The sequence below is a fragment of the Streptomyces sindenensis genome (assembly GCF_014649035.1).
Lineage (GTDB): Bacteria > Actinomycetota > Actinomycetes > Streptomycetales > Streptomycetaceae > Streptomyces > Streptomyces sindenensis.
In genome coordinates this window covers 170,359-227,402 of record NZ_BMSG01000002.1, presented here as the reverse complement: position 1 = coordinate 227,402, position 57,044 = coordinate 170,359, and the positions used below count along the sequence as shown (strand labels likewise).

General features: G+C 70.7%; 50 protein-coding genes and 1 pseudogene (1 of these 51 running past the window's edge). 18 read left to right on the top strand and 33 right to left on the bottom strand.

Going from position 1 to position 57,044, the window contains the following annotated elements:
• A protein-coding gene (locus IE145_RS04295; RefSeq protein ID WP_128818052.1) for a GNAT family N-acetyltransferase crosses the window boundary here: on the bottom strand, positions 1-322 show its 5' portion. It extends 131 nt beyond the left edge of the window; the window shows 322 of its 453 coding nt (coding positions 1-322); it begins with the start codon at positions 320-322; its stop codon lies off the left edge, out of view.
• A gap of 30 nt (positions 323-352) precedes the next feature.
• Positions 353-811: a MarR family winged helix-turn-helix transcriptional regulator gene (locus tag IE145_RS04290; RefSeq protein ID WP_189518943.1), complete on the bottom strand. Its 459-nt coding sequence runs from the start codon at positions 809-811 to the stop codon at positions 353-355.
• A 140-nt stretch (positions 812-951) separates the two neighbouring features.
• Between IE145_RS04290 and IE145_RS04285 the strand changes: the two genes are divergently transcribed.
• The gene (locus IE145_RS04285) at positions 952-2,163 is read left to right on the top strand and encodes an MFS transporter (RefSeq protein WP_189518941.1); all 1,212 of its coding nucleotides are present in this window, start codon (positions 952-954) and stop codon (positions 2,161-2,163) included.
• 116 nt (positions 2,164-2,279) lie between these two features.
• On the opposite strand, the gene IE145_RS04280 is transcribed toward IE145_RS04285, so the two are convergent.
• From IE145_RS04280 to IE145_RS04265, 5 genes and pseudogenes are all read right to left on the bottom strand, one after another.
• A complete protein-coding gene (locus tag IE145_RS04280) occupies positions 2,280-3,194 on the bottom strand; it encodes a GNAT family N-acetyltransferase (protein ID WP_189518939.1) in 915 nt (304 codons plus the stop codon).
• Between the two features lie 7 nt (positions 3,195-3,201).
• Positions 3,202-3,537 (bottom strand): annotated as a pseudogene (locus IE145_RS33295) (DUF2269 domain-containing protein); the annotation flags it as partial.
• Positions 3,538-3,656: 119 nt separating this feature from the next.
• Positions 3,657-4,136 (bottom strand): NUDIX domain-containing protein, encoded by a 480-nt coding sequence (locus IE145_RS04275; RefSeq protein ID WP_010060465.1) that lies wholly within the window; start codon positions 4,134-4,136, stop codon positions 3,657-3,659.
• A 75-nt stretch (positions 4,137-4,211) separates the two neighbouring features.
• Positions 4,212-5,336, bottom strand: coding sequence for a cystathionine gamma-lyase (locus IE145_RS04270; protein ID WP_189518937.1), 1,125 nt, complete (start codon positions 5,334-5,336; stop codon positions 4,212-4,214).
• 187 nt (positions 5,337-5,523) lie between these two features.
• On the bottom strand, positions 5,524-5,901 hold the full coding sequence (locus tag IE145_RS04265) for a phage holin family protein (RefSeq protein ID WP_189518935.1): 378 nt from the start codon (positions 5,899-5,901) through the stop codon (positions 5,524-5,526).
• Between the two features lie 87 nt (positions 5,902-5,988).
• Here IE145_RS04265 and IE145_RS04260 point away from each other — a divergent pair, with 87 nt between their 5' ends.
• The 4 genes from IE145_RS04260 to IE145_RS04245 all read left to right on the top strand — a co-directional run bounded on the left by IE145_RS04260 (position 5,989) and on the right by IE145_RS04245 (position 8,344).
• Positions 5,989-6,306, top strand: coding sequence for a cupin domain-containing protein (locus tag IE145_RS04260; RefSeq protein ID WP_069743704.1), 318 nt, complete (start codon positions 5,989-5,991; stop codon positions 6,304-6,306).
• Positions 6,307-6,463: 157 nt separating this feature from the next.
• Positions 6,464-6,676, top strand: coding sequence for a DUF5326 family protein (locus IE145_RS04255; protein WP_006126031.1), 213 nt, complete (start codon positions 6,464-6,466; stop codon positions 6,674-6,676).
• A gap of 352 nt (positions 6,677-7,028) precedes the next feature.
• Positions 7,029-7,805 (top strand): IclR family transcriptional regulator, encoded by a 777-nt coding sequence (locus tag IE145_RS04250; protein WP_280931300.1) that lies wholly within the window; start codon positions 7,029-7,031, stop codon positions 7,803-7,805.
• 101 nt (positions 7,806-7,906) lie between these two features.
• On the top strand, positions 7,907-8,344 hold the full coding sequence (locus IE145_RS04245) for an SsgA family sporulation/cell division regulator (protein WP_024263706.1): 438 nt from the start codon (positions 7,907-7,909) through the stop codon (positions 8,342-8,344).
• 75 nt (positions 8,345-8,419) lie between these two features.
• On the opposite strand, the gene IE145_RS04240 is transcribed toward IE145_RS04245, so the two are convergent.
• Entirely contained in the window at positions 8,420-9,766 is a 1,347-nt protein-coding gene (locus IE145_RS04240; protein WP_189518934.1) for a YibE/F family protein, read from the bottom strand.
• 198 nt (positions 9,767-9,964) lie between these two features.
• On the opposite strand from IE145_RS04240, the gene thiC reads away from it, so the two are divergent.
• Together thiC and IE145_RS04230 are read left to right on the top strand one after the other, a co-directional pair.
• Complete coding sequence (gene thiC, locus IE145_RS04235) at positions 9,965-11,755, top strand: phosphomethylpyrimidine synthase ThiC (protein WP_189518932.1); 1,791 nt, start codon at positions 9,965-9,967, stop codon at positions 11,753-11,755.
• A 414-nt stretch (positions 11,756-12,169) separates the two neighbouring features.
• Positions 12,170-12,526, top strand: coding sequence for a DUF805 domain-containing protein (locus IE145_RS04230; RefSeq protein WP_189518930.1), 357 nt, complete (start codon positions 12,170-12,172; stop codon positions 12,524-12,526).
• A gap of 92 nt (positions 12,527-12,618) precedes the next feature.
• Here the strand turns inward: IE145_RS04230 and IE145_RS04225 are convergent, their stop codons facing one another.
• The 3 genes from IE145_RS04225 to IE145_RS04215 form a co-directional block, all read right to left on the bottom strand.
• Positions 12,619-13,449 carry a hypothetical protein gene (locus IE145_RS04225; RefSeq protein WP_189518929.1) on the bottom strand — a complete coding sequence of 277 codons (831 nt, stop codon included), beginning with the start codon at positions 13,447-13,449 and terminating at the stop codon, positions 12,619-12,621.
• 204 nt (positions 13,450-13,653) lie between these two features.
• Positions 13,654-14,850 carry a metallophosphoesterase gene (locus tag IE145_RS04220; protein ID WP_268246801.1) on the bottom strand — a complete coding sequence of 399 codons (1,197 nt, stop codon included), beginning with the start codon at positions 14,848-14,850 and terminating at the stop codon, positions 13,654-13,656.
• A 159-nt stretch (positions 14,851-15,009) separates the two neighbouring features.
• A complete protein-coding gene (locus IE145_RS04215; protein WP_006126041.1) occupies positions 15,010-16,122 on the bottom strand; it encodes a LacI family DNA-binding transcriptional regulator in 1,113 nt (370 codons plus the stop codon).
• A gap of 405 nt (positions 16,123-16,527) precedes the next feature.
• Between IE145_RS04215 and hisC the strand changes: the two genes are divergently transcribed.
• The 5 genes from hisC (at position 16,528) to IE145_RS04190 (ending at position 25,919) form a co-directional block, all read left to right on the top strand.
• On the top strand, positions 16,528-17,607 hold the full coding sequence (hisC, locus tag IE145_RS04210; RefSeq protein ID WP_189518925.1) for a histidinol-phosphate transaminase: 1,080 nt from the start codon (positions 16,528-16,530) through the stop codon (positions 17,605-17,607).
• A gap of 312 nt (positions 17,608-17,919) precedes the next feature.
• Positions 17,920-19,431 (top strand): cytochrome ubiquinol oxidase subunit I, encoded by a 1,512-nt coding sequence (locus IE145_RS04205; RefSeq protein WP_189518923.1) that lies wholly within the window; start codon positions 17,920-17,922, stop codon positions 19,429-19,431.
• An 18-nt stretch (positions 19,432-19,449) separates the two neighbouring features.
• Positions 19,450-20,451 carry a cytochrome d ubiquinol oxidase subunit II gene (cydB, locus tag IE145_RS04200; protein ID WP_189518921.1) on the top strand — a complete coding sequence of 334 codons (1,002 nt, stop codon included), beginning with the start codon at positions 19,450-19,452 and terminating at the stop codon, positions 20,449-20,451.
• A gap of 87 nt (positions 20,452-20,538) precedes the next feature.
• Entirely contained in the window at positions 20,539-24,063 is a 3,525-nt protein-coding gene (gene cydD, locus IE145_RS04195; RefSeq protein ID WP_189518918.1) for a thiol reductant ABC exporter subunit CydD, read from the top strand.
• Between the two features lie 149 nt (positions 24,064-24,212).
• A complete protein-coding gene (locus tag IE145_RS04190; protein ID WP_189518916.1) occupies positions 24,213-25,919 on the top strand; it encodes a sensor histidine kinase in 1,707 nt (568 codons plus the stop codon).
• A 31-nt stretch (positions 25,920-25,950) separates the two neighbouring features.
• Here the strand turns inward: IE145_RS04190 and IE145_RS04185 are convergent, their stop codons facing one another.
• From IE145_RS04185 to IE145_RS04130, 12 genes are all read right to left on the bottom strand, one after another.
• On the bottom strand, positions 25,951-26,850 hold the full coding sequence (locus IE145_RS04185) for a Cof-type HAD-IIB family hydrolase (RefSeq protein ID WP_229825318.1): 900 nt from the start codon (positions 26,848-26,850) through the stop codon (positions 25,951-25,953).
• A gap of 563 nt (positions 26,851-27,413) precedes the next feature.
• A complete protein-coding gene (locus IE145_RS04180; RefSeq protein WP_189518912.1) occupies positions 27,414-28,328 on the bottom strand; it encodes an LLM class flavin-dependent oxidoreductase in 915 nt (304 codons plus the stop codon).
• 189 nt (positions 28,329-28,517) lie between these two features.
• A complete protein-coding gene (locus IE145_RS04175; protein ID WP_189518910.1) occupies positions 28,518-29,465 on the bottom strand; it encodes a GNAT family N-acetyltransferase in 948 nt (315 codons plus the stop codon).
• A complete protein-coding gene (locus IE145_RS04170; RefSeq protein WP_189518908.1) occupies positions 29,465-30,439 on the bottom strand; it encodes a phosphotransferase family protein in 975 nt (324 codons plus the stop codon). The genes IE145_RS04175 and IE145_RS04170 overlap by 1 nt, the downstream gene beginning before the upstream one ends.
• The gene (locus IE145_RS04165; RefSeq protein WP_189518906.1) at positions 30,436-31,155 is read right to left on the bottom strand and encodes an HAD family hydrolase; all 720 of its coding nucleotides are present in this window, start codon (positions 31,153-31,155) and stop codon (positions 30,436-30,438) included. Before IE145_RS04165 ends, IE145_RS04170 begins: the two co-directional genes overlap by 4 nt.
• Positions 31,152-32,132 (bottom strand): hypothetical protein, encoded by a 981-nt coding sequence (locus IE145_RS04160; protein ID WP_189518904.1) that lies wholly within the window; start codon positions 32,130-32,132, stop codon positions 31,152-31,154. Before IE145_RS04160 ends, IE145_RS04165 begins: the two co-directional genes overlap by 4 nt.
• 286 nt (positions 32,133-32,418) lie before the next feature.
• Positions 32,419-33,423: a hypothetical protein gene (locus tag IE145_RS04155; protein ID WP_189518901.1), complete on the bottom strand. Its 1,005-nt coding sequence runs from the start codon at positions 33,421-33,423 to the stop codon at positions 32,419-32,421.
• A gap of 250 nt (positions 33,424-33,673) precedes the next feature.
• Positions 33,674-34,906, bottom strand: coding sequence for an MFS transporter (locus tag IE145_RS04150; RefSeq protein WP_189518899.1), 1,233 nt, complete (start codon positions 34,904-34,906; stop codon positions 33,674-33,676).
• A 388-nt stretch (positions 34,907-35,294) separates the two neighbouring features.
• The gene (locus IE145_RS04145) at positions 35,295-35,837 is read right to left on the bottom strand and encodes an RNA 2'-phosphotransferase (RefSeq protein WP_189518897.1); all 543 of its coding nucleotides are present in this window, start codon (positions 35,835-35,837) and stop codon (positions 35,295-35,297) included.
• 148 nt (positions 35,838-35,985) lie between these two features.
• Positions 35,986-37,014: a MerR family transcriptional regulator gene (locus tag IE145_RS04140; protein WP_373296568.1), complete on the bottom strand. Its 1,029-nt coding sequence runs from the start codon at positions 37,012-37,014 to the stop codon at positions 35,986-35,988.
• Between the two features lie 17 nt (positions 37,015-37,031).
• The gene (locus IE145_RS04135) at positions 37,032-38,804 is read right to left on the bottom strand and encodes an SDR family oxidoreductase (RefSeq protein ID WP_189518895.1); all 1,773 of its coding nucleotides are present in this window, start codon (positions 38,802-38,804) and stop codon (positions 37,032-37,034) included.
• A complete protein-coding gene (locus tag IE145_RS04130; protein ID WP_189518893.1) occupies positions 38,801-39,661 on the bottom strand; it encodes a M24 family metallopeptidase in 861 nt (286 codons plus the stop codon). Before IE145_RS04130 ends, IE145_RS04135 begins: the two co-directional genes overlap by 4 nt.
• A 260-nt stretch (positions 39,662-39,921) precedes the next feature.
• On the opposite strand from IE145_RS04130, the gene IE145_RS04125 reads away from it, so the two are divergent.
• The 5 genes from IE145_RS04125 (at position 39,922) to IE145_RS04105 (ending at position 44,487) form a co-directional block, all read left to right on the top strand.
• Positions 39,922-40,926, top strand: a complete 1,005-nt coding sequence (locus IE145_RS04125) for an ABC transporter ATP-binding protein (RefSeq protein WP_189519270.1) — start codon at positions 39,922-39,924, stop codon at positions 40,924-40,926.
• Positions 40,916-41,824, top strand: a complete 909-nt coding sequence (locus tag IE145_RS04120; protein WP_189518891.1) for an ABC transporter permease — start codon at positions 40,916-40,918, stop codon at positions 41,822-41,824. The genes IE145_RS04125 and IE145_RS04120 overlap by 11 nt, the downstream gene beginning before the upstream one ends.
• Positions 41,821-42,732 carry an ABC transporter ATP-binding protein gene (locus IE145_RS04115; RefSeq protein ID WP_189518889.1) on the top strand — a complete coding sequence of 304 codons (912 nt, stop codon included), beginning with the start codon at positions 41,821-41,823 and terminating at the stop codon, positions 42,730-42,732. The genes IE145_RS04120 and IE145_RS04115 overlap by 4 nt, the downstream gene beginning before the upstream one ends.
• A gap of 30 nt (positions 42,733-42,762) precedes the next feature.
• Positions 42,763-43,482 (top strand): ABC transporter permease subunit, encoded by a 720-nt coding sequence (locus IE145_RS04110; protein WP_189518887.1) that lies wholly within the window; start codon positions 42,763-42,765, stop codon positions 43,480-43,482.
• A 309-nt stretch (positions 43,483-43,791) separates the two neighbouring features.
• Complete coding sequence (locus IE145_RS04105) at positions 43,792-44,487, top strand: hypothetical protein (protein WP_189518886.1); 696 nt, start codon at positions 43,792-43,794, stop codon at positions 44,485-44,487.
• Positions 44,488-44,577: 90 nt separating this feature from the next.
• On the opposite strand, the gene IE145_RS04100 is transcribed toward IE145_RS04105, so the two are convergent.
• From IE145_RS04100 to IE145_RS04060, 9 genes are all read right to left on the bottom strand, one after another.
• Positions 44,578-45,402 carry an HAD family hydrolase gene (locus IE145_RS04100; protein WP_189518885.1) on the bottom strand — a complete coding sequence of 275 codons (825 nt, stop codon included), beginning with the start codon at positions 45,400-45,402 and terminating at the stop codon, positions 44,578-44,580.
• The gene (serS, locus tag IE145_RS04095) at positions 45,399-46,676 is read right to left on the bottom strand and encodes a serine--tRNA ligase (RefSeq protein ID WP_010060511.1); all 1,278 of its coding nucleotides are present in this window, start codon (positions 46,674-46,676) and stop codon (positions 45,399-45,401) included. Before serS ends, IE145_RS04100 begins: the two co-directional genes overlap by 4 nt.
• 643 nt (positions 46,677-47,319) lie before the next feature.
• Complete coding sequence (pheA, locus tag IE145_RS04090) at positions 47,320-48,255, bottom strand: prephenate dehydratase (protein WP_032776590.1); 936 nt, start codon at positions 48,253-48,255, stop codon at positions 47,320-47,322.
• Positions 48,256-48,335: 80 nt separating this feature from the next.
• Positions 48,336-49,706, bottom strand: a complete 1,371-nt coding sequence (gene efeB / locus IE145_RS04085; protein WP_189518884.1) for an iron uptake transporter deferrochelatase/peroxidase subunit — start codon at positions 49,704-49,706, stop codon at positions 48,336-48,338.
• A 4-nt stretch (positions 49,707-49,710) separates the two neighbouring features.
• A complete protein-coding gene (locus IE145_RS04080; protein ID WP_189518883.1) occupies positions 49,711-51,642 on the bottom strand; it encodes a copper resistance CopC/CopD family protein in 1,932 nt (643 codons plus the stop codon).
• A gap of 14 nt (positions 51,643-51,656) precedes the next feature.
• Positions 51,657-52,118 (bottom strand): copper chaperone PCu(A)C, encoded by a 462-nt coding sequence (locus IE145_RS04075; protein ID WP_189518882.1) that lies wholly within the window; start codon positions 52,116-52,118, stop codon positions 51,657-51,659.
• Entirely contained in the window at positions 52,115-52,774 is a 660-nt protein-coding gene (locus IE145_RS04070; protein ID WP_189518881.1) for an SCO family protein, read from the bottom strand. Before IE145_RS04070 ends, IE145_RS04075 begins: the two co-directional genes overlap by 4 nt.
• A 44-nt stretch (positions 52,775-52,818) precedes the next feature.
• Entirely contained in the window at positions 52,819-53,586 is a 768-nt protein-coding gene (locus IE145_RS04065) for a YcnI family copper-binding membrane protein (protein WP_189518879.1), read from the bottom strand.
• A 152-nt stretch (positions 53,587-53,738) separates the two neighbouring features.
• Positions 53,739-54,608: a hypothetical protein gene (locus IE145_RS04060; RefSeq protein WP_189518877.1), complete on the bottom strand. Its 870-nt coding sequence runs from the start codon at positions 54,606-54,608 to the stop codon at positions 53,739-53,741.
• A gap of 316 nt (positions 54,609-54,924) precedes the next feature.
• Here IE145_RS04060 and IE145_RS04055 point away from each other — a divergent pair, with 316 nt between their 5' ends.
• Positions 54,925-55,428 (top strand): ATP-binding protein, encoded by a 504-nt coding sequence (locus tag IE145_RS04055; RefSeq protein WP_189518875.1) that lies wholly within the window; start codon positions 54,925-54,927, stop codon positions 55,426-55,428.
• Positions 55,429-55,488: 60 nt separating this feature from the next.
• On the opposite strand, the gene IE145_RS04050 is transcribed toward IE145_RS04055, so the two are convergent.
• The gene (locus IE145_RS04050) at positions 55,489-56,970 is read right to left on the bottom strand and encodes an aminopeptidase P family protein (RefSeq protein WP_189518873.1); all 1,482 of its coding nucleotides are present in this window, start codon (positions 56,968-56,970) and stop codon (positions 55,489-55,491) included.
• Positions 56,971-57,044 lie beyond the last annotated feature (74 nt).

The window sequence follows — 57,044 nt, the reverse complement described above, 5'->3', positions numbered from 1 at the left end:
CCGCCCACTGGATGAGCTGGGTACCGAGGCCGCTGCCGCGTTCGTCGCCGTGGATGCGGACGCCCTCGACGATCGAGCGTGTCGAGCCCCGGCGGGACAGCCCCGGGATGATGGTGAGCTGAAGGGTGCCGACGACGCGGTCCCGGCGGACAGCGACGACCACGTGCTGGTTGGGGTCGTCGGCCAGCCGCCGGAACGCCTCCTGGTACGGGGTGAGGTCGTCCGGTGACTCGCGCTGGGCGCCCAGAGGGTCGTCGGCGAGCATCGCGACCACCGCGGGCAGGTCGTCCGGCGTGGCGGGGCGTATTTCGAGATCGCTCATGATCGGCAGCATAAGGCGATCCAGGGTGGGTCAGACCGGAGCCTTCAGCTCTTCGACCGCCCTGACCAGAGGGGCGAGCTCCGGGTTCTCCGCCGCCTCGTCCAGCGCCGCCCGCAGCGCACTGTCGTTCGTCGGCCGGGCGGCCTCCAGCAGGGCGAGCCCGGCCTCCGTGACGTCGGTGTAGATGCCCCGGCGGTCGGTGTCGCACAGATAGCGGGTCAGCAGCCCACGGTCCTCGAGCCGGGTGACGAGCCGCGTGGTGGCGCTCTGGCTGAGGACGACGGCGTCGGCGACCTGCTTCATCTGGAGATGCCCGCCGACACCGTTGTGCTGCCGGCTCAACACGTCGAGCAGGGAGTACTCGCGTGCGCTGAGTCCGTGGCCGGTCTGGAGGGCCCGCTCGATACGGGCCTCGATCTTCCCGTGAAGCAGCGAGAGCGTGCACCAGCTCTGGGCGATGGCAGTCAGGGCGGGGTCGGTCGCCGTCATGTCTCTCTCCTCCGTACGGGAGCCGCGTGACTCCAGGATAGGGGACATCCGCAATAGCCCGCGTTTGCAATTAACCAGCGTCTGCAATTATTGTGGACGCTCGTAAGGCGCAGACGCAATCTTCAGGGAAGGCCAAACCCATGCCGCTAGCGCTCCTCGCTCTCGCCATCGGGGCATTCGGGATCGGAACGACCGAGTTCGTGATCATGGGCCTGCTCCCCGAGGTCGCCGGTGATTTCCAGGTCTCGATCCCGACCGCGGGCTTCCTGGTGACCGGCTACGCGCTCGGTGTGGTTCTCGGAGCCCCGCTGATGACGCTGCTGGGCACCCGTGTCACCCGTAAACGCATGCTGATGCTGCTCATGGGGCTGTTCGTCGTGGGCAACGTGGTGTCCGCGCTCGCCCCGGTCTTCGGCGTCATGCTCGCCGGCCGCGTGATCGCCTCGCTCGCGCACGGTGCCTTCTTCGGTATCGGCTCGGTGGTCGCGGCCGACCTGGTCGCCCCGCAGAAGAAGGCCGGGGCCATCGCCATGATGTTCACCGGACTCACCGTCGCCAACGTCATCGGCGTTCCCCTCGGCACGTATCTCGGACAGACCGCGGGCTGGCGGACCACGTTCCTCGTCGTCGCCGCCCTGGGCGTCGTGGGCCTCCTCGGTGTCGCCAAGCTCGTACCGGAGCAGCCCAAGGCGGAAGGCGTACGCGTCCGCCACGAGCTGGCCGCGTTCCGCAATGTCCAGGTGCTGCTGGCGATGGCCATGACCGTCCTGGGCTTCGGCGGAGTCTTCGCCGCCATCACCTACATCACCCCGATGATGACCGAGGTCGCCGGTTACTCGGCCTCGTCCGTCACCTGGCTGCTGGTCCTCTTCGGCCTCGGCATGGTGGGCGGCAACCTGATCGGCGGCAAGTTCGCCGACCGCCGTCTGATGCCGCTGCTGTACGTGTCGCTCGGCGCGCTCGCCGTGGTCCTCGGCCTGTTCACGGTGACCGCGCACAACAAGGTCGCCGCGGCCGTCACCATCGTCCTGATCGGCGCCCTGGGCTTCGCGACCGTGCCGCCGCTCCAGAAGCGGGTCCTCGACCAGGCGGCGGGTGCGCCGACGCTGGCCTCCGCCGTCAACATCGGGGCCTTCAACCTCGGCAACGCCCTGTCCGCCTGGCTCGGCGGTCTCGTCATCGCGGCCGGTCTCGGCTACACGGCCCCGAACTGGGTGGGCGCCGCGCTCGCCGCCTCGGCGCTGGTCCTGGCGGTGCTCTCCAGCCTCCTGGAGCGCCGGGAGACCGGGAAGGGCCGGATCGTCGCCGGGAACAGTTCCGCGCCGACCCCCGTGGCGGCCGCCCGGCACTGAACCCGGGCGTCTCCGCGCCCGCGCGGCGTGACCGCTCGTACCGCGCATCGGCCACACCGCGACCGCCCGACCGCGCTCCAGCCGCACCGTCCCGTGACGGTGCGGCTGTTTCCGTGTCAGCCCGTCGCGACGGTGAGCGGGGCGAACCTGTGGGCGGCATCACCGGGCAGATCCGGGATGCCGTACGTCATCACCGTGGTCCGGGAGAGGGGCTCAAGACCGCGCTCCACCAGCCAGCCGAGCAGTTCCTTGTGCCGGGCGTCGACATCGGCCCGCAGCGGCCGGTCCGTCGTGGCGGCCAGGGCCGCGACCAGGGCCTGCGCGGTGGCCGTGTCCCGGGCGATCAGCGGCCCCACGACCTCGGCCTGCCCGCTCGGCCAGAGCGCCGCGTAGCCGACCAGATCGCCGTGGTCCTCGGCGACCTGGAGCCGGTCGGCGAAGGCGGGCAGCCGGGCGAGGAGATGGGTCCGGTCGGTGCCGAACACGGGGAGGTCGAGCCGGACCATCGCCTGCAGATCGTCCGCCGCGGCCGGCCGGGTGGTCACGGAAGAGGCCGCCGACGGAAGGACCGACGAGGCGGGGGAGGTCGAGCCCGAGCCGCCGGAGCCGATCGTTTCGAAACGGCCGCCGACGCGTTCGGCCCGGCCCACGGGGGAGAAGCCGAGGTTCTCGTAGAGCGGCTGCCCCTGCTCGGTGGCGTACAGGGCGAGCGGGGTGTCCCCCGCCGTCTCCATCACGTGCCGCATGAGCCGGCGGGCGATCCCCTGGCGTGCGTAGCGTCCGGCGACGAGCATCATGCCGACGGCGGTGAATTCGGACCCGTAGGGCATGGTCAGGCAGGTCGCCGCCAGGCCCTTGCCATCCGGGGCGTCGATCCCGTACCCGGTGCCGGCCGAAAGCAGCAGGCCCCACCGGTGTTCGTCGCGCGGCCAGCCGCGGTCCTCGCAGAGATCGGCGCAGGGGACCAGGTCTCCCCGGTTCAGGCGTCGGATCGGCAGGTCGACGAGGGAACGGGGTGAAGGGCTGTGCATGGGGCCAGGCTGTCTGACGGGATGATCGCGCGTCCACCGATTTCGCGGAACTGGCCGAGAACCGCAGCCGCCTGCCCCGCCGGGGGAGCCCCCAGGGCTTGAGGATCGAGATCGTGGTGATGAAGAGGTAGATGGCGGTGGCCACCGACGGCGCGATCACGAGGTTGACGTCGACGGCCCCAACGGCGGCCACGTCGGCGGCCCCCACAGTGGCGGGGCCTCCGGTGGTGAACGCGGTGATGCCGAGCGCCAGCAGACCGGTGGTCAGGCCGAGCCAGCTGACGGAGACGGCGCCATGGGCGACGAGGCGCCCTCGGCGTACGGATCGCTTGAGTGGTTTCACGTGAAACACGATGCCGAGCCCGACCACCCCGGGGCGTCCCCGCAGCGGGAGTATCCACGGATACCGGCCGGGGAGCAGAAGCCCTGGCCGGTACGGGGACGTGGACCCGTCGCGGGGTGTCAGCCCAGGTCGGGCGCGTGCATCGCGCGTACGCCTTCGATGTTGCCGTCCAGGTAGTGCCGCAGGGACAGCGGAACGAGGTGCACGGCCGCGATCCCGACCCGGCTGAACGGGACCCGGACGATCTCGTACTCCCCGGTGGGCTCGTCGATCTCCGGTCCGTGTCGCAGGGAGACGTCCATCGACGCCAGCCGGCAGACGAAGAAGTGCTGGACCTTCACCCCCGTCACGCCGCCGTCCGCGATGTGCTCCACGGTGTCGACGAAGCACGGCACCACGTCGACGATCTTGGCGCCGAGTTCCTCGTCGACTTCGCGGTGCAGTGCGTCGACGACGGTGGCGTCCTCCGGCTCAACCCCGCCGCCGGGCGTGAGCCAGTACGGATCGACTCCCGGCTTCGTGCGCTTGATCAGGATGAGATCGTCGCCGTCGAGCAGGACGGCGCGTGCGGTGCGCTTGACCACAGGACGTTCGGTCATGGCAAGAGAGTGGCCCGCGGAGAGCCGTCTGAAACTCCTCCGGCCTGATCCGGACGAAAGGCCCTGGGCCCTGTCCTACCGGACCGCCGCGTCCAGCGCCTGTTGGACATCGGCGAGCAGGTCCTCGGGGTCCTCCACGCCGACCGAGAAGCGGATGAAGCCCTCCGCGACGGCGTCGCCGCCCCAGCGGCCCCGGCGCTCCGCGGTGGACCGGACGCCCCCGAAGCTCGTCGCGTCATCGACCAGGCGCAGAGCGGTCAGGAACCGATCCGCGGTGTCCCGGTCGGCCAGTTCGAAGGAGACCACGGACCCGAAGCGCCGCATCTGGCGGGTGGCGACGGCGTACGACGGGTCGGTGGGCAGCCCCGGATACCGCAGGCCTGTCACCTCGGCCCGCTTGGCCAGTGCCTCGGCGAGGGCGAGGGCGTTGGTGCACTGCCGGTCGATGCGCAAGTGGAGGGTGGACAGCGAACGGTGGGCGAGCCAGGCCTCCATCGGTCCGGGGATCGCCCCGACGACCTTGCGCCAGCGCCGCACGTCCGCCGCCAGCCGGGGGTCGCGGCAGGTCACATGGCCGAACAGGATGTCGCCGTGGCCGGTCATGCCCTTGGTGTCACTGGCTACGGAGAAGTCGGCGCCCAACTCCAGCGGACGCTGGCCGATCGGCGTGGCCAGGGTGTTGTCGACGGCGACCAGGGCGCCCGCCGCGTGCGCGGCCTCCACCAGCCGCCGGATGTCGCAGACGTCCAGGCCCGGGTTGGACGGGCTCTCCAGCCACAGCAGCTTCGCCCCGGTCAGCAGGGCCAGCTGGGCGTCACCGCCGGTCGGCGCGGTCCGGACCTCGACCCCGTACGCCGCCAGTTGCTCCCGTACGAGGGGGAGCGCCTGGTAGCCGTCGTCGGGCAGGACCACGGCGTCGCCCGAGCGGACCTGGGAGAGCAGTACCGCGGTGATCGCCGCCATGCCGGAGGCGAAAACCGTCGTGCCCACCTCCTCGCCGGGAGCCTCCAGTTCACCGATGGCCCGCTCCAGGTGGGTCCAGGTCGGGTTGGTCTCCCGGCCGTAGGTGTACGGGCCCACCGGCTCGCCGGAGAGGTGGAAGTGCGCGGCGAAGACGGGGCCGGGCAGCGGGGGTTCGAACTGCTCCGGTTCCGGGAGCCCGGCGCGTACCGCACGTGTTCCGTCACCCATGGTGCTCATGCTCTGCTCCTTTGCTGTTCTCCCCGAGTGGAGACCGGTGTCCCCTGCACTCTTCCAGAGAGGCCGGGAGCAGCCTCCTGCCGCGTATCGGAATCCCGAATGCTGGGATCCGGCCGTGCCGGGTATCAGGTGCCAGGTGCCAGGTGCCCGGTACCAGGTGCCAGGTGCCGGGCCCCGGGTCTCCGGATCAGTTCTCGTCGGGCAGGACGACATTGAGCGCCCAGGACACCACCGAGATGATCAGCCCGCCGAGCACCGCCGTCCAGAACCCCTCGACGTGGAAGCTGAGATCGACCACGTCGGCCAGCCAGGAGGTCAGCAACAGCATCAGGGCGTTGACCACCAGGGTGATCAACCCCAGCGTCAGGATGAACAACGGGAAGGTCAGGAGCTGGACCACCGGCTTCACCACGGAGTTCACCACGCCGAAGATCAGCGCCACCAGGATCAGAGTGAGGGCCTTGCGGCCCGTGCTGCCGCCCTCCAGCGTGATGTTGCCGATCAGCCAGATGGCAACGGCCAGCGCACCCGCGTTGGCGATCGTCTTGACTACGAAATTCTTCATGTGTCTGATCGTGGCAGACACGGTCGGTGGTGGACACCGGCAGCACAGGCACAGCCGACAGCGCGGGCACAAGGGGCGGGACGGGCCATGAAGGCATTCAGACTGGACGAGCTGGAGGCGGAGCGGGCCGCCAACGACGGCGCCTATCTGCAGTTCGTGCGGGAGCGCAACATGTCGGTCGGTCTGTACGCCCTGGACGCGGGAGAGCTCGATCCGCAGCAGCCCCATCAGCAGGACGAGGTCTACTTCGTCGTCAGCGGGCGGGCGTCGATCACGGTGGGGACGGAGACGACCCAGGTCGGCAGGGGGAGCGTCGTCTATGTGCCCGCCGGCGTGGCCCACAAGTTCCACCACATCACCGAGGACCTCAGGGTGATGGTCGTCTTCTCGCCGCCGGAGGGCTGAGCCGCCCGGCCCGGACCCTGCCGGGGGAGGGCGTTCCTGTCGGGGATCCCTAGGGGCTCGATCAGGGGTCTTCAAGGGCTGCGCGCGCCCACCGGACGCCCACGCGCCTTTAGCATCGAGGCAAGGGACTCACAGAGACGAGGTAGAGGCGATGGCCGTGCGGGAGATATTCGCGGGAATGCCCTGGTGGGTGAAGTGGATCGCGGTGCCCGTCATTGCGATCTTCGTGTTCGGCGGTCTGATCGCCAGCGTGGTCGGCTTTGTGATCAGCCTGCTCTTCAAGGCGCTGATCTTCGTCGTGCTGGTCGGCGGACTGATTTTCGTCGTCCGTAAGTTCATGTCGTCGTCATCCTCGCGCGGTGACTGGTAGTCCACGGACCGCGGGCCGGCACGGGGGCCGGCCTGTCCCGTCCGACTCGGGCGGGATTAGCCCAGCAGAGCTAAGTCCCGGAGGAAACCACCCGTCTGCCGCAGGCGGCCGATACAGTGGCAAACCGCTGCCGCCATCCGGAATGTGACTTTCTGTCACCTTGCCGATCGCCTGATCGCTCCTGGGTACGACAGTCCGGTCGTTGGCCTCCGATCGCCGGCGCCCGGATCGGTCCTCGCCGGTCACGGTCACCGGATCTCCGGTCCCCTCCGGTCCTCGGGATCGCGGCAGGCCCGTGGGGGCGGCCCCCACGGGAGGGCCGAAGGCCCGTCACCATGCCTGGGGGTGACCTTTGACCACGGCATCGAGCACCGCTGTCCCGACGTTGATCGGTTCGGTTCAGCGGGCGTTGAGGCTGTTGGAGGCTGTGGGCGCTCATCGGGACGGCGCTCCCGCCAAGCAACTGGCGCGAGAGGCGGGGCTTCCGCTTCCGACCGCGTACCACTTGCTGCGCACGCTCACCCATGAGGGCTATCTCCGCCGTGAGAACGGTGTCTTCCTCTTCGGCGCGGCCGCCGAGAACCTGACCGCGGCGCCCGGCGTCAGGGGGCGCCCGCGCCCCATCTCCGTCGCCGACTCCCTCGACCGCTGGCGGGACGTCATCGGAGCGCCGGTGTACTGCGCCGTCTACTGCGACGGCGAGATCGACCTCATCGCGGTCGCGGACGCCCCCGACACCCCCGCGGTGGAGGAGTGGGCCTCGTTCCGGGAAACCGCCCACGCGCACGCCATCGGGCAGTGTCTGCTCGCCCAGCTCGACGAGAGGGCCCGCGAGGACCACCTCGACCGGCATCCTGTTCGGCCCCTCACTCGTTACTCAGTGCGAGATCGCGCCACGCTTCTGGAGCGGTTGCGCACCCTCCGACGAGGTGAACCGGTCATCGAACGCCAGGAGTACGCACTGGGGACCGTCTGTGCCGCGATTCCGGTCACGGCCGGTGCCACCATTGCGGCGATGGCCATTTCCGTACCCCTGGAACGGGAGGATCGGTTGCTGCCCGCAGTCGAACAGCTACGTGGCGAAGTCGCCAGCCTCTTGCGTTCGTTCGTGTTCTCTATCAGTATCTGAAAAATCACTCCTTGTGATCTGCTATCGCGTGCACCACGATGGCGTCAATAGGGCCATGGGGGATCATTCCTGGCCAGTTTCATCTACTGCGGGGTTGAACGATGCGCGAGTCGGTTCAAGCAGAGGTCATGATGAGCTTCCTCGTCTCCGAGGAGCTCTCGTTCCGTATTCCGGTGGAGCTCCGGTACGAGGTCGGCGATCCGTATGCCATCCGGATGACGTTCCACCTGCCCGGCGATGCCCCTGTGACCTGGGCGTTCGGACGCGAACTACTGCTGGACGGGCTCAACAGCCCGAGCGGCGACGGAGATGTGCACATCGGCCCGACCGAGCCCGAGGGGCTCGGAGATGTGCACATCCGGCTTCAGGTCGGGGCGGATCGCGCGTTGTTCCGTGCGGGGACGGCGCCGCTGGTGGCGTTTCTCGACCGGACGGACAAGCTCGTGCCGCTCGGTCAGGAGCACACGCTGGGTGACTTCGACGGGAACCTGGAGGACGCGCTCGGCCGCATCCTCGCCGAGGAGCAGAACGCCGGCTGACCGGGCGCACCCTGCCGTGCGTCGCCCGCTCGTCCCCGCGGTCCGCCCCCGCTCCCCGGCGTACCCGGCGGCCCGTCACCCCGTCTTACGGCGGCGGCCCCGGCCGGTCCGTGCGGGTGCGGCCGTAGCCGCCTGTGCGCCGTCCGGCCCCGTGCGGTCCGCGGAGACGACCAGCGCGGCGAGCCCCGTGGTCACCGGCACCGAGGCGACGAGTCCGATCGAGCCGACCAGCGTGCGGACGATCTCCTCGGCGACCAGCTCGCTGTTGGCCACCGTGCCCACGCTGCTCTGGGCGATGGAGAAGAGGAGCAGCAGGGGCAGCGCCGCGCCCGCGTACGCCAGCACGAGGGTGTTGACCACCGAGGCGATGTGGTCCCTCCCGATTCTGATACCTGCCCGGTAGAGCCCCTTCCAACCCATCTCCGGGTCGGCCTGGTGCAGTTCCCAGACGGCGGAGGTCTGGGTGACCGTCACATCGTCGAGCACGCCGAGCGAACCGATGATGACGCCCGCCAGCAGCAGACCGCTCATGTCGATGTCCGGGTAGAGACCGTGGATCAGGCCGGTGTTGTCGTCGGTGTTGCCGCTCAGACTGGCCCAGCCGATGAACAGGGAGCCCAGCAGCCCGATCAGCAGCAGCGAGATCAGCGTGCCGATGACCGCGACCGATGTACGGGCCGTCACCCCGTGGCACATGTAGAGGGCCGCCAGCATGATCGCGCTGGACCCGATCACCGCCACGACCAGCGGATTCGAGCCCTGGAGGATCGCCGGCAGGATGAAGAGCGTCAGCACGGCGAACGACACGGCCAGCGCCACCAGCGCCATCACCCCGCGCATCCGGCCCACCAGGACCACCGCCAGGGCGAAGATCCCGGCCAGCAGCGCCATCGGGACCTTCCGGTTCACATCGGTCACCGAGTACTGGAGGTCGCGCGGCGCGTCGGGGGCGTACGCGACGACCACGCCCTGACCCTCCTTCAGCTGGCGGGGCGCGTCCGGCTGGACCACCTCGACGAACCGTCGGCCCTTGTCCTCGCCGCTGGTCACCTCGATGGTGGCCTTCGCGCACTCCCCCTCCTGCTCGTTGACGGCCTCCCGCCCCGCGGGCGTGGAGGTGTCACCGGTCGGGGGCACCTGCGCGGCGTTGACGTCCGCGCAGTCGACCTTGACGACCTGGACGACCTTGCCGTCCTGGGTCTGCCGGTCGAATCCGACACCGGTGCGCTCGTGGTCGGGCACGCCGCCGGGCCAGAACGCGATCAGACCGACGACGACGGCCGTCGCGAACGGGATCAGCACGGCGGCGATGACCTTGCGCAGATGGCGGGAGACCGGGGCGGCCGGGCCATGGCTGTGCGTGTGGGCGTGGGTGTGGCCCTGGGGCGGCTGGGGTGCGGGGTCGCTTTGAGGGGAGGTCACGGGGCGATCATCGCAAGAACAGGAGGCCCCTCTGGTCAGCTCGCCGGAAAGGACGCTAGCGTGGAGGCACCTTTGCACACGCGGGAGCTCGGAGCACCGGGCTGAGAGGGCGCTGGGATCGCCGTACATCCGTACGGGACACGCTGCGCCGACCGCCGAACCTGTTACCGGGTAATGCCGGCGTAGGGAGTAGGTCTCATGACCACATCGGACGCACGCACGCCTGCCTCGAAACAGACCGCCGAGAACCAGGGCGACGAGGCCGGGAAGTCCATCGGCTGGCACAAGGGGTACGTCCAGGGCTCGCGCCCGGACCTCCGGGTGCCGGTCCGACAGGTGCACCTCACCAACGGCAAGGACGTGACGCTGTACGACACGTCTGGGCCCTACACCGATCCCGCCATCGACACCGATGTCCGCCGGGGCCTCGCGCCACTGCGGGAGAACTGGATCATCGCCCGCGGCGACACCGAGGAGTACGCGGGCCGCCCGGTCCGCCCGGAGGACGACGGGGTCAAGCACACCTCGCCGCGCGGCGGACTGCGCAACCTCGACGCGGTCTTCCCCGGCCGCCCGCGCCAGCCGCGCCGCAGCCACGACGGACGCCCCGTCACCCAGCTCGCGTACGCCCGGCGGGGGGAGATCACCCCGGAGATGGAGTACGTGGCGATCCGGGAGAACGTCGAGGCCGAGGTCGTACGGGAGGAGATCGCGGCGGGCCGTGCCGTGCTGCCGGCCAACGTCAACCACCCCGAGATCGAGCCGATGATCATCGGCAAGCGGTTCCTGGTGAAGGTCAACGCCAACATCGGCAACTCGGCCGTCACCTCCTCCATCGAGGAGGAGGTGGACAAGATGACCTGGGCGACCCAGTGGGGCGCCGACACGGTCATGGACCTGTCCACCGGCCGCAACATCCACACCACCCGTGAGTGGGTGCTGCGCAACTCCCCCGTGCCGATCGGCACCGTCCCGCTCTACCAGGCCCTGGAGAAGGTCGACGGCCGGGCCGAGGAGCTGACCTGGGACATCTACAAGGACACCGTCATCGAGCAGGCCGAACAGGGCGTGGACTACATGACGGTGCACGCCGGAGTGCGCCTGCCGTACGTCCCGCTGACGGCCCGTCGCAAGACCGGGATCGTCTCGCGCGGCGGCTCGATCATGGCGGCCTGGTGCCTGGCGCACCACAAGGAGTCGTTCCTCTACGAGCACTTCGAGGAACTCTGCGAGATCCTCGCGACGTACGACGTCACCTACTCGCTCGGTGACGGGCTGCGCCCCGGCTCGATCGCGGACGCCAACGACGAGGCGCAGTTCGCGGAGCTGCGCACGCTGGGCGAGCTGAACACGATCGCCAAGCGGTTCGGTGTACAGACCATGATCGAGGGCCCCGGGCATGTCCCGATGCACAAGATCAAGGAGAACATCGACCTCCAGCAGGAGATCTGCGAGGAGGCGCCGTTCTACACGCTCGGCCCGCTGACCACGGATGTCGCGCCCGCCTACGACCACATCACCTCGGGCATCGGCGCCGCGATGATCGCCTGGTGGGGCACGGCGATGCTCTGTTACGTCACGCCCAAGGAACACCTGGGGCTGCCGAACCGGGACGACGTGAAGACGGGCGTGATCACCTACAAGATCGCCGCCCACGCGGCCGACCTGGCCAAGGGGCACCCGGGCGCGCAGGAGTGGGACGACGCGCTCTCCGACGCGCGGTTCGAGTTCCGGTGGGAGGACCAGTTCAATCTGGCCCTCGACCCGGACACGGCCCGGGAGTTCCACGACGAGACGCTGCCCGCCGAACCGGCGAAGACGGCGCACTTCTGCTCGATGTGCGGGCCGAAGTTCTGCTCGATGAAGATCTCCCAGGACATCCGCCGTCAGCACGGTGGTTCGCAGAAGGAGATCGAGGAGGGCATGGCCGAGAAGTCCAAGGAGTTCGCGGCCGCCGGGAACCGGGTCTACCTGCCGATCGCGGACTGACCCCTCCGCGGCGCGTCAAGCGCCCGGATCCGCGCGGCGCCCCGGGTTCCGGCCCGGGGCGCCGCGCGGGCGTGTGCCGGTCCCCCCCGGGCCAGACGATCGCCGCGACCGTCCCCCGTACTGCCTCATGCCCAGCTCCCGCTGGTCCGGATCGAACTCCGGTGATCACTGAACAACATCGCGCAACGCCGGGCGATTTGTGAGGCTCTGCCCAACTTGGTTGACCTTGTTGGATTTTGGAACGGTTTCTTGGTTTGTTAAGCGACAGTATGGACACAGTCGTGTGGCAGCTGTATGTACGTTGAGGCAACGGGTCAACCAGGCTTGACCCGTTCCTTATCTGTGGCTTACTTTCCGGCTTGCTTGGCTGAAAGTTGGCGGCCCTGGAACAAGGGCCCGGGGAGGGGAAACACAATGAACTGGTACCTGGCCGTACTCAAGAACTACGCAGGCTTCAGCGGACGCGCGCGCCGCAAGGAGTACTGGATGTTCACGCTCATCAACTTCGTCATCAGCCTGGTGCTCACGATCATCGGCAGTGCGATCGGCGCGGAGTTCATCTCGTACATCTACACCGTCGCGGTGATCATCCCCGCGCTCGCCGTCGGCGTCCGCCGTCTGCACGACACCGGCCGTTCCGGCTGGTGGCTGCTGATCGCGCTCGTCCCGCTGGTCGGCGCCATCGTCCTGATCGTCTTCCTCGCCTCGGAGGGCAAGCCGGAGACGAACGAGTACGGCGTCAACCCGAAGCTGGCTCCGCAGGCCATCTGATCCACCGCTCCGGTCCGTCCGGAGCGTCCCACGGGCCGGGTGCGGCACTTGCCGCCCCGGCCCGCGGTGTGTCCGGGGCCGGCACGCCGGTCTCAGTCCGGCCGGTGTTCCGGGCCGCCGAAGTCCGGGCTCGTGAAGTCGGGGCTGGTGAAGGTCGGCCGGGGGCCGGCCGCCGGGCCGTCGTCCGGACCCGAGAAATCCGGCCTGCTGTACCCGATCTTCGGGATGCGGTTGGGCGAACGGTGCGGGGTCCGGGCGGCGGGCCCCGCGGTGGGGTCGGCCAGGGCGTCCCGGAAGAACGGGAGGATGCCGCGTTCCAGCAGGGCGTGGCGCCACGCCTCCCTGGCCCGCGCCACCTCCTCCGGAAGCTCCTGTTCCTCCTCCTCGGCGGCGAGGGACGTCGCGCCGTTGCGGAGGGCGGTGACGAGCAGTCCGACGGCGGCGACGAGGATCGCCGCGGCGGCGACGCAGGCGAAGAACCATCCGGCCGTGACCATGGAGCGGCCGAACGTCAGCGACGGGCTGACCGTCTTCAGCAGATAGCCGACGAGCAGGAAGATGAGCGCCGCGGTGCCGGCCAGCAGCGGGGTCAGGACCGTGATGACCGCGCCGATGCCCGCGCCCGATCCGGCCGAGGTGCTCTGTGGTCCGTCCAGGCCCGGGACCCCGTCGGCCCCTTCGGCGGCCGCCGCCCGGCGCAGTTCGCCGCGGGCCCTGGTGTAGTGCTCGTACTCGGTGGCCGCGGCGGCGGTGATCAGCGCCGTGGCGCCGAGTGCCATGGTGCGCAGCTGTTCGGTGTTGAGCCGGTCCCCGACGCCCTCCAGGTCCGGGCGTTCGTGAGCGTGGCGCAGTGCGTCGCCCAGGATCCGCTCGTACTCGGGTCCGTCCTCGGCCAGCAGGTGCGGAGCGCTTGTCATCTGCATCCCCCGATGCTCCGTCGGTGCCCGGCTGCCCGCGTTGGACCGGGCGATCGGGTGGAAACGGAGGAGAGCCTGCCACTGATAGGCCGATGGTAGAGCGCTCACGGCAAGGGGTGACAGGGTGTTTCCAGAATTGGGCCCGGTGACGGGCCCGGCGATCGGCGAGGTCGGCGCGGACTGAACCTGAAGCGCCTTCCCCGCCGACGGTCAGTCATGCAGGGGGAGTTGGACCACCAGCAGTTTTCCGGCCATGGTCACTCCGCCGTCCATGGCGATGGCGAGGTCGTCCGCGTACACGTGGGGACCGTTGATCACGGGCCCGGCGCCGTCCTCGCCGTCCTCCGTTCCGACCTCGCCCAGGAGGTAGGGAATGGGGCTGTGACCATGGACGATGCGCTGTCCGCCGTACGTGGTCAGCAGCTCGCGCACCGCCTGGGAGCCGCCCTCGTCCCGGAAGGCGAACCGCTTGGTGAGCTTGCGGAAGAGGTCCCAGCACTCGTCGGCGTCGTTACGCGTGAGAATGGCCGTGATCGTGTCGTTGACGTCCTCGATGGTGGACCCGTAGTCGAGGTAGGCCGTCGTGTCGGAGTGCATCAGCAGATGCCCGTCCTCCTCGACGACCGCGTCGAGCCGGGACATCCACTGGAGGTGGACGTCCTGGAGGCGCTCCATGTCGGTTTTCTGCCCGCCGTTGAGCAGCCAGGCCGCCTGGAAGGTGGCGGTGCCCGCTCCGGAGTTGACGGGGGTGTCGGCGAACCGCTTGGCGCCGATCAGCAGGAGTTCGTGGTTGCCCATCAGGGCCTTGCAGTAGCCCCCGGCCGCCGCCGCCTCGGCGGAGAGCCGCATGACGAGGTCGATGACCCCGATGCCGTCGGGGCCGCGGTCGGTGAAGTCGCCGAGGAACCACAGCCGGGCGTTGCCCGCGGCCCAGTTCCCGTCGGCGTCGATGAGGCCCTGCTCGCCGAGGGCGGCCAGCAGCTCGTCCAGATAGCCGTGGACGTCGCCGACGACGAAGAGCGGGCCGCGGCCGTCGTCGGACGCGGGGTGCGGCTCGGTGACCGTCCGGACCTGGACCGTGTCGCCGCGGCGGATGACCGGGAGGTCCCGCTCGGTCGGGGTGTAGCCCTCCGGCTGCTCGTCACCCACGACGGCGTTTCCGGGGTGCGGCGGGCGGGGCGGCGCGGGGGTGTGCGGCGGGACGGACGCGGCGGGCGGCGGCACGGGCGCGCCCGGTGCCGGGGGGTGCTGATCCGGCGCCTGCGGCGGTACCGAGGAAGGGGGCGCACCCTGAGCCTGCGGTGGCACGGGCGTCTGCGCGTACGGCGGAACCCGGAAGTCACGCAACGTCGCCGTCCGCACCACGGGTTCCTGACCGGCCCCCTGAGTCATCGACCCCTCCACCACCGTCGCGCCGCCGTACACCTGACGGGCCCTGCCTGGTAGAGGTGGTCCGCGGTGTCGTGCGCCCATCATAGGAATGCGGATCGATCTGTGTGACGCACCAGGGGTGGTGAATCCGGGCGCACGCACGGTTCACCGGCCGATTGGTCCGAAAAGAGATGATCAATCCCCGCTGGGGGAGCGCGGCGCGCTGACCGTGGTGCGGGGTGGGCGGCGTTGCGAGGAGGTCCGGACGATGAGCTCCGTCGGTATGACCTGCTCCACCGGCCCGTCGTGCTCGACCCCTTCGATGGCGTCGATGAGGAGCTGGACGACGGCCGTGCCGATCCGGCGGGGCTTCAGCGAGAGCGTCGTGATGGGCGGCTCGGTGGCCGCGTACACGGTGGACTCGCTGCAGCAGACCAGCAGCAGGTCCTCGGGGACGCGCAGCCCGTAGCGGCGGGCCGCCGCGAGGAGGTCGGTCCCGTTGGGGTCGAAGAGCCCGTAGACCGCGTCGGGGCGGTCCGGGCGGGCGAGCAGCCGGTCGGCGGCGACGGCCCCCGCGCAGGGGTCGTGGGCCGGGTAGGACTCGTAGACGGGATCCTGGCCGACCCGCTCGCACCAGTGGAGGTAGGCGGTGGTGGACAGCCGGGTGTACGTGTCGGTGGTGTTGCCGGTCAGCAGGCCGATGCGGCGGGCCCCGGCGGCGGCGAGATGGTCGAGGAGGTCGAGCACGGCGGCCCGGTGGTCGTTGTCGACCCAGGCGGTGACGGGGAGCGTCCCGGCCGGGCGGCCGTCGGAGACGACAGGCAGTCCCTGGCGGACGAGTTCGGTGACGACCGGGTCCTGGTCGGAGGGGTCGATGACGACGGTTCCGTCGAGCGCGACGTTCGACCAGACGTCGTGCCGGGAGGTGGCGGGGAGGATGACGAGGGCGTAGCCGCGGGCCAGCGCCGCGGAGGTCGCGGCTCTCGCCATCTCCGCGAAGTACGCGAATTCGGTGAAGGTGAAAGGTTCATTCCCGTACGTGGTCACGGTCAGGCCGATCAGCCCCGACTTGCCCGTACGGAGGGTTCGGGCCGCGGCGGACGGGCGGTAGCCCAGGCGCTCGGCGACCTCGCGGACATGGCGGCGGGTGGCGTCCGGGAGCCTGCCCTTGCCGTTGAGCGCGTCGGAGACGGTCGTGATCGAGACTCCGGCCGCGGCGGCCACGTCCCGGATCCCCGCCCGTCCTGGCCGGCCGCTGCGCCGGGGGGTCTCCGTCCGGCTCACCTGGTGCTTCCCTGCTGCTGTCATGGCGAGCCGATAGTAGGGCTCCGAGGGGTGGTCGGTCCGGTCGCATATGCGCACGTTGACAGGCACGTTTCTGCAAGGTCACACCCCATCAAATCCCTTGCAATGCAAGGCAGTTGAAGGTTATTGCATGCATGTATCAGGTATTGAAGGGTGGCAGCCTGCTGAATGTGTGATGTCTCGAAGAGGTCTCAACTCACCACTTCGGGGGACGCGCGCCACGGCGCGAGCCACCGGCGCGCGCCGGAACCGGAAACGCTCCCCCGGGCGCGGCCCCCGGACCGGCCCCGGGCGAGGTCCCATTCCCGGGCACTGCGGTCGATTTCCCGCTCGGGCCATTCGCAGCGGGGCCCAATCCTCATAAGGTGTGCAGTATTGCTGTGAACGGACGGTCGAGGAGGACCTGCGGTGAGCGAGACGAGCCCCAAGCTGCGCGCCGAGCTGGACGGCGTTCCCGCCTATGTGCCGGGCAAGCCCGCGGCGGCCGGCGGACCGGTCGCGTACAAGCTGTCCTCCAACGAGAACCCCTATCCCCCGCTGCCGGGCGTGCTGGAGTCGGCGCTCGCCGCCGCGGGGAACTTCAACCGCTACCCGGACATGGCGTGCACCGGCCTGATGAACGCGCTGGCCGAGCGTTTCGGTGTGCCCCTGGCGCACCTCGCCACCGGAACGGGGTCGGTGGGGGTGGCCCAGCAGCTGCTCCAGGCCACCTCCGGCCCCGGTGACGAGGTCATCTACGCCTGGCGGTCCTTCGAGGCGTACCCGATCATCACCCAGGTCAGCGGCGCGACCTCGGTCAAGGTGCCGTTGACCGCGGGGGATGTGCACGACCTCGACGCGATGGCGGAGGCGATCACCGACCGGACCCGGCTGATCTTCGTCTGCAACCCCAACAACCCCACCGGCACGGTGGTGCGCCGGGCCGAGCTGGAACGGTTCCTCGACCGGGTGCCGAGCGATGTCCTGGTGGTGCTGGACGAGGCGTACAAGGAGTTCATCCGCGACGCCGACGTACCCGACGGCATCGAGATCTACCGTGACCGGCCCAATGTGGCCGTGCTGCGGACCTTCTCCAAGGCGTACGGCCTGGCCGGGCTGCGGGTCGGGTTCGCCGTGGCGCACGAGCCGGTGGCCGCGGCGCTGCGCAAGACCGCCGTCCCCTTCGGCGTGAGCCAGCTCGCCCAGGACGCGGCCGTGGCCTCGCTCCGCGCCGAGGACGAGCTGCTGGGCCGGGTCGGCTCGCTGGTCGCCGAGCGCGCCCGGGTGAGCGCGGAGCTGGCGCGCCAGGGCTGGACGGTGCCGGAGTCGCACGCGAATTTCGTCTGGCTGCGGCTCGGCGAGCGGACCCTCGACTTCGCGGGGGCCTGTGAGCGGGCCGGTGTGGTCGTCCGCCCGTTCGCGGGCGAGGGCGTACGGGTCACGATCGGCGAGACCGAGGGGAACGACCTGTTCCTCAAGGCGGCGGAGGCGTTCCGCGCGGAGCTGTAGGGCGTTGGGCCCTGCCGTCGGTCTGACGGCAGGGCCTCGGCGCGCCGCCGATACGACCGGGTGGGGCCCCGGACCTCGATCGACGAGGTCCGGGGCCCCTTTCTGTCGGGCCGGGTGCCGGCGGCAACAGGCGATAGCACGGGGCAGGTGGCCGAAAAGGGGTACCCCCGGCGAAGGCTCCGAAAGTGTGTGCGCCATAATTGCTTGTGAATGTGAACGCGTTCACAAGCGTGCCCTGTTTCCTCCCGCAATCAGGGGGATCAAAGGGGCATAGTGCCGGGATGACCACGGCGATGTAAGGAGACTGACGACGTGGACCTAGCTCTGGCGCCGGAGACCCTGGCGCGATGGCAGTTCGGCATCACCACCGTCTACCACTTCCTCTTCGTCCCTCTGACGATCTCGCTCGCCGCGCTCACCGCCGGCCTGCAGACGGCCTGGGTGCGGACGGAGAAGGAGAAGTACCTCAGGGCGACCAAGTTCTGGGGCAAGCTGTTCCTGATCAACATCGCCATGGGCGTCGTCACGGGCATCGTCCAGGAGTTCCAGTTCGGGATGAACTGGTCCGACTACTCGCGCTTCGTCGGCGACATCTTCGGCGCTCCGCTCGCCTTCGAGGCGCTGATCGCCTTCTTCTTCGAGTCCACCTTCATCGGGCTGTGGATCTTCGGCTGGGACAAGCTGCCGAAGAAGATCCACCTGGCCTGCATGTGGATGGTCTCGATCGGCACGATCCTCTCCGCCTACTTCATCCTGGCGGCCAACTCCTGGATGCAGCACCCGGTGGGCTACCGGATCAACGAGGAGCGCGGCCGCGCCGAGCTCACCGACTTCTGGCGGGTGCTCACCCAGGACACCGCGGTCACCCAGTTCTTCCACACCATCACGGCGGCGTTCCTGGTCGGCGGGGCCTTCATGGTCGGTATCGCCGCGTTCCACCTGGCGCGCAAGAAGCACATCCCGGTGATGCGGACCTCGCTCCGTCTGGGGCTGATCACCGTCGTGGTCGCCGGACTGCTCACCGCCGTCAGCGGCGACAGCCTCGCCAAGGTCATGTTCCGGCAGCAGCCGATGAAGATGGCCGCCGCCGAGGCGCTGTGGGACGGCCAGGAGCGGGCGCCCTTCTCGATATTCGCGTACGGGGACGTCAGCGAGGGCCACAACTCCGTGGAGATCTCGCTGCCCGGGGTGCTGTCCTTCCTCGCCAACAACGACCCGAACTCCTATGTCCCCGGCATCAACGACATCAACAAGGAGTCGCAGGAGAAGTACGGGCCCGGCGACTACCGGCCCAACATCCCGGTCGCGTTCTGGAGCTTCCGGTGGATGATCGGCTTCGGGATGGCCTCCTTCGGACTCGGCCTCCTGGGGCTCTGGCTGACCCGGAAGAAGTTCCTGCTGCCACCGGCGCTGCGGACCGGTGAGGACGAGGTGCCGCATCTGGTCCTGTTCCGGAACAAGGCGCTGAGCCCGAGGCTCACCAAGCTCTACTGGCTCGTCGCGCTCTGGACCCTGCTCTTCCCGCTGATCGCCAACTCCTGGGGCTGGATCTTCACCGAGATGGGCCGCCAGCCGTGGGTGGTCTACGGAGTGCTGGAGACGCGTGCCGGGGTCTCCCCCGGTGTCTCGCAGGGCGAGGTCCTCACCTCGATGATCGTCTTCACCCTGCTGTACGCGGTGCTCGCCGTGATCGAGGTGAAGCTGCTCGTGAAGTACATCAAGGCCGGGCCGCCGGAACTCACCGAGGACGACCTCAACCCGCCCACGAAGATCGGCGGCCACGACGACGCAGACGCCGACCGGCCGATGGCCTTCTCGTACTGAGCACACAGGAGCTGAGAGATGGAACTCCACGACGTCTGGTTCGTGCTCATCGCCGTCCTCTGGACCGGCTACTTCTTCCTGGAGGGCTTCGACTTCGGCATCGGGGTCCTCACCAAACTGCTGGCCCGCGACCGCAAGGAGAAGAGGGTCCTGATCAACACGATCGGGCCCGTCTGGGACGGCAACGAGGTCTGGCTGCTCACCGCGGGCGGCGCGACCTTCGCGGCCTTCCCCGAGTGGTACGCCACTCTCTTCTCCGGCTTCTACCTGCCGCTGCTGATCATCCTGTTCTGCCTGATCGTGCGGGGCGTCGCCTTCGAGTACCGCGCCAAGCGGCCCGAGGAGCGGTGGCAGACGAACTGGGAGACCGCGATCTTCTGGACCTCCCTGATCCCCGCCGTGCTGTGGGGGGTGGCGTTCGGGAACATCGTCCGGGGCGTGAAGATCGACGCCGACATGGAGTACGTCGGCACCTTCTGGGACCTCCTCAACCCGTACGCGATCCTCGGCGGCCTCGTCACGCTCACTCTCTTCACCTTCCACGGAGCGGTGTTCGCCGGCCTCAAGACGGCGGGCGACATCCGGGCCCGGGCCCGCGCCCTGGCGCTGAAGCTGGGACCCGTCACCGCGCTCCTCGCGCTGGGCTTCCTGCTCTGGACCCAGGCCGACAACGGGGACGGCTGGAGCATGGGAGCCCTGGTCGTGGCGGTGGTGTCGCTGCTGGCCGCGATCGGAGCCGTCGCCAAGGGACGTGAGGGCTGGTCGTTCGCGTTCTCGGGCGTGACGATCGCGGCGGCGGTCGCGATGCTCTTCCTGACGCTCTTCCCGAACGTGATGCCGTCCTCGTTGAACGACGCCTGGAACCTCACGGTCACCAACGCCTCGTCCAGCCCGTACACGCTCAAGATCATGACCTGGTGCGCGGGCATCGCCACGCCCATCGTGCTGCTCTACCAGAGCTGGACCTACTGGGTCTTCCGCAAGCGCATCGGCACCCAGCACATCGCCGACGCGCACTGACTCCGGTGAGCCGCTGCGGGCCTCGCCGGGCCCGCAGCAGCTCCCGATCCCGCAGAGCTCACCGACCCCGCCGGGGGGATGTTTCACGTGAAACCGATCGATCCGCGTCTGCTCCACCACGCACGGGCCACCCGCCTCTTCCTGGCGGCCGTGGTGGCTCTCGGCCTGGTCGGCGCCCTGTTGGTGATCGCCCAGGCGATGCTCATCGCCGAGATCGTGGTGGGCGGTTTCGAGGACGGGCTCACGGTCACCGAACTACGCACCCCTCTCCTGCTGCTCGCCGCGGTCGCGCTCGGCCGGGCCGTCGTCGCCTGGCTCACCGAGCTGGCCGCCCATCGCGCCAGCGCGGCCGTCAAGTCCGAACTGCGCGGCCGACTCCTGGAGCGGGCCACGCGGCTGGGGCCGGACTGGCTGGGCGGACAGCGCACCGGTTCGCTGGTCGCGCTGGCGACCCGGGGGATCGACGCGCTCGACGACTACTTCGCCCGCTATCTCCCACAGCTCGGCCTCGCGGTCGTCGTGCCGGTGGCGGTGCTGGCCCGGATCGTCACGGAGGACTGGGTCTCGGCGGCGATCATCGTCGTCACCCTGCCGCTCATCCCGCTGTTCATGATCCTGATCGGCTGGGCCACCCAGTCCCGGATGGACCGTCAGTGGCAGCTGCTGTCCCGGCTCTCCGGGCACTTCCTGGACGTCGTCGCCGGGCTGCCGACCCTGAAGGTCTTCGGGCGGGCCAAGGCCCAGGCCGAGTCGATCCGCACGATCACGTCCGACTACCGCCGGGCCACCCTGCGCACCCTGCGGATCGCCTTCCTCTCCTCCTTCGCGCTGGAGCTGCTGGCGACCCTGTCGGTGGCCCTCGTCGCCGTCACCATCGGCATGCGGCTCGTCCACGGCGAACTCGACCTCTACACCGGCCTGGTGGTCCTGATCCTGGCCCCGGAGGCCTATCTGCCGATCCGCCAGGTCGGGGCGCAGTACCACGCGGCGGCCGAGGGGCTCTCGGCCGCCGAGGAGATCTTCGCGGTCCTGGAGACCGAACCCCGCACCTCGGGCACCGAGGACGCCCCGGACGTGCTGCGGCTGGAGCTGGCGGACGTGACCGTACGCCACGAGGGCCGCGCCGAACCGTCGTTGGACGCCGCCTCGCTCACCGTCGAGCCGGGGGAGACCGTTGCCCTGGTCGGCCCGAGCGGCGTCGGCAAGTCCACCCTGCTGAACGTGATCCTGGGCTTCGCCCGGCCCGACGAGGGGCACGTTCGGGCCGGGGGGCGGGACCTCGCGGACCTGGACCCCGAACGCTGGCGGAGCCGTATCGCCTGGGTCCCCCAGCGCCCCCACCTCTTCGCGGGCACGATCGCCGAGAACGTCCGCCTCGCCCGGCCCGACGCCGACGACGAGGCGGTCGTCGCGGCGCTGCGGGACGCGGGCGCGTACGACTTCGTCGCCGCGCTCCCGGACGGGATGCTGACCGTGCTCGGCGAGGACGGCGCCGGGCTCTCCGCGGGCCAGCGCCAGCGCATCGCCCTCGCCCGGGCGTTCCTCGCCGACCGGCCGCTCCTGCTGCTGGACGAGCCGACCGCGAGCCTGGACGGCGAGAGCGAGGCCGGCATCGTCGACGCCGTACGGAGGCTGGCCGCCGGGCGGACCGTGCTGCTGGTCGTCCACCGCCCGGCGCTGCTGGCGGTCGCCGACCGTGTGGTGGCGCTGGAACCGCGCGCCGACGCCCGGACGGAGGGGTACGGGGAGCTCGTCGCGGGTCTCGCGGCTCCAAGCCCGGCCGTCCCGGAGCCGCTCGCGGGCGGCGAACTGCCGACCGCCCGCCCCGTGGAGTCCCTGGGCTCCCCCGTTCCGGCCGGGACCCGCCCGGGACGGGTGCTCGCCCGGGTCCGGGCGTCGGCCGGGGACCGGCGCGGACAACTGGCCCTGGCCCTGCTGCTGGGCAGTCTGGCCGTCGGCTCGGCCGTGGGGCTCATGGCGGTCTCCGGCTGGCTGATCTCCCGCGCCTCCGAGGAGCCGCCGGTCATGTACTTGATGATGGCGGTCACCGCGACCCGGGCCTTCGGTATCGGGCGGGCCGTCTTCCGCTACGCCGAGCGGCTCGTCTCGCACGACGCCGTGCTGAAGCTCCTCGCCCACCTGCGCGTCGCCGTCTACCGGGGCCTCGAACGCATCGCCCCCGCCGGTCTGCGCACCACCCGGCGCGGGGACCTGCTGTCCCGCCTCGTCGCGGATGTGGACGCGCTCCAGGACTACTGGCTGCGCTGGCTGCTGCCCGCCTCCACCGCCGTCGTGGTGGGGACCGCCGCCGCCGGGTTCACCGGCTGGCTGCTTCCCGAGGCGGGCGTGATCCTCGCGGTCGGCCTGCTGCTCGCCGGAGTCGGCGTCCCGCTCGTCAGCGGCGCCTGCGCCCGCCGTACGGAGCGTCAGCTCGCGCCCGCCCGCGCCACCCTGGCCACCCGGGTGACCGACCTGCTCGGTGGCACCGCCGAACTGACCGTCGCGGGCGCTCTGCCCGCCCGGCAGGAGCGGCTGCGCTCGGCCGACACCCTCCTGACCCGGATCGCCTCCCGGGCGGCGGCCGCGACGGCACTGGGCGGCGGTCTTTCCGCCCTCGTCTGCGGGCTCACCGTGGTGGCCGCCGCGGCCGTCGGCGTCCCCGCCGTCAACGACGGACGGCTGTCCGGGGTCGCGCTCGCGGTGGTGGTGCTGACCCCGCTGGCCGCCTTCGAGGCCGTCGCCGGGCTGCCGCTGGCCGTGCAGTACCGCCAGCGCGTCGCCCGGAGCGCGGAGCGCGTGTTCGAGGTGCTGGACGCCCCCGTACCCGTACAGGAGCCCCGGACCCCGGCCGAGGAGCCCGGCTCGCCCTTCCCGCTGGAGGTACGCGCGCTGAGCGCCCGCTACCCGGGGGCCGGGCACGACGCGCTGGCCTCGCTCGACCTGACGCTGACGCCCGGACGGCGCATCGCGGTCGTGGGACCTTCCGGCTCGGGCAAGACGACGCTCGCCCAGGTCCTCCTGCGCTTCCTGGACGCCTCGTCGGGGACGTACCGGCTCGGCGGCGCCGAGGCGTCCGCCCTGGACTCGGACACGGTCCGGCGCTCGGTCGGCCTGTGCGCCCAGGACGCCCACGTCTTCGACAGCACGATCCGCGAGAACCTGCGGCTGGCCCGGCCCGGGGCGACCGACGCCGAACTGCGCGACGCGCTCTCCCGGGCCCGCCTCCTGGACTGGGTGCGGGCCCTGCCGGAAGGCCTCGACACGGCCGTCGGCGAGCACGGCGCCCGGCTCTCCGGCGGCCAGCGCCAGCGCCTCGCCCTGGCCCGCGCGCTCCTCGCCGACTTCCCCGTTCTCGTCCTGGACGAGCCCGCCGAACACCTCGACCTGCCGACCGCCGACGCCCTCACCGCCGATCTGCTGGCCGCGACCCGGGGGCGTGCGACGGTTCTGATCACTCACCGGCTGACCGGTCTGGAGGCGGTCGACGAGGTGCTGGTGCTGGACGCGGGCCGGGTCGTCCAGCGCGGCCCGTACGCCGAACTGGCCACCGGGGACGGGCCGCTGCGCCGCATGCTGGAGCGCGAACGCGAGACGGTGGGAGCGGCGGTGTAGGGCGATGGAGGACGCAGGCGGGCGCCGGGCGGCCGTCGCCCTTCCTGCCGTGGGGCCGGGCAGGCGGTGTGGCGGGAGGGTGTCGGCCTTCCGGCCATCGGGCGCATTTCCGACTTTCGTCCCTTATCGGCACTTACTAGGCTCAGGTCATGGCAGAGCCCGACCCGAAGGACTCCCTCGACGCCGCCACCCGGGCCACCCGCAGCCTTCAGGGGCTGTCCACCGAGCTGACCGCGCGGGTGCCGCAGCTCCTGGAGGCGATGCGGTCCGTCGGCGCGGGGCTGGAGCTGCACTCCACCCTGGACCGGATCTGCGAGACGGCCGCCGAGCTGGCCCACGCCCGGTACGCGGCCATCGGCGTCGTCGACGACCGGGGTGAGGGGCTTTCGGACTTCGTCACCCACGGCGTTCCGCAGGACGTGGCCGAGGAGATCGGGCGACGGCCCGACGGCCACCGGGGCCTGCTCGGCGCGCTGATCCACGACCCCGCCCCGGTCCGGCTGGCCGATCTGTCCACCGACCCGCGCTCCGCCGGGTTCCCGCCGGGCCACCCCCGGATGCGGTCCTTCCTCGGGGTGCCCATCCGGGTCCAGGGGGAGATCTTCGGCAACCTCTACCTGACCGAGAAGCACGGCGGCGCGGAGTTCAGCGACTACGACCTCCACATGGTCCGGGTGCTGGCCACGGAGGCCGGGATCGCCATCGGCAACGCCCGGCTGTACGAGGCGGCGCGCCAGCGGGAGCACTGGATCGACGGGTCGGTGGCGGTCACGACGGCGCTTCTGTCGGGCGGGGACGCCGACGAGGCCCTGTCCGTGGTCGCCGAACAGGCCCGCCGGCTCGCGGACGCCGCCGCCGGGATCGTGCTGCTGCCCGCCGAGGAGGGCGGTCTGGAGATCGTCGCCGTGTCGTCCGACGACCCCTCGTCCTCGCTCGGGGTGATCATTCCGGGCCGGAGCGCGGTGGCGGCGAAACTCCTCGCGGGCGAGGCGGTGTTCATCGACGACTCGGCCTCCGACAGCCGGATGGTGACCCGGCTGGCCGACCGGTTCGGCCCCAGCATGCTGCTGCCGCTCCAGAGCGGCGGCCGGGTGCTCGGCGCGCTGGCCACTCCCCGCGCCCGGGGCGCGCGCCCGTTCACGGAGGCCGAGCGGACCCTCGCCACGCAGTTCGCCTCCCAGGCGGCGCTGGCGCTGATGATGGCCGAGGCGCAGCGGGACCGGGAGCGGCTCGCGGTGTACGAGGACCGCGACCGGATCGCCCGCGACCTCCACGACCTGGTCATCCAGCGGCTGTTCGCCACCGGGATGATGCTGGAGAGCGCCCAGCGCAGATCGGTGGTGCCGGAGGTGCGGACCGGTGTCGGCCGGGCGGTCGACGAGCTGGATGTGACCATCCAGGAGATCCGTACGGCGATCTTCGCGCTCCAGCAGGAGCCGGCCGAGGCCCCCTCGGGGCTGCGTACCCGGGTGCTGCGGGAGATCAACATGGCGGCCGTCCCGCTCGGCTTCAAGCCCTCGCACCGCTTCTTGGGCCCGGTGGACTCGCTCGTCGGCGAGCTGACGGGCAAGAACCTGGTCGCCGCGTTGCGCGAGGCCCTCTCCAACGCGTTCCGGCACGCGGAGGCGTCGCTGATCGATGTGGTCGTCGACGCGACGGTGACGCTGGCGGACGGCCGGGCCGCGGTACGGCTCTCGGTCGCCGACGACGGGGTGGGCGTCCCGGAGGGCGGACGCCGCAGCGGACTGCGCAACCTGGCCCGCCGGGCCGAGTCCCTGGGCGGGGCGAGCCGGATCGAGCCGGGCATGGGGGAGGACGGCGGCGGGACGACGGTGGTGTGGGAGGCGCCGCTGTGAAGGGAGCGCCTCCCCGATGTGCCGAAAGGTTTCAGCGGGCCTCGGTGCGGCCGGCCTGGGTGCGGCGGGCCTGGGTGCGGCCCTCCGCGCGGGCGGCGAGGATCCGCTCGATGACGAGGGCCACCCCGTCCTCCTCGTTGGTCGCGGTCCGGCCCGTGGCGGCGGCCAGCGCGTCCGGGTGGGCGTTGCCCATGGCGAAGGAGGCGCCGGCCCAGCTGAGCATCTCGATGTCGTTGGGCATGTCGCCGAAGGCGACCACCTCGGCGGGCGAGATGCCGCGCTCGGCACAACAGGCGGCGAGCGTGGTGGCCTTGGAGACGCCGAGTCCGCTGACCTCCAGCAGCGCGGACGGGCTGGAGCGGGTGATGGAGGCCCGGTCGCCGGCCGTCCTACGGGCCAGGTCGAGGAACGCGTCCGGCGCCAGCTCGGTGTGGTGGGCCAGCAGCTTGAGCACGGGCGCGCCGACGCCCGGGGCGTCCTCGTGCAGCAGCTTCTCGGCGACGGCGACCGAGGCCCCCGGGTCCAGGTGGAACGGCGGGTAGGCCGGTTCGTAGTTGATGCCGGTGGTCATCTCGACGGCGAAGGAGGTGCCGGGGGCCGCCTCGCGCAGGGTGCGCACGACGTGGAGCGCGGCGTCGCGCTCCAGCGCCCGTACGGCGAGGAGGTCGCCGTCCGTCCGCAGATCGGTGACCACGGCGCCGTTGGCGCAGATCGCGGTGGAGTGGCTCTGGACGTGGTTCCGTACGACGTCCATCCAGCGGGCCGGCCGGCCGGTGACGAAGAAGACCTCGATCCCGGCCTCCTCGGCCGCCGCGAGGGCCGCGACGGTGCGCGGGGACAGCGTCTTGTCGTCGCGCAGCAGGGTGCCGTCGAGGTCGGTGGCGATCAGCCGGGTCGCGGCGGGAAGAGGCGTATCGGTCACTGAGGTCACCGGGCCATTCTCGCCCACGAGGGTGCACGGGCGTGCGAAGGGGCGCACATTTGAGTGGATGGAGGCGCTGATCTGCGGAAAATCCCTATGGCATATGCCAAAGCCATGAGGGTGGCCTCAAGGGACATGCCATCGTCCGTCCGGCAGCCGATCAGGGGGGCGGCAGGGACGGCGGCCCTCCCCCGACGACGCCGGGTCAGGACGGACCAGTGGAACGGACCAGTGGAACGGATCAGTGGAACGGATCAGTCAGGTGTGAGCGGGTTTCTCCCGGGCGGACTCTGAGCGTGATTCCGTTGCACGCCACCAGGAGCGGCAGCGGTCGACGAAGCCCCCTCTCGGACAGCGGCCGGCTTCCCCGCCGCGTACACGACCACCCGTCCTGGCGGAGCTTCCGCGACGGGCCGTGGATCGGCGCGACCCCGACCCCGGCACCGACGGCGGCGACGGTGACGCGGCGTATGCGTCTGGGCGTCCTCGTGGGCTCAGTCGAGCCTTTCGCCCCGCGGCAGCGCCTACCCGGTGCGGAAGCTGATGCCCCGAGTCCGCACGTATGCGGTCGCTCAGCGGAGCTGGGTGGCGGCCTCGGCGGCGATCCGCTCGAACACCGCCTGGTCCGCGGCGAAGCCGGAGTCGGGGATGGGCCAGTGGATGACGATCTCGGTGAAGCCCAGCTCCTGGTGGCGGCCCGCGAAGTCCACGAAGGCGTCGACGGACTCCAGGGGACGGTTGCGGTCCGGCGTGAATCCGGTCAGCAGGATCTTGTCCAGCTCGGCCACGTTCCTGCCGGCCGCCGCGCAGGCCTTGGCGAGGTTCTCGGCCTGCCCCCTGATCGCCTCGACGGACTCCTCGGGCGTACCTGTCTCGAAGAGCTTGGGGTCGCCTGTGGTCACCCACGCCTGCCCGTGCCGGGCCGCCAGCTTCAGGCCGCGCGGGCCGGTGGCCGCGACGGCGAAGGGCAGCCTCGGGCGCTGTACGCATCCCGGGATGTTGCGCGCCTCGGTCGCCGAGTAGAAGGTCCCCTCGTACGTCACCGAGTCCTCGGTCAGCAGCCGGTCGAGCAGCGGCACGAACTCTCCGAACCTGTCGGCGCGCTCGCGCGGCGTCCAGGGCTCCGCGTCGCCCCTGAGCAGCGTCGTGGCATCGAAGCCGTTGCCGCCGGCGCCGATGCCCAGCGTGAACCGGCCGCCGGAGATGTCGTCCAGCGAGATGAGCTCCTTGGCGAGCGTCACAGGGTGCCGGAAGTTGGGTGACGTCACGAGCGTCCCCAAGCGCAGCCGCTCGGTGGCCGTCGCGGCGGCGGTCAGCGTGGGCACCGCGCCGAACCACGGCCCGTCGCGGAACGGAACCCGCCAGGACAGGTGGTCGTACGTGTACGCCGCGTGGAAGCCGAGCTCCTCGGCGCGCAGCCACTGGTCACGGCCGCCCTCGTGCCAGCGGTGAACGGGCAGGATCACGGTGCTCAGGCGCAGGCTCATGCCTCAGAGCCTACGACGATGCCCAAGGGCCCCGACCGCCGCGGGTGGGCCCTCCAGCAGGCCGGGCCACCCGCGGCACACAGACCCGTCGCACGACGTCGCCGGTCAGCCCCGACAGCCGAGGTGACGCGGGGCGGCGGTCCTGGGGGCGTGCCGCCGCGGCCCGGAGACGGCCTCGGCCGCCTCACCTCAAGGGACCACGGTCACCTCGACTCCGCTGAGGAAGTCTGCCCGGTACGGCGCGAGGTCCACGTCGTCCCGCGATGCCAGGATGTGCAGGCGCAGCCCCTGGGGGCGGTCCTCCCGCGCACCGTCGCCTGTGCCGGGCCCGGCCCCGTAGGCGAGGAGCAGCGACGGGTCGGTCAGAGCGCGCAGCGACACGAAGCGGTCGGCCTCGTCGCCTCCCAGACCGGGGTCGACGGCTTCCGAAGGCAGCGGGGTGAACCCGAGCCGCTTCTTGAACTCGTACAGGCCGGGGGAGGTGATGTGCCCGTACAGAGAGGTGTCGTTGCCCAGGGACATGCGGGCGCAGTTCAGGTCCCGGCCGGCCTGGAATGCCGCCATGTACAGGGCGCGGGTCAGGGAGCCGCGCTGTTCGACATCGGCGGTGGCCACATAGCGCAGCTGGAGCAGAAAACCGTCCGTGCGCACCCGGCAGACGCACCCACCCACCATGCGGCTTCCCGCGTACGCGAAGACACCGATGTGGGAACCGGACTGCTCCAGGAGTGACCGCTGCTCGCCACGGGCCAGGTTCACGCCGTTGCGCATGTCGGCGACCTGCTTCTCGTACACGCCCAGGAACTCCTCCAACGGGCCTTCCTCCAGCTCCGGCCGCACCTCCACACGCAGTCCGGCCGAGGCGGAGAGCTCCAGGCCTCGTCGCACCTTGCGCCTCTCGTTGGAGCTGAGTTCCCCGAGGAACTCGGCCTCGGAGGCTCGGAGCGGCGCGACCCAGTTGACCCAGCCGGGCTTCACGATGAACCCGGCGGCCGTGAGGCGTGCCTCGTCGCGCGGGTGGGGATCGACGACCCTCAGCAGGTCGACGTCCGGCCCGCGCCAGGGGCCGGACGAGGCCAGCGCCTCCTCGGCGGTGAGCTCGGCGACGGTGAGCCCGTAGCGGTCGACGATGTCCATCAGCGCTGCTCTCCTTGCTCGTGGGACGAACCGGCGGTGTCTGCTGGGCGCACGGCGGCATGGAGCCGCGCGAGCAGGTGCTCCGCCCGTGAGGTGAGGACGTGGGCGCGCTCGGCGTCCGGGGCCACGCTGTGGAAGACCAACGCGAGCATGACCGCGGTGTCCAGCCGGTACAGCAGGGCCGCCGACGAGTCCAGGTCCGGGGTCGGCAGCGACTCCGCGTAGCCGGCCAGGACGGCCTCCGCGTCGATCCCGTTGTCGGGCAGCAGGGCGTACTCGGCGACCCTCGCGAGCTCCATGAGCGGCGGCCCGATCAGAGCGTTGGACCAGTCGACGACTGCCGCGAGCCGGCCCTGTCGGCCCAGCAGGTTCTGGCGGCGGACGTCGAGGTGCAGGAGGCGGTGCGGGGTCCGGACGGCCTCCAGGGCGGCTTCGATTCGGTGGCGGGCGGGCAGCGGCGGCAGGGCCGGGGCCTTGAGCAGCAGGTTGGCGTGCCGGTCGGACAGCCGCTGGATGAAGAAGGTCGCGAAGTCGCCGGGCGCCTGGTAGGCGAGGCGTACCGACGGGGGCGTCGCGCCGTGCAGCGCGGCGAGGAAGCGGCCCACGTCGCGGCCGTCGAGCGGCACGTCGTCGTGCTCGACATGGGCGGCGAGGGAGACGACGATGCCGTCCGGTTGTTCGATCCGTCGCAGCGGTGTCGCCACCGGCAGACCGAGCGGACCGAGGTGGGCGGCGATCTCGTGCTCCTGCCGGACCAGGTCGGCGCTGTCGACATTCCCGTACGGCGAGAGGTACACCCGGTGCCGGGGGATGCGTAGCACCGCCTCGCCGAGAGCGGGATGCCCCACGCGGCACACCACGAAGTCCACCCCCTCACCTGCGAGCCCATGGAGCGTCAGCCCGTGCTCGGTGGCGATGGCGCGGGCCACAGCCTCCGTGTCCACAGCCGTCTCACGGGGTGTTCCACTGGTCATCGGGCGTCCTCCGTGGTGACGAGCGGCAGGCTGGACACGAGGTCCATCAGGGTGTCGAGCGAGCTGACCTTGGGGCCGGGGTGGTCGGGGAAACGTCCGTAGCGGTCGATGAGCAGCGGGTGCATGCCGGCGTCCCGCGCCCCGTCGATGTCGACGACGAGTGAGTCGCCGATGAACACGCACTCCGCGGGCGACCGTTCGAGCCGACGGCAGGTCAGGGCGAAGATCTCCGGGCGGGGCTTCTCGAAGCCGACCTCGCTGCTGATGACGACCTCGTCGAACCGTTCGGTGAGCTGGTGTGCCGCGAGGATGTCACGCAGCCATCCGTCGAAGTTGGAGACCAGAGCGACCTGGTGTCCGGCGGCCCGCAGGGCGTCGAGGCAGGGCAGGACGTCGGGGTAGAGGCGGTAGTGCGCAGGGTCCAGGGCATAGCGGGCGGCGCGCTGCGCGGCGGCGTGGGAGTCGGCGCCGCCCGCGCGCCGCAGCGCGTCGTGGAAGAACGCGGTCCACATGGCCAGCCGGGCGTCGGCGTCCGGCTCGTCGTCAGGCCAGTGGCCCTCCGCGCCGATGGCCCACAGCGCCTCCCGCACGTCCTGCGCCGAGGGTGCTCCCTCGGCTCCGAGCCAGGAGACGGAGAGGAGCTCGGGGAAGGCGGGGGTCAGTTCGAGGAGCGTGTCGGCGGCGTCGAACAGCAGGGCGGGCAGGGGGCGGGTCATCGCAGGCCTCCATCGGCGATCAACAGGCTGGACAGGCCCCCTCGGTCCGCTGGGAGCCCTTCCCTCAGACCTTCCGGGGTGCCGTGGAGGAAGAAGGTCTCTTCCTCGCTGGAGAAGTAGTCGCTCATCAGCACGGCGGACTTCTCCTTGCCGCAGAGACGGACGGCTTCGAGGGCCAGGTCGACGTCGCCCTTGTGCATTTCGACCAGGACGCACGTGATGCCCGCGGCCAGGTAGCTGGTGAGCTCCCCGAGGAACTGCTGGGGCGGCAGGCTGTGGCGGCCGTGAAGTCCGGAGAGGTAGGCGAAGGACCGGGCGAAGGGGTCGTCTTGGAAGTGCCGGGCGTTCTGCGCGGCAGCGAGGAGGCCGATCGGGATGCCGGGGGTGACGCGGATCTCACGGTCGGTCAGCGGCAGTCCGTCGAGGACGTCGTACGTGTCGGGGTTGCCTTCGACGAGCAGACCCACGTGCTGGTGGCCGGCGTCGTGCAGCTCGCGCAGCGCCTCGTCCACCTGGTCGATGTTCTGGTCGAAGTCGCCGTAGCGGTAGGGCAGCACGTGCGGGACGAAACGCTCGTGCCCAGGGATCCGGCTGAAGGTGTGGTGGTGCGTCCAGTCGGTCATGACCACGTGCGAGCCGGTGGCGAGTGGGCCCAGGGCGTCCTCGCCCGCGTCGAGCGTCCACGGCCCGACCCCCACGGCCTGCACGGTCTGGGGTCCGCGCTCGGTGCCTTGCCCGCCGGGGGGACCCGGGGGCGGTGCGGTGGTCCCGAGCCGGTCCAGCCGCCGCGCGATCGAGGCGGCCCTGCGGCTGCGGAACAGGCTGGGAACGACGAAGGCGATGGGCTCCGCGCCGTCCTCCGCGGCCGGGAGGTATCCCGATTCGGTGGCGGCCGCGGTGAACTCGGCCAGGCCACAGGCATCCTCGACGAACGCCACGGGCCGGCCCCAGCCGAGTGCTCCGAGGGCCGCGGTCATGTCCTCTTGGAAGCTCTGGGGCCTGATGGCGACGAAGCCGCTGGAGACGGGTGACAGTGGATGTATCTCGCCGGCGACTCTCACGGACTGCAGATGGCGCACGTCGGCTGCGGCGCGGAAGACACCCATGCCGACGAGAGACGTGCTGGCACTGGATGTGATCATCGTGTGGTCTCTCTCTGGGGAAGGCAGGCGCGGCCGACCCGGCTGCGGCGGCAGGGGCTCTGCCGGGCGCCCGGGGGCGGGCCTGCTGTGATGGCCTGGTACGAGCGCGAGGCCGCGGTGGTCAGGAGGCGGCGAACGTGCCCTCGGCGGTGGCGATTTCCCGTTCCTCGAGGTCCGACCGGATGGCGCCGGCCGCGGTGAGGACGTCGTGCAGGAGCGGGTCGGCTGCGCGGAAGTAGGACACGAGCCGGGTCAAACGGCAGCCCCGGGTGGTCTTGGCGCCGTACGTCGACTCCCCGTAGTGGATGCGGAAGCCGCCGCCGCGCGCCGCGTGAGCGATGAGCTCGTAGTAGGCGAGGTTGAAGTAGCTGCCCCGGTCCTCAGTGCTGAAGGCGCCGAGCCTCGGGACGATACGTCGGTGTGCGAGGTCCTCGTAGAAGGCGACGAAACCCAGCGGTCCGTCCTCGCCGTCGGCGCGCAGGACACGTAGTCCTGGCACGGCGGCGGCGCGCTCGAACCGGTCACGCACGGCGCGGGCGTCGGCCTCGTGTCCGTAGCGTCGGTACCGGTCGAGCTGGAGGTCCACCAGGTCCGGGGTCAGCCCCTGCGGGCCGAGCAGCGTGATGTCGGGCTGCCGGGCCAGGAACCGGGCCCGCTCCTTGCGGAGCACCTTGCGCCGGTGGGAGCGGAAGCCGTCGAAGTAGGCGTCGAGTCCGGTGGCCGGGACGTCGAGTACGGCGTCGGCGCCGGTCACCACCGGCACGTACCCGCGCTCCCGCAGTATCCGGTGCAGCGGGGCCCAGGCGGGCTCGTCGCGTACGTTGCCGAACTCCACGACCGGCAGGGCCCGTTCGTTCGCGAGGTCCTCGGTCTCGGACACCAGTTCGATCATGGCGCGGACTCCGCCCGCACCGCTGGTGATACCAGGCTGTGTCGACCCCGGGGAGACCACGGCGAGCGTGTCCGTGCCTTCGACGGGCGCGCGCCGCGCGAGGCCAGCCATCGCTTCCCGCAGCCGCTCCGTCTCCTGCGCGTCCGGCAGCCGGTGCAGAAGGTCCCGCAGCGGGGAGCCGAAGAACACGGACCAGGTGGCGTAGGTGGTATGCGGGCAGTCATGCGGAATCACGTAGCAGGTCGCGCACTCTGCCGAGGACCTATTGCTGACCTGTGCAGGGGGATGTGCACTTTCGGCAAGCCCGAGAACGTATTGCTCGCGAGTGATCCGCCCTTCTTCCGCGCTCAACCACGGAATGGTCCGCTCAATTTCTGGAGCTGCTGCTCCTGACGGTAAGCTGTGGGCCCATTCGGCCACACTGAAGTATCTTTTCACTGGCATGAGAGATCTTTCGGGGCTACTGCCCTGCCGTGCTCCGGAATTATTCGGAGGCGACTGGGGGGCCGAATTCGCGGAGGGTACGGTCCGCGACCAGCGCGCTGACGGAGGCGACCGTCCAGATCGCGGCGATCCACAGCACCGGTTCGGGGCCGACGACGCCCGCGATGAGCGGGGCGAGCACGTATCCGAGCGGCAGGAAGGCGAACGAGCCGATCGAGGAGATCGCCCCCACGCGGGAGAGACGATCGGCCGGAACGTTCTGTTGGATGGCGGTGTTGACGAGCACGCCGTACGCGGCGATGCCGGCACCCGCGAGGAACTGCGCGACGCACAGGGCCGGTACTCCGGCACCTGCGGCCAGCAGCAAGGGCGGCAGCCCCATGGCCAGCAGCCCGAGTGCGGCGGTCAGGATCGGACGACGCAGCCGTAGGCGGCCGCACGCGAGGCTGCCGAGCAGTTCGCCCGCCGCGAAGGAGACCATCAACAGGGCCCACCCGTTCGGGGTGAGGTGCTGCACGATGCCCGGGCCGAGCACCATGAAGGGCGCGGCGACCAGGAGCAGGATGAGACTGTCGACCACCGTCATCCGCAGCAGCCAGGACAGCCCGCGCAGCGCTTGCCACCCCTCGCGCAGCCCTGCTGCCGCGCCTTCCGTCCGACCGGTGGGCCCTCCGTACGGCAGGCCCACCAGGAGCGCGGCGCTGACCAGGAAGGACACCCCGTCCACGGCGAGCGCGAGGGCGGGCGGTCCGAGCGCGGCGGAGACCGCTGCCACCGTCGGACCGAGCAGCGAGGCCATTCCGGTCCACGCGCCGATGAACGCGTTGGCGGCTCCGAGGTTCTTCGAGTCGACGCAGTGCGGCAGGTACCCGAACATCGCGGGATAGCCGATCGCCATCGACATGCCGAAGACGATCTGGCAGGCGAGGCCCCACCACAGGGACATGCCGCCGATGAACGTGGCAGCCGTGCCGAGCTGGGCGAGACCGCACACGATCGAGGAAGCGATCATCAGCGGCTGCTTGGGGAGCCGGTCGGCGGCCACTCCGCCGAGGGCCAGCAGCAGGACCTTGGGCAGGATGGCCGCAGCCATCATGGCACCGAGCCACACGGCGGAGGCGTCTCGTGCCACGAGGCTGAGAGCCAGCGCGGTCGGCACCACCGCGTCACCGATGAGGGAAATGGCCCGGCTGAGGAAGAACCGCCTGAAGACGGGCGCCTTAAGAAGACGCGAGAACTCTGGAGTGCCCTTCTCGGTGGTCTTTACGGACACGTTGTCGAGCTTTCGGCCTGCTTCCGCGAACATCGGTGGCCAAGAACCACCGTCCGGGAACCTTCGGGCCGCATCACCACGGTCGATCTACGTATTCCGAGCACTGTTACTACATCCCCCGCGCAGGTTCTACCTGCAAGTAGAATCACCAAACGATCAAGACCTTAAGCATCCATTCAATGAGACGTCAAGAAGGTTAGGCGTCATCGCCCGAAGCGCCCTTTCGGGCACTCTGGATGAATCCAGGGCAGTCGGGATGGCGTTTCCGTGTGTTCACACGACAGCTGGGCTTACGCCTTCGCTCCGTCGGTGCTGCCTTCCGATTCAGAGAGTTTTCCCAGGTCGCCCATGCGGAAAGGGACTCCGGATGCCTGTTCCGGCCGGGCCGTCAGCCGCGCAGGAGCAGGAACTCCGGCGGTACGGCGTCGGCGAGCCAGACACCGTTGGCGCTGACCCGGAAGACGTGGCCCGCGCGGTGCATCGCGCCCGCGTTCACGGTGAGGACGAGGGGGCGGCCGCGGCGGGCGCCGACCCGGGTGGCCGTCTCCCGGTCGGGCGACAGATGCACATGGTGGCGGGTCATGGGGCGCAGGCCCTCGGTCCGGATCGCGTCCATCACCCGGGCGACCGTGCCGTGGTAGAGGTACGCGGGCGGTTCGGCCGGCGGCAGGTCCAGGTCCACGGCGACGGTGTGGCCCTGGTTGGCGCAGATGCGGTCGCCGTCCACCGCGAAGCGGCGTTTGTCGTTGACGGCGACCACGTGGTCGAGCTCGGCGCGGCTGATGGCGAAGCCGTGTGAGGCCGCCGCGCTCAGCAGCGTCTCGACACCCACCCAGCCGTGGTCGTCGAGGGTGATGCCGATGCGCTCCGGCTGGTGCCGCAGATGTTTCGAGAGGTACTTGGACACCTTGACGGTGCGACGTTCGTCCATGGCGTCAGCGTGCCCGTGCGCGGTTCATCGGTGCATCCGGATTTCTTACAGGCTTCTTTTCGTCTTTCTCCGTACCGATGTTTGATCCACAGCCAACTCAACTTATCCACAGGCTATTTGGCCACTCTGTGGACAACTGGCGGGCGATTTAACCACTTTCGTCAACTTTATTGTCTCTTGCGTGAGATGAGGCCAGCGCGTCCAAGGTGCGTGCCTGCACCTCGCGTTCGGCGGCCGCCGTGATGAACTCCGCGACCCGGTCCGCGCCAACCAGCTCCTGCACGGCCCGTGTTGTCCGGGCCGGCAGCAGGACGGGACGGGTGGCGTTCTCGGCGATCGCCGTCTCCTTTGCGCCGAGGTGGTGATGCAGATGGCGGGTGGCGAACGTCCGCATGGCGCGGGCCAGTTCCGCGTCGACCGTCTGCTGGGCGAGCGGCCGCAGCCGGCGTACCAGCGATGCCGCCTCGGCCGCGTCGGCGTCGGTGGGCGGACGATGGCCGAGATAGCGGGCGAAGACGTGCTCGGTGGTGAACTCCAGGAAACGGGAGGCGATGTGCTCGACCTGGCCGCGAAGCTCCCGCAGATGGCCGGAGATTGCTGTCAGCGGGACCCCGGCCGCGTACAACTCGGCTGCCACCGACAGCTCTTGCGGGCTGGGTACGAGGAACTCGTCGTCCCGGCCGGGCACGCGCTCCAGTACGCCGAGCGCCACGGCCTCCGCGATCGCCTCGTCGTCCTGCCCGCCGCCGAACTTGGCGTCCAGCTCCGTTCGGGTGATCCGGTCCGCCTTCTCGTCCGTCCACGGCCCCTGCACCTCCGCGACGAGCCCGAGCACTCCGCCGAGCCCCCGCCCCGCGTCCCACGCCTCCAGCAGCTCCTTGATGCTGGCCAGGGTGTAGCCCCGGTCGAGCAGGTCCGCGATCTGCCGCAGCCGGGCCAGATGGGCCTCCCGGTACACGTTGGCCCGACCGCGCCGCTCGGGCGTCGGGAGCAGCCCCCGGTCCTGATAGGCACGGATCGTGCGCACCGTGGCCCCGCTGGCGTGCGCCAGGTCCTCGATCCGGTACTCGGCGACCCTGGCCCCGGCTCCGGCCCCGGCCCCGGCTCCGGTCCCTGCCCCCACGTCCGCCCCGGCCCCGGTCCCGGTCCCCGTCCCGGTCACGGCCCCTGTCCCCATGTCCGCCCCGGCCCCCGTCACAGCGGCGGCTTCAGCCGGGCCACGGAGCGCAGCGTCCCCGGGCTCAGCCGGGACAGCAGCCGGGCGCCGCGCGCCTCCGGGGTCACCGGGACGACGGCCTGGTTGCGCACCACTGCCCGCAGGATGGCGTCGGCGACCCTCGTAGGGGGGTAGTTGCGCCGTCCGTAGGCCCGGCTCGTCCGCTTCTGAAGCCGCTCCTCCTCCGCCGCGTCGGCCCCGGCGAACCGCGTGGTGGCGGTGATGTTGGTGCTGACGATGCCGGGGCATATCGCGCTCACCCCGATCGACTTCTCCGCCAGCTCGGCCCGCAGGCACTCGCTGAGCATCAGCACGGCCGCCTTCGACGTGCTGTACGCGGGCAGCACCCGGGAGGGCAGGAAGGCCGCGGCCGAAGCGGTGTTGACGATGTGGCCGCCCTGGCCGCGGTCCGCCATCTGCTTCCCGAAGAACCGGCAGCCGTGGATGACTCCCCACAGATTGACGTCCAGGACCTTCTTCCACTCCTCGCTCGTGGTCTCCAGGAAGGATCCGGAGAGTCCGATCCCGGCGTTGTTGACCAGGACGTCGACGATTCCGTACTCGGCGGCGACCCGGGCGGCGAGCTTCTCCATCTCGGCCTCGTCGCCGACGTCCACGACCTCGCCCCAGGCCGCGGGCGCCCCGATCAGCCGCGCCATCTCGGCGGTGCGGGCGGCGCCCTCCGCGTCGCGGTCCACGGCCACGATCCGGGCGCCCGCCTCGGCGAACGCGAACGCCGTGGCCCGCCCGATCCCGGAGGCCGCGCCCGTCACCAGGACCAGCTGACCGCCGAACCGCTCTGCGTAGGGCCCCTGCGCCACCGTCTGCTGCACGGGCCCGCCGTCCCGCGCGGCGGACTCGTTCGCGGTGACGAACTCGTCGATCCAGGAGGCGAGCTGGTCCGGCCGGGTGCGGGGCACCCAGTGCTTGGCCGGCAGTGAGCGGCGTACCAGCGTGGGGACCCAGTCCTCCAGGCCGTCGTAGAGCCGCTCGGAGAGGAAGGAGTCCCCGGTCGGGGTGATCAGCTGCACCGGTGCGTGGGCGTAGGCGTCCGGGCGGGGCCTGCGCAGCCGGGCGCGGACGTTGTCGCGGTAGAGCCAGGCACCGTGCGCCGCGTCGTTCGGGAGGGAGGCGGTGGGGTAGTCGCCCGCCGGCACCTTCTCCAGCCGCTCCAGGATCCGCGGCCAGCGTTTGCCGAGCGGCCCGCGCCAGGCGAGCTCCGGCAGGGCGGGGGTGTGGAGCATGTACACGTACCAGGATTTGGCTCCCTGGCCGAGCAGTTGACCCACCTTGCGCGGGGTGGGGCGGGTCATCCGGCGCTTGATCCAGTGCCCGAAGTGGTCGAGGGACGGCCCGGACATCGAGGTGAAGGAGGCGATCCGGCCCTCGGTCCGGCCGACCGTGACGAACTCCCAGGACTGGACGGATCCCCAGTCGTGGCCGACCACGTGCACCGGGCGGTCCGGGCTGACCGTGTCGATCACGGCGAGGAAGTCGTCGGTCAGCTTCTCCAGGGTGAAGCCGCCGCGCAGCGGCTTCGGGGCGGTGGACCTGCCGTGCCCCCGCACGTCGTACAGCACCACGTGCCAGTGCTCGGCCAGCCGTACGGCGACGTCCGACCAGACCTCCTTGCTGTCCGGATAGCCGTGGACCAGCACCACGGTCGGCCGCCCCGCGTCGCCCAGCTCGGCGACGCACAGCTCGACGCCTCCCGTACGCACGGTCCGCTCACGCGCCTGAGACAGATTCACGCCGCCACCTTCTCCTCGGCCCAGCGCCGCACATGCGGCAGATCGTCGTCCAGCCAGAAAGCGCTCTGCTCGGGGTCCTTGGAGTCGGTGACGACCAGGATCTCCTCGAACTTCGCGCCCGTACCCCGGAATCCGAGGTGGGGTTCGACCGCCCACAGGCCCGGCTGCGGCGGGTGGTCGGAGAAGCGGTAGGGGCTCCACAGCGGCGACCAGCCCTCCCGGTGGCCGCGCAGCGCGTCGCTCACGAGCCCCTTGAGGGCCTGCGTCCCGAAGCCGAACACCTGCGGGGACCAACGGCGTTCGGTGACACGGTCGACCTTGTGGGCGATCACGCCGAAGGGGTAGGCCCGGTGCCGGTTGGCGTATCCCTGGGCGGTCATGAGGCGTTCGACGTCCTCGTAGATCTCGCGCAAGGAGCGGCGTTCGCGCACCCCGCGCAGGATCAGCCCGCGGTGGGCCTCCAGATCGGCCAGCAGCCTGTCGTGCAGCGGGTTGAGGCCGAGGCATCCCGCGTACCCGACATCGGCGGTGTACCCCTTGTACACCGGGGCCATGTCGAGGATGAACGGCATGCCCGGCTCCAGCTTCCGGTCGGTCGGGAAGAACTGCAGCGGCACCTTGAAACCGGCGAACGCCGTACGGTCCCCGAACCAGGCGAACGGCAGGTGGAACCAGTCGCGCACACCGCGCTCGCGCAGCCACACGCGCTGCATCCGGGCCGCCTCGCGCTCGGTCACACCCGAGCGCAACTGACCGGCGACCGCCTCCGCGCAGGCGTAGGCCAGACGCTGAACCTCTCTGAACCCCCGCAGCTCCGGGGAGTTGGTGCCCTGTACTGCCTTGGCCAAGCCGGTCATGCCACCGTCCGTTCCCTGCCGTGTGCGGTACGTGCCCGTAACGTGACACTGATGAATGTGACAATGTCCGGCGGCTGCGTCAAGAGGGGTGCGCGGCCTGGGGAAAACCCCGGTTCCGCGGTGGATCCACGACGTGTCCCCCTACTGGCGTGTACGCCTGGAGTCTGACGCGGATCCAACCGTCAGGGCTGACGACCCCTGTGGTCCGCGCCACTACCGTCATTTCCGTGACAGCCGTAATCGCTACCGAAGCCCTGAGCATGCGGTTCCCCCGGGTGACCGCGCTTGACCGGCTCACGTTGGACATCGGACCGGGTGTGACCGGTCTGGTGGGTTCCAACGGAGCAGGCAAGTCCACACTGATCAAGATCCTGCTGGGTCTTTCCCCCGCCACCGAAGGCCGGGCCGAGGTGCTCGGGCTCGACGTCGCGACCAGCGGCGCGGCCATCCGGGAACGGGTGGGATACATGCCCGAGCACGACTGCCTGCCGCCCGACGTCTCGGCGACCGAGTTCGTCGTGCACATGGCGCGCATGTCGGGGCTGCCGCCCACCGCGGCCCGCGAGCGCACGGCCGACACCCTGCGCCACGTCGGCCTCTACGAGGAGCGCTACCGCCCCATCGGCGGCTACTCGACCGGCATGAAGCAGCGGGTCAAGCTGGCCCAGGCCCTCGTCCACGACCCCCAGCTGGTCCTGCTCGACGAGCCGACCAACGGACTCGACCCGGTCGGCCGGGACGAGATGCTCGGTCTGATCCGCCGGATCCACACCGACTTCGGCATCTCCGTCCTGGTGACCTCGCACCTCCTGGGCGAGCTGGAACGCACCTGCGACCACGTCGTCGTCATCGACGGCGGAACCCTGCTGCGTTCCAGCGCCACCAGCGACTTCACCCAGACCACCGCGACCCTCGCGGTCGAGGTGACCGACAGTGAAACGCACCCCGACGGCACCGGCGCGCTGCGCGAGGTCCTCACCGACGCCGGGGTCACGCTCATCGGCCACGACGGCATCGACACGGAGGGGCTGCCGGGCGCGGGCCACATCCTGCTGATCGAGGCGACGGGCGAGGAGACGTACGACGTGGTCCGCGACAGCGTCGCCGGACTCGGGCTCGGCCTGGTCCGCATGGAACAGCGCCGCCACCAGATCGCCGAGGTCTTCCGTACCGAACAGGGCGCGGCGCGGACAGCCGCCGTCCCGGCCGCGGCCACCACCGCCGGGGTCGTCCAGCAGAAGGGAAGCGGTCGCGATGAGCACTGAGACCAAGGCCGCGGCCGGGCGCGACGCCTCCCGGATCCACAACATCGGCTACCGCTCCTACGACGGACCGCGGCTGGGCCGGGCCTACGCCCGCCGCTCCCTGTTCTCGCAGACCCTGCGGGGCTCCTTCGGACTGGGCCGTTCCGCCAAGTCCAAGGTGCTGCCCATGCTGCTGTTCGGCGTGATGGCGCTGGTCGCGGCGATCCTGGTGGCGGTCTCCATGGCCGCGCCGGACGCCACCAAACTGGTGATCGAGTACACCTCGTACGCGATCTACCTCCAGGCCGTGATCGGCCTCTTCATCGCCGCCCAGGCCCCGCAGGCGGTGTCCAGGGACCTCCGCTTCAAGAGCGTCCCCCTGTACTTCTCGCGGCCGATCGAGCGGGCCGACTACGTGGTCGCGAAGTTCGCCGCCACCGCCTCGGCGCTCTTCATCCTCACCGGTGTGCCGCTGCTCATCCTCTATGTGGGCTCTCTGCTCGCGAAGTTCGACTTCGCCGATCAGACCAAGTGGTTCGGCCAGGGGCTGGTGTCGGTGGCGCTGCTGTCCGTGCTGTTCGCCGGGCTCGGCCTGGTGATGGCCGCCCTGACCCCGCGGCGCGGCTTCGGTGTCGCCGCGGTGATCGCCCTCCTGACCATCACCTACGGCGCCGTCTCCACGGTTCAGGCCATCGCCTGGGAAACCGGGTCGGACGGGGCCGTGCAGTGGCTCGGTCTCTTCTCGCCGATCACCCTGATCGACGGCGTCCAGACCGCGTTCCTCGGCGCGCCCTCCGCCTTCCCCGGGGAGGCGGGTCCGGGCGCCGGTGCCGGCGTGGTCTACCTGATCGTTGTTCTCGCGCTCGTCGCCGGCTCGTACGCCGTCCTGATGCGCCGCTACCGGAGGGCCGGGCTGTGACCACCATCGAGATCGACCACACCTCGCGCTGGTTCGGCAACGTGGTCGCCGTCAACGACGTCTCCATGACTGTGGGCCCCGGCGTCACCGGACTCCTCGGCCCGAACGGCGCTGGAAAGTCCACCCTCATCAACATGATGGGCGGATTCCTCGCCCCCTCGACGGGGAAGGTCACGCTCGACGGCCGGACGATCTGGCGCAACGAGGCCGTCTACAAGGAGATCGGCATCGTCCCGGAGCGGGAAGGGATGTACGACTTCCTCACCGGCAGGGAATTCGTCGTCGCCAACGCCGAACTCCAGGGTCTGGGCGGGGCCGAGGCGCAGAGGGCGCTCGCCACGGTTCAGATGGAGTACGCACAGGACCGCAAGATCGCCACGTACAGCAAGGGCATGCGCCAGCGCGTGAAGATGGCCTCCGCGCTGGTCCACGAGCCCTCGGTGCTGCTCCTGGACGAACCGTTCAACGGAATGGACCCGCGCCAGCGGATGCAGCTGATGGAGCTGCTGCGGCGGATGGGAGCCGAGGGGCGTACGGTCCTGTTCTCCTCGCACATCCTCGAAGAAGTCGAGCAACTGGCCTCGCACATCGAGGTGATCGTGGCGGGCCGGCACGCCGCCTCCGGCGACTTCCGCAAGATCCGCCGGCTGATGAAGGACCGGCCGCACCGCTATCTGGTGCGCTCCAGCGACGACCGGGCCCTCGCGGCCGCGCTCATCGCCGACCCCTCCACGGCGGGCATCGAGGTCGACCTGACCGAGAAGGCGCTGCGCATCCAGGCCGTCGACTTCGGGCGGTTCACCGAACTGCTGCCGCGGGTCGCCCGGGAGCGGGGCATCCGGCTGCTCACCGTCTCGCCGTCCGACGAGTCCCTCGAATCGGTCTTTTCCTATCTCGTAGCGGCCTGAGTAGTGGCCTGAAAGGAGCTGTGCACCGTCATGTACGACCCCACAGTCGCCCGGCTCACCTACCGGGCCCTGCTCGGCCGGCGCCGGGCCGCCATCCTGTTCGTCCTGCCCGCCCTGCTGCTGCTCATCGCCGCGGCCGTGCGCATGTTCGCCGAGGCCGACGACCAGATCGCCTCGAACGTCCTCGGCGGTTTCGCCATCGCCACGATGGTGCCGCTGATCGGTGTGATCGCGGGCACCGGGGCGATCGGCCCCGAGATCGACGACGGCTCGATCGTCTATCTGCTCGCCAAGCCGGTGAAGCGGCCCACGATCATCTTCACCAAGCTGATCGTGGCCATCGCGGTGACCATGGTGTTCTCGGCCCTGCCGACGCTGCTCGCGGGCCTGATCCTCAACGGCAACGGCCAGCAGATCGCCGTCGCCTACACGATCGCGGCGCTGATCGCGTCGATCGCCTACAGCGCCCTGTTCCTGCTGCTCGGCACGGTCAGCCGGCACGCCGTCGTGCTCGGCCTGGTCTACGCGCTGGTCTGGGAGGCCCTGCTCGGCAGACTGGTGGCCGGTGCGCGGACGCTCAGCGTCCAGCAGTGGTCCCTGGCGGTCGCCCAGAAGGTCGCGGACGACGGCGCGGTGACCTCGGAGGTCGGCCTGCCGCTCGCCACGGTGCTGCTGGTCGTGGTCACGGCGGCCGCCACCTGGTACGCGGGCCAGAAGCTGCGGGCGCTGAAGCTGGCGGGCGAGGAGTGAGGCCCGCGGTCTGAGCCCCGTGCCGCGCCCCGACGACCCCCGCCCTTGTCCCGGAACAAGGGCGGGGGTCGTCGTATGACCGGACAGACGTCCGCGTGACGTTGTGTTTATCGGGTCGTTGGGCAGGGTGCGTGGAGGCAACTGGAATCCGTGGCGTCGTAGCGATCGTGAAATCGGGGAAGGCCGGCACCGGGTGAGGCTCGGCCCACCGGACCGGTCATCGAGTGAGTGGCAACCGTGAGCGTCCTCCACCCCTGAAGCCCGGGGTGTGGGCCGTCCTCGTCATTCCCTCGTACGAAAGGCACACCCATGCCCACGGAAGTCGCCCTGCTCGAATCGCGCGCGCTGCGCGGGGAGCAGATGGGGCGCGTCGATGTCCTCGACAAGGTGAAGAGCCTTGTCATGCTCCCGGACGGAATTCACGTTCGCACAGAGGACGTGGCTCGTTACTTCGAAGTATCCACAGAGACCGTCAAGAAGGTGACGCAGCGGCACCGGGCGGAGGTCGAAGAGAACGGCCTCATCCTGCTGCGCGGCGCTGAGCTGCGAATCTTCCAGAGGGACATGTTGTACCTATGGGAGAAGGAGGGGCGGGAAAGTTATCCACAGGCTGCCACGCAGCTGACCCTCTACACCCGCCGCACCGTCCTCAACATCGCCCTGCTTCTTCGCGACAGCGACATCGCCCGCTGCGTGCGCACGTACCTCCTCGACGCCGAGGAGTCGCTCCGTACGCAGTACGCCTCCCTCGATCAGCGCGTCACGCGCATCGAGAGCTGCCTCACCGGGGTCGGCAGTGCGCTGCAGGAGCTCGGGCCGGTGCTGGTGCGGATGTCGGAGCGGCTCGACAGCCTGGACCGGAAGGTGGAGATGACGCATCAGGTGGTCGGCGCGATGAGTCTGCGGCTGACGGATGTGCAGCAGGACGTCGTGCGGCTCGACGGGCGGATGGACGCCTTCGCGGGGCAGCTGAAGGATCTGCGCCGCCGTGACGGGCAGCGCTGAGTGAAGCGGCCCGGCACCGTGGGAAACGGTGCCGGGCCGCTGTCGCGCTTTCCGGGGGTGCGGGTGGGAGAGACCTGCCGCAGGCTCGTCCTACCGTGCGGGCTGTACGGGCGCCGGGCGGAGCAGCTCCTCCAGCACCACCGCGATGCCGTCGTCCTCGTTGGACGCCGTGATCTCGTGGGCGACGGCCTTCAGGTCGTCGTGGGCGTTGGCCATGGCCACGCCGTGCTGGGCCCAGCCGAACATCGGGATGTCGTTCGGCATGTCACCGAAGGCGATCGTGTCGGCCGCCTTCACCCCGAGCCGACGGGCGGCCAGCGAGAGGCCGGTCGCCTTGCTCAGGCCCAGCGGCAGGATCTCGACCACACCGGCCCCGGCCATGACCACGTCGACCAGGCTGCCGACGGCCGCCCGCGCGGCGAAGGCCAGGGCGTCGTCGTCCAGCTCCGGGTGCTGTATGTAGACCTTGTTGAGCGGGGCCGTCCACATCTCGGTGGCGTCATCCACGAAGAGATACGGAAGCGGGCCCTCCTGCACCTGGTAGCCGGGGCCGACCAGGACTTCGCCCTCAAGACCGTCGCGGCTGGCCGCCAGGTGCAGCGGGCCGACCTCCGCCTCGATCTTGGACAGCGCGAGACCGGCGAGCTGCCGGTCCAGGGTCAGTGACGTCAGCAGCTTGTGCTCGCCCGCGTGGTAGACCTGCGAGCCCTGACCGCAGACGGCGAGCCCCTCGTAACCGAGGTCGTCCAGGATGTGCCGGGTCCAGGGGACGGCGCGTCCGGTGACGATGATGTGCGCGGCACCGGCCGCCGTGGCGGCGGCCAGCGCCTCGCGGGTGCGCTCGGAGACCGTGTCGTCCCCGCGCAGCAGCGTGCCGTCGAGGTCGGTCGCGACGAGCTTGTACGGGAAGGTCACTTGGCGACCGGTTCCAGGACCTCGCGCCCGCCCAGGTAGGGACGGAGCACCTCGGGAACGCGGACCGAGCCGTCGGGGAGCTGGTGGTTCTCCAGGAGCGCCACGATCGTGCGCGGTACGGCGCAGAGCGTGCCGTTCAGCGTGGCCAGCGGCTGGACCTTCTTGCCGTCGCGCATCCGGACGGACAGGCGGCGGGCCTGGAAGCCGTCGCAGTTCGAGGCGGAGGTCAGCTCGCGGTACTTGCCCTGAGTCGGGATCCACGCCTCACAGTCGAACTTCCGCGAGGCCGAGGCGCCGAGGTCACCGGTGGCGACGTCGATCACCTGGAAGGGCAGTTCGAGACCGGTGAGCCACTGCTTCTCCCACTCCAGGAGCCTGCGGTGCTCGGCCTCGGCGTCCGCCGGGTCGACGTACGAGAACATCTCGACCTTGTCGAACTGGTGGACGCGGAAGATGCCGCGGGTGTCCTTGCCGTACGTGCCGGCCTCGCGGCGGAAGCACGGGGAGAACCCGGCGTACCGCAGGGGCAGCTTGTCGGCGTCGATGATCTCGTCCATGTGGTACGCGGCGAGCGGGACCTCGGAGGTGCCGACCAGGTAGTAGTCGTCCTTCTCCAGGTGGTACACGTTCTCCGCGGCCTGGCCGAGGAAGCCGGTGCCCTCCATGGCGCGGGGGCGGACCAGCGCCGGGGTCAGCATCGGGGTGAAGCCGGCCTCGGTGGCCTGCGCGATCGCCGCGTTGACGAGGGCGAGCTCCAGGAGCGCGCCGACGCCCGTGAGGTAGTAGAACCGCGAGCCGGAGACCTTCGCCCCGCGCTCCATGTCGATGGCGCCGAGCGCCTCGCCGAGCTCCAGGTGGTCCTTGGGCTCGAAGCCCTCGGCGCCGAAGTCGCGGATGGTGCCGTGCGTCTCCAGGACGACGAAGTCCTCCTCGCCGCCGACCGGCACGTCCTCGTGGACGATGTTGCCGAGCTGGAGCAACAGCCGCTTGGCGTCGGCGTCGGCCTCGTCCTGGGCGGCGTCGGCCGCCTTGACGTCGGCCTTGAGCTGCTCGGCCTTCTTGAGGAGCTCGGTGCGCTCCTCGGGAGTGGCCTTGGGGATCAGCTTGCCGAGCGACTTCTGTTCGTTGCGGAGTTCGTCGAAGCGGACGCCGGACGACCTGCGCAGCTCGTCGGCGGAGAGCAGGGCGTCGACGAGGTCGACGTCCTCTCCACGGGCGCGCTGGGAGGCGCGAACACGGTCGGGGTCCTCACGGAGCAGGCGAAGGTCAATCACCCCTCCAGGCTACCGGTGCGCGGTTCTGGCACTCGAACCGATATTGCCGAGCGTGTCCCTATGACCGAATTGCCGGAATTGATATTTCTGTGGGGGAATCGTGGGCGGTCGTGGCGTCGGAGCGGAGGGGAGGCCGTCAATAACGGCGGTTAACTCCCCTGAACAGGGCAGAAGGTGCGGCTCTCCTTGACGTACGGCCTTGAGTGAGGCGGGAGTTGGGGGCGCTCCGGTCGTCGTTGTCCACAGGGGGGCCGATGTCGGAATAGTTATCCACAGGCTGTGTGGAAGTTCTGTGGATGCCGGAGGTCATTGTTCCGGAAGCCGGACGAAGCCCCTGGGGATCTCCGCTCAAACCTGCCCCGCGTGCTCATTCGGATGGGATTCCGTCGCCCCAAAGAGTTGATCAAGGGAATTGAGGTGACAGGCGATGACTCGTGGCGCCTCAAGCGTCTGTGGACTGGTCTGAGGTGACTGGATCGATTTGTCGACGATGTCGCATTGAGGTGTCGACTTGTCCCCAGGTCGAGAGCCCTCCCTGTGGATAACTCTCCGGAGTGCGTGACTATCTGTAGATCGCACCGCTGCGGAGCGCGTGAGGAAGGCTGCCGTAAGCCCTTGGGCCCGGCTTCTCCCCGCCCTGGCGTCAGATCCGGCCGTCCTGGCTGCGCGCCAGCCAGTCGGAGGCTTCCGTGAACGCCGCGTCCGACGTGCCCGCCCGCAGCGGCCGCACCTCGTCCGGCGAGACACCCGCCCGCGGGTACGAGCCGAGGAACCGGACCTTCGGGCTGATCCGCTTCAGCCCCATCAGGGCCTCCCCGACCCGCCGGTCCGCGATGTGCCCCTCCGCGTCCACGGCGAAGCAGTAGTTGCCGATACCCTCGCCGGTCGGGCGGGACTGGATCAGCATCAGGTTGACGCCACGCACCGCGAACTCCTGGAGCAGCTCCAGCAGGGCGCCGGGATGGTCGTCGGCCAGCCAGATCACCACGGAGGTCTTGTCCGCGCCGGTCGGTGCGGAGGGCCGGGCGGGCCGGCCCACCAGGACGAACCGGGTCTGGGCGTTCTCCGCGTCGTGGATCTCCGTCACCAGCGGCTCCAGGCCGTAGGTGGCGGCGGCGAACTCCCCGGCGAACGCGGCGTCGTACCGCCCCTCCTGGACCAGCCGGGCCCCGTCCGCGTTGGACGCCGCCGATTCCCACAGGGCGCCCGGGAGGTGCTCCGCCATCCACTTGCGCACCTGCGGCTGGGCGGCCGGGTGCGCGGTGACCGTCTTGATGTCCGACAGCTTGGTCCCGGGCCGGACCAGCAGCGCGAAGGTGATGGAGAGCAGCACCTCGCGGTAGATCATCAGCGGTTCCCCGCCGGCCAGCTCGTCCAGGGTCGCGGTGATACCGCCCTCGACGGAGTTCTCGATCGGTACGAGCGCTGCCGCCGCCTCCCCGTTGCGCACGGCGTCCAGGGCGGCCGGGACGGACAGCATCGGGACGAGTTCCCGGGTGGCGGCCTCCGGGAGCGTACGGAGGGCGACCTCGGTGAAGGTGCCTTCGGGGCCGAGATAGGCGTAGCGCGTGGCTGACATACGGTCACCCTAATGCGCCCCGCGAGGCCCGCCGCGCTGTCTCAGGATGCGGTCGAGAACCGTCGCCGGACCGTGCGCGCCTACGACTCCAGGAGCCGCTGTCCCACGTACTCGCCCTCCGCCGCCCCGCCCGGGACCGCGAACACCCCGCTCGCCTCGTGCCTCAGGAACGGCGACAGCGCGTCGCCCCGGTCGAGCTTGCGCTGCACCGGAACGAAGCCCCGGAACGGGTCCGCCTGCCAGCAGATGAACAGCAGTCCGGCGTCCGGAGTGCCGTCCTCCGCGATGCCGTCGTGGTACGAGAACGGCCGGCGCAACATGGCGGCCCCGCCGTTCTCCTCGGGCGAGGAGATCCGCGCGTGGGCGTTGTCGGGGATCACGAGCCTGCCGTCCGGGCCCGCCTTGTCGAGGTCCATCCCGGTGGTCTCGGTCCCCCCGCTCAGCGGCGCCCCGTCCGCCTTCCGCCGGCCGATGACCCGCTCCTGGCGCTCCACCGGAAGCTTCTCCCAGTCGTCCAGGAGCATCCGGATCCGGCGGACGACGGCGTACGAACCGCCCTCCATCCACTCCTGCGGCTTCCCCGGGGACGCGGGGACGAAGACGCGCCGGTCGAAGTCCTCGTCCGACGGCTTCGGGTTGCCGGTGCCGTCGATCTGGCCCATCAGGTTGCGGGCGGTCATCGGCCGGGCGGTCGCGCCGGGGCTGCGGTTGAAGCCGTTCATCTGCCACCGCACCCGTGCCGTGCCCGCGGCCTCCTTCTGGAGCGCCCGCAGCGCGTGGAAGGCGACCAGGGCGTCGTCCGCGCCGATCTGCACCCACAGGTCGCCGTTGGACCGCTTGGCGTCGAGGGCGTCGGCGGAGAACGCGGGCAGCGGGTCGAGCGCGGCGGGCAGCCGGTCGGCCAGCCCCGTGCGCCCGAAGAACGTCCGGCCGAAGCCGAACGTGACGGTCAGGGACGAGGGACCCGCGTCCAGGGCGATGCCGGTGTCGTGCCCGGGGCCGTCGGCCGCGCCGGCCGTCGGGCGGCCCGCCATCAGCTCCTTCGCCACCGCGGACCAGCGCCGCAGCAGCGCCGCCGCCTCCTTGCGCCCCGCGCCCGCCACCAGGTCGAAGGCGGTGAGATGGCCCCGAGCCTGAAGCGGAGTGGTGATCCCCGGTTGATGTTTCCCGTGAAACATCGCCGCGCTCGCGCCGACGGTCGTCAGCGCGGTCGGCTCCTCGGGCCGGGTGGCGGCATACCCGGCGGCCCCGCCCCCGGCGCCCAGCACCAGCCCGGTGGCGCCCGCGGCGCCCGCCGTCCCCAGCAGCCGCCGCCGTGAGACGCCGGTGGGTGCTGCGCCGTCACCGGCGGCACGGCCACCGGCGTCGCGGTCACTGGCGGCGCCGCCACCCGGGCCGACGGCCGTGGCCGTGGCCGTCCGGGCCGGGGCCTGCTTCCTGTTCTTGCTCACGTGCTCAGCCGATCTTCGCGTTCTTGTCGATGGTGACCTGGTCGATGTCCGACGTCCGTACCGTCACGTCGATCTTCCAGTCCCCGGCCATCGGAATCTGTACGGCGCTCGCCGACCAGTGCCCCTCGGCCAGCCGGTCCGGGACGACCGGCAGCGGGCCGATGTCCTTCGACTCCAGGGTGAGGGCGAGCTTCAGCTCGGGGACGTCCATGGGCTCGCCGTCGCTGCCGTCGATCCACACATGCAGATCGTTGGAGCCGGTCCGCCCGGGTTCGATGTCGATGCGGACGGTGCCCTTGCCGTTCTGGCCGCCGGTGTCGAACGGCATCTTCAGGTTGACGGGGCCTCCCGCGGCGGGAGCGCTCGCGGACGGGGTGCCGTTCGCGGCCTCCTCCTCCGTACGGCCCGGCTCGGTGGACGTCAGCATGGTGGTGACGGCCAGCAGGACGACGGCGACGGCGGCCTCGGCCAGGACCGAGCGGCGCAGCCCGGAACGCTCCGGGTCGGCGTCCCGTATCCGCTTCTTCTTCGTGGCGGTCAGGGCGGCCCGCTGCCGGGCCAGTTGCGCGGCGCGCTCGGGGTCGACATCGGCCGAGGCGTCCTCGGCCGAGGCGTCCTCGGTTCCGGATTCGGCCTCTTCCTCCGGAGCCTCTCGCGAAGCGACCGCCGGGTCCGTCAGCCGTCCCGTCCAGCGCCGGGAGAACCAGGCGACCGCGAGCAGGACGGCGATCAGCGCCACCTTGAGGATGAGCAGTTGCCCGTACCGCGTACCGGTCAGCGCCGACCAGGAGCCAACCTGCCGCCAGGACTGGTAGATCCCGGTCGCCGCCAGGACCACGACACTGCCGAACGCGACCGCCGAGAACCGTCGTACCGCCGCGCTCCCGATGTCCGGCGTCCGGTACAGCGCCACCAGCAGCGAGGCGAGTCCGCCGAGCCAGGCGGCGACGGCCAGCAGGTGGAGGATGTCCACCGGCATGGCGATGCTCGTCTGGATGCCGGTCGAGGCGTGCTCGGACATCGCCCAGGTGGCGGCGATGCCCGCCGCGACGACCCCGCCCCCGACGGCGAGTCCGAAGGTGAGGTCCTTCTTCTCGCGTTCGTCCTCGCGCCCCGCGTACGTACCGAACAGCACGGCGATGAACAGGGCGGCGGCCCCGAGCAGCAGCAGCCGGGAGACGAGGGCGGCGCCGGGCTTGGTGTCCAGGACGGACTGGAGTCCGGCGAGGTCGAAGGCGTCGGCGAACTTCCCGCTGCCGGTATACGGGTGGCGCAGCAGCAGCATGACCAGGGTCGCCGCGGTCAGGGTGAGCCAGCCGCGGACCACGAGCCGCTGCATCGGCAGGGCGGTGGCGCCGCCCCGCCAGCAGGCCAGGACGAACGCGCTGCCGCCGACGAGCAGGACGAATCCGCCGTACGCCGCGTAGCGCGCGATGTCGTAGACGACGCCGACCGGGCCGCCGCCCGCCTCCTGGGAGGGCAGGGCGACCGTGGTGTCGGACGGGGCGCCGATGGAGAACGTGAACGCGCCGGAGATCGGGTGGCTGTCGGCGGAGATCGCCTGCCAGGCCACCGTGTAGGTGCCGTCCGGCAGTCCGGAGTGGAGCGATACGCCGTAGCGGACGGTGCCGCCCTCCGACAGATCGCGCGGCTCGGCCTCGGTGTCGGCGCGCTTGCCGCTCGGGTCGAGGACCCGGATGGAGTCGTCGCCCACGGCGATCGCCTCGGAGAAGCTGAGGGTGACCTCCTTGGGCGCGGTGTCCACCACCGCCCCGTCACTCGGGTCGCTCCCGGTGAGGGCGGCGTGCGCGGCCGCCGGGCCCGCGCCGGCCAGCAGCAGCCCGAATACCAGGCTGACCAGCGCGGCGAGGAGCGCGGCGGCGGCGAGCGGCCGTCGTATCGGGGAGGGCCCGGCGTACGGGGCGGTGGCAGACATCTGGCGTCAGTCCCTCACTGCTTCTTCGGGTTGTGGGTGGTTTCCTTCACCGGCAGGTCGACCGTGATGGGGTCGGCCTTCTCGAAGTGCAGCTCGACGGAGACCTTCTCGCCCTGCTTGGGCTTCTGCTTGAGCTTCATGAACATGATGTGGCTGCCACCGCGTTCGAGATCGAGCTCGCCGTTCGCGGGCACCTCGAACGAGGAGACCTCGCGCATCTTCTGGTTCTTCGTCTCGTGGATCGTGACGTCGTCGGAGAGCGGGCTGGTCACCGAGGTGAGCCGGTCCGCGGTCCCGCCGCTGTTCTGTACGACGAGGAATCCGGCGGCCATGTCGCTGACCGGCTGCGGCATGAAGGCGCCGACGACCTTCAGCTCCGGCTCGCCGCCCGACCCGCTGTCCGACGAGCACCCGGCCAGCGCCAGCCCGGTGGTGAGGGCGAGGGCGCAGGCGAGAGCCGCGCGGCGGCGGTTCACGGAGCCTCCCCCTTGATCAGCTTGGGGAGGTCCTTCGCGTACTCCTCCGCTGAGGTGTCCTCGCCGTAGAGCACATACCCCTGGTCCGTCTTCGGGGAGAAGGCGATGACCTGGGCGCCGTGCATCGAGACGACGGTCCCGTCCTTCTCCTTCTTCGGCGCGTCGATGCCGATGCCGATCTGCCGTGCCCCGGCCTGGATGGTCGGGAAGTCGCCGGTGAGGCCGGTGAAGGTGGGGTCCTGGGCGGCGAGCCACTTGCCGAGCGAGGCGGGGGTGTCGCGCTCGGGGTCGGTGGTGACGAAGACGACCTGGAGCTTGTCCTGGTCGGCCTTGGGCAGCTCCCGCTTGGCGAGGGAGATGTTGCTCATGGTCAGCGGGCAGACGTCGGGGCAGTTGGTGTAGCCGAAGTAGATGAGCGTCGGCTTGCCCTTGGTCGCCTCGCGGAGGTCGTACTCCTTGCCGTGGGTGTCGGTGAGGACGAGGTTCGGCTTGGTGAACGGCTGGTCGAGGACGGTCGCGGCCTTGTCGTTCGGCGGGGCGCTGACGTCGGCGACGGCCGAGGAGCCCGCCTTGTCGTCACCGGTGCCGCAGGCGGAGAGGGCCAGTGCGGCCGCGGCGGCGAACGCCACGGCCGTCACTGCTTTTCTGTTGCGCATGGGAGAGATGTCCTGAACGTGGTGCGGGTGAGGGAGCCGGCCGGTCAGGCCGAACGGCGGCGTCCGGCGAGTACGCCGAACGCGACACCGGCGACACCGATGACGATGCCGATGATGCCCAGGGTGCGGGCGGTGGTGTCGCTGGAGGAGGAGGACGCGGCGGCGCTGGTCTCCTTGGTCGAAGCGGCGGTGTCGGCGGCCTTGTGGTCGTCGCCCTCCTTTGCGTCGTCGGCCTTCTTGGCGTCGTCGGCCGCGCCGCCACCGTGGTGGTCGTCGGCGGCGGCGGTCAGCTTCAGGACCGGGGCGGGGCTGTCGGGCTCCTCGCCGCCCTCGGTGGGCTCCTCGATCCAGCGGACGACTTCCTTGTTGTCGTACGTCTGGATCGCCTTGAAGACGAGCTGGTCGGCGTCCTCGGGCAGCGCGCCGACGGAGACCGGGAACTGCTGGAAGAAGCCGGGGGCGATCTCGCTGTCCTCCGCCGTCCAGGTCACCTTGGAGACGGCCTCGGTGATCTTGCGGCCGTGCACCTCGAGAGGCTTGTCGAGCTTGCTCTTGTCGATCGTGATCTTCCAGCCGGGGACGGCCTGCGGGGTGACGGAGGAGAGCGGGTGGTCGGCCGGGAAGTTCACTTCGAGCTTCACCGTCGAGGCCTGGTCGCGCTCGTTGGGGACCTTGAAGTTGAGCGTGGCGTATCCGCCCTTGGCGGCCTCGCCCACCGGCTGGACGCTGACATGCGCGGCGGCCGGGCCGGCGATCAGCAGGACGGTGGACGCGGCGACGCCGCCGGCGAGGGCGATACGGGAAAGCTTCATGGCAGGAATCTCCACAGGGAAACGGAACGTGGTGGTCCGGCGCGCGGTTGCGCGGCGGCATCACGACGCCTCGGGGGTGCGGTTCCGTGCGGGGCGCGCGCGTGCACAGGGAGGTGCGTGAGCGGCCCGCGGGGCCCGGTGGAGGCGTCGCGTCAGGCTGCGAGGGCGTACGGGGCCAACGGAGGCCCGCGCCTGATCACCAGGTGCTGCAGAGGATCCCCGGCGGTCGGCGGGGGGACGTCGTCGCCGTGGCGCGGAGCGCGCGGTCCGGCCACGAGCTGCTCACGCTCCCCGGCCCGCAGCGCGCGGACGAGGGCGAGCGCGGCGCGCAGGGACCGGAGCCGGGCCCCGGCCGCCAGTGCCTGGGCGCTGTGGGCGGAGAGCCGGGCCAGCGCGAAGAGGGCGATCTCGCCGCGGCGCAGCAGCCAGCCGGTGGCGAGCGCGACGAGGACGTGCGCCAGGAACATCGGCAGGCTCGGCAGCATCGCGGTGACCGCGGCGCAGACCTGGGCGATGCCCGAGACCCCGTCCGGTCCCGCCGAAGCCACGGCCTGGGCCGCACCGGACGTGCCGCCCGCCCCGGGATGGACGTGCGCCCCCGGGAGCGTCGACGGGTCGATGCCGGCCGAGGAGACGATGCGGTGGGCCTCGGCCGCGTTCAGCCGGACCGGTCCTTCACCGCACACGAGCCCGGACGCGAACCGGATGAGCGGGTTGTCGCCGCCCGTGGTCCCGGTGGCGGACGGGCCGCCGCCGTGGCTGCCGCACGCGAAGAGCACGTGGAGGAGGATCTGTCCGCCGGCCAGTGCGCCCACGATGCCCGGAAGGGAGCGTTCCCGTCCGGCGAGGAGGGTGGCGACGGCGAGGACGCCGAGGAACCCGGCGAGCAACGTCCACGCGGGGAGGGCCGTACCGGCGGCGAGCATGTGTCCGGCCGCGGACAGCACGACGCAGACCGCGGTGAACACCGTGGCCCTCATGAGCCGCAGACCGGCTCCGGCGCGTGCGCGAGGCGTGGACATGGCCGGGACATCATCGCACTGCGCCCCCGGGTGCCGTACGGCAGGTCCGGAAGATCAGGCTCCGTCCCCAACCGTGCTTGTTGCGCCTGTTCGCGGGGGATGTACGGACCGGGGGACGCACTTCAGGTGACCGGGCCGCGTACCCCCGGTCACCCGGGACGGGACTCCGGTGGCCTGCGACCCGGCCGGTCCATACACCGAGCGGCCGAATATCCGCATCCGCCGAACGAGGGCTCTCCCACCCGATCCGTGCTTACGAAGTGCCGAGGGCGGCAATACGTACCGATACGTCGAGCCGCAGCCAGGAGGCTGAAAGATGAGCATCTGGTGGTCTCTCCATTTGCGGCGCGAAGCCGCGAGCGTTCCGCTCGCCCGTCGTTTCCTGCTCGGCACCATGGAAACCGCGGGGGTGGATCCGGACATCTCCTTCGACCTGTCGGTCGCGCTCAGCGAGGCCTGTGCGAACGCCGTCGAGCACGGCGGCGACCGGACGGTGCCCGGGGATTCCGGGGGTTCCGGGAGTTCCGGGACCGGACGTCCCTGCGCGGACTCCGGGCAGTACCGGGTCACGGCCTATCTGGACGGCGAGAAATGCCGTATCGAGGTCAGCGACTCGGGGCCGGGATTTCCGTCCCGCCGCGCGCTTCGTCCAGCCGCGCATTCCCACCGGGCCGAGACCGAGGCCGAGAGCGGCCGGGGCCTCGACCTGATCCAGCAGCTCTCCGACCACGTCCAGTTCGGCAACCGACCGGGCCGCGGCGCGGTGGTGAGCTTCGACAAGGTCCTGAAATGGCGCGAGGGCGCGCTGCTCACGGTGTAGTGAGCGGCGCGCCCCGGCGCGTCTCGTACGGCAATGGTCGTTACGGCGATACGGAAGGGCTCAGCCCTTCAGCCGTGCCATCCAGGCCTCGACCTCGTCCGCCCGACGCGGCAGCGAGTCGGAGAGGTTCCGGTTGCCGTCCTCCGTGACGAGGATGTCGTCCTCGATCCGGACGCCGATGCCCCGGTACTCCTCGGGCACGGTCAGGTCGTCGGCCTGGAAGTACAGACCGGGCTCGACCGTCAGGCAGACGCCCGGCTCCAGCGTGCCGTCGACGTACGTCTCGGTGCGTGCGGCGGCGCAGTCGTGGACGTCCATGCCGAGCATGTGGCCGGTGCCGTGCAGGGTCCAGCGGCGCTGGAGGCCCAGCTCCAGGACCTTCTCCACGGACAGGTCGCCGAGCAGACCCCACTCGACGAGCTTCTCGGCGAGCACGCGCTGCGCGGCGTCGTGGAAGTCGCGGTAGGCGGCACCGGGCTTCACGGCGGCGATGCCCGCCTCCTGGGCCTCGTACACCGCGTCGTAGATCTTGCGCTGGAGCGGCGAGAACGTGCCGTTGATCGGCAGGGTCCGCGTCACGTCGGCGGTGTAGAGGTCGTTGGTCTCGACCCCGGCGTCCAGGAGCAGCAGCTCGCCGGCGCGGACCGCGCCGTCGTTGCGGACCCAGTGCAGGGTGGTGGCGTGCGGGCCGGCGGCGCAGATCGAGCCGTAGCCGATGTCGTTGCCCTCGATCCGGGCGCGCAGGAAGAACGTGCCCTCGATGAAGCGCTCGCTGGTCGCCTCGGCCTTGTCGAGGCTCTTGACGACGTCCTCGAAGCCGCGCGCGGTGGCGTCGCAGGCCTTCTGCAGCTCGGCGATCTCGAAGGCGTCCTTCACCAGGCGGGCCTCGGAGAGGTAGACGCGCAGTTCCTCGTCGCGCTCGGCGGTCACCTTGTCGGTGAGGGCGGCCTCGATGGACGCGTCGTGGCCGCGCACGTTACGGACCGGGCCGGTGGCCTCGGCCAGCGCGGCGGGCAGCTCGCGGACGTCCTTCGCGGGGATGCCCAGCAGCTGCTCGGCCTCGGTGAGGGAGTTGCGGCGGCCGACCCACAGCTCGCCCTGGCCGTCGAGCCAGAACTCGCCGTTCTCCCGGTTGGAGCGCGGCAGCAGGTAGAGGGTGGCCTCGTGGCCGGTGCCGCCGGTCGGCTCCAGGACGAGGACGCCGTCCTGGGTCTGGTCACCGGTGAGGTACGCGTACTCGGTGGAGGCGCGGAAGGCGTACTCGGTGTCGTTGGAGCGGGTCCTCAGGTTGCCCGCGGGGATGACCAGGCGCTCGCCGGGGAAGCGGGCGGAGAGCGCGGCGCGGCGGTTCGCGGTGTGCTCGGCCTGGGGGATCGGCTGGAGGTCGTGCAGCTCCGTGTCGGCCCAGCCCGACTTCATGTTCTCGGCGAGCTCGTCGGAGACGGCCGGGTAGAGGCCGTTCTTCCGCTGCTTGATCGCCTCCGCTGCTTCGTTCTCTTCGGTCTCCTGCTCCGGGGTCTCCGGGATGAGCTCCTCAGACACGATTTGTCTCTCCTTGATACGACACTGGACCATCACCCATCGTACGGGCGTACGGAAGGGGGCCCAGGGCCGAA

What these genes read in the sequence shown, in the direction of transcription:
- IE145_RS04060 (WP_189518877.1), bottom strand. Translation starts at nt 54,608, where the DNA reads ATGTCCACGCCTCGCGCACGCGCCGGAGCCGGTCTGCGGCTCATGAGG.
- thiC (WP_189518932.1), top strand. Translation starts at nt 9,965, where the DNA reads ATGACCACATCGGACGCACGCACGCCTGCCTCGAAACAGACCGCCGAG.
- IE145_RS04125 (WP_189519270.1), top strand. Translation starts at nt 39,922, where the DNA reads ATGCGGTTCCCCCGGGTGACCGCGCTTGACCGGCTCACGTTGGACATC.
- IE145_RS04140 (WP_373296568.1), bottom strand. Translation starts at nt 37,014, where the DNA reads ATGGGGACAGGGGCCGTGACCGGGACGGGGACCGGGACCGGGGCCGGG.
- IE145_RS04230 (WP_189518930.1), top strand. Translation starts at nt 12,170, where the DNA reads ATGAACTGGTACCTGGCCGTACTCAAGAACTACGCAGGCTTCAGCGGA.
- cydB (WP_189518921.1), top strand. Translation starts at nt 19,450, where the DNA reads ATGGAACTCCACGACGTCTGGTTCGTGCTCATCGCCGTCCTCTGGACC.
- IE145_RS04170 (WP_189518908.1), bottom strand. Translation starts at nt 30,439, where the DNA reads ATGACCAGTGGAACACCCCGTGAGACGGCTGTGGACACGGAGGCTGTG.
- IE145_RS04270 (WP_189518937.1), bottom strand. Translation starts at nt 5,336, where the DNA reads ATGAGCACCATGGGTGACGGAACACGTGCGGTACGCGCCGGGCTCCCG.
- IE145_RS04110 (WP_189518887.1), top strand. Translation starts at nt 42,763, where the DNA reads ATGTACGACCCCACAGTCGCCCGGCTCACCTACCGGGCCCTGCTCGGC.
- IE145_RS04055 (WP_189518875.1), top strand. Translation starts at nt 54,925, where the DNA reads ATGAGCATCTGGTGGTCTCTCCATTTGCGGCGCGAAGCCGCGAGCGTT.
- IE145_RS04275 (WP_010060465.1), bottom strand. Translation starts at nt 4,136, where the DNA reads ATGACCGAACGTCCTGTGGTCAAGCGCACCGCACGCGCCGTCCTGCTC.
- IE145_RS04280 (WP_189518939.1), bottom strand. Translation starts at nt 3,194, where the DNA reads ATGCACAGCCCTTCACCCCGTTCCCTCGTCGACCTGCCGATCCGACGC.
- IE145_RS04160 (WP_189518904.1), bottom strand. Translation starts at nt 32,132, where the DNA reads ATGACCGCGGCCCTCGGAGCACTCGGCTGGGGCCGGCCCGTGGCGTTC.
- IE145_RS04065 (WP_189518879.1), bottom strand. Translation starts at nt 53,586, where the DNA reads ATGAAGCTTTCCCGTATCGCCCTCGCCGGCGGCGTCGCCGCGTCCACC.
- IE145_RS04215 (WP_006126041.1), bottom strand. Translation starts at nt 16,122, where the DNA reads ATGACAGCAGCAGGGAAGCACCAGGTGAGCCGGACGGAGACCCCCCGG.
- IE145_RS04105 (WP_189518886.1), top strand. Translation starts at nt 43,792, where the DNA reads ATGCCCACGGAAGTCGCCCTGCTCGAATCGCGCGCGCTGCGCGGGGAG.
- IE145_RS04245 (WP_024263706.1), top strand. Translation starts at nt 7,907, where the DNA reads ATGCGCGAGTCGGTTCAAGCAGAGGTCATGATGAGCTTCCTCGTCTCC.
- IE145_RS04165 (WP_189518906.1), bottom strand. Translation starts at nt 31,155, where the DNA reads ATGACCCGCCCCCTGCCCGCCCTGCTGTTCGACGCCGCCGACACGCTC.
- IE145_RS04180 (WP_189518912.1), bottom strand. Translation starts at nt 28,328, where the DNA reads ATGAGCCTGCGCCTGAGCACCGTGATCCTGCCCGTTCACCGCTGGCAC.
- IE145_RS04145 (WP_189518897.1), bottom strand. Translation starts at nt 35,837, where the DNA reads ATGGACGAACGTCGCACCGTCAAGGTGTCCAAGTACCTCTCGAAACAT.
- IE145_RS04285 (WP_189518941.1), top strand. Translation starts at nt 952, where the DNA reads ATGCCGCTAGCGCTCCTCGCTCTCGCCATCGGGGCATTCGGGATCGGA.
- IE145_RS04175 (WP_189518910.1), bottom strand. Translation starts at nt 29,465, where the DNA reads ATGGACATCGTCGACCGCTACGGGCTCACCGTCGCCGAGCTCACCGCC.
- IE145_RS04260 (WP_069743704.1), top strand. Translation starts at nt 5,989, where the DNA reads ATGAAGGCATTCAGACTGGACGAGCTGGAGGCGGAGCGGGCCGCCAAC.
- IE145_RS04265 (WP_189518935.1), bottom strand. Translation starts at nt 5,901, where the DNA reads ATGAAGAATTTCGTAGTCAAGACGATCGCCAACGCGGGTGCGCTGGCC.
- pheA (WP_032776590.1), bottom strand. Translation starts at nt 48,255, where the DNA reads ATGTCAGCCACGCGCTACGCCTATCTCGGCCCCGAAGGCACCTTCACC.
- IE145_RS04225 (WP_189518929.1), bottom strand. Translation starts at nt 13,449, where the DNA reads ATGCAGATGACAAGCGCTCCGCACCTGCTGGCCGAGGACGGACCCGAG.
- IE145_RS04070 (WP_189518881.1), bottom strand. Translation starts at nt 52,774, where the DNA reads ATGCGCAACAGAAAAGCAGTGACGGCCGTGGCGTTCGCCGCCGCGGCC.
- IE145_RS04190 (WP_189518916.1), top strand. Translation starts at nt 24,213, where the DNA reads ATGGCAGAGCCCGACCCGAAGGACTCCCTCGACGCCGCCACCCGGGCC.
- IE145_RS04120 (WP_189518891.1), top strand. Translation starts at nt 40,916, where the DNA reads ATGAGCACTGAGACCAAGGCCGCGGCCGGGCGCGACGCCTCCCGGATC.
- IE145_RS04130 (WP_189518893.1), bottom strand. Translation starts at nt 39,661, where the DNA reads ATGACCGGCTTGGCCAAGGCAGTACAGGGCACCAACTCCCCGGAGCTG.
- IE145_RS04290 (WP_189518943.1), bottom strand. Translation starts at nt 811, where the DNA reads ATGACGGCGACCGACCCCGCCCTGACTGCCATCGCCCAGAGCTGGTGC.
- IE145_RS04080 (WP_189518883.1), bottom strand. Translation starts at nt 51,642, where the DNA reads ATGTCTGCCACCGCCCCGTACGCCGGGCCCTCCCCGATACGACGGCCG.